The sequence below is a fragment of the Sphingopyxis sp. genome (genome assembly GCF_051861155.1).
In the GTDB taxonomy this organism is placed as follows: domain Bacteria; phylum Pseudomonadota; class Alphaproteobacteria; order Sphingomonadales; family Sphingomonadaceae; genus Sphingopyxis.
The window spans coordinates 111,409-169,079 of the sequence record NZ_JBHYDE010000002.1 but is presented as its reverse complement, the minus strand read 5'-3'; the positions used below and the strand labels follow the sequence as shown (position 1 = coordinate 169,079).

Here is a 57,671-nt window from a genome sequence, read left to right as displayed (position 1 = left end):
ACGACAGTGTCGGCGCCTATGTCAGCGCAGGGTCGCAGAACCGGCGGCTGCGCGGCGAGCTGGCCGATACGCGGCGTGAGCTGGTTGCGACCAGCACCCTGCAGGAAGAAAACCGCCAGCTGAAAGCGCTGCTCAAGCTGCAGGAAACCGACAAGACCGCGCTCGCCAACGGCTATCTGCTCACCTCGACCTCGACCAGCAGCAAGCGCATCGCGCTGCTCAGCATTGGGCGCAACCTGGGGGTCGCCGCGGGCCAGCCGGTACGCGGCGCCGACGGCCTGATCGGCCGGGTGCTGAGTTCCGGCCCGTCGGTGTCGCAGGTGCTGCTGCTCACCGACGTCGACAATATTGTGCCGGTCCGCCGCGCCCGCGACGGCCTGCCCGCGCTGGCCTATGGCCGCGGCAACGGCGATCTCGACATCCGCACCCTCAACATCGCCAACAACCCGTTCAAGCCCGGCGACATATTGGTCACGTCGGGCACCGGCGGGCTGTACCCGCCGAACATACCGGTCGCGATCGTCGTGCGGCGACAGGATGACGGCGCGCTCGCGCGCCCCCTCGCCGACCCGGCCAAGGTCGATGCGGTGTCGGTGCTGCGCCCCTATACCCCCGACAATATCGACGCGCAGCCGGCGCCCGCGCCGCTACCCGCGCCGGACCAGGCCCCATGAACAAGACCGCCGGGCCGCGTCTCGGCGAACCGGCTTCGCTGTGGCGGATGCGCATCGTCCCGGTGGCGACGGTGATGCTCGCCTCGGCATTGCCGCTGATGCTGCCGCTGGTCGCCAATTCGCCGGTGCTGCCGCCGCTGGGGCTCTTGTTTTTTCTGTGCTGGCAATTGCTGCGCACCGAAATGTGGCCGGTGTGGATCGGCCTGCCGCTGGGCCTGTGGGACGATCTGTTCAGCGGCCAGCCGATCGGCACCGCAGTCGGGCTGTGGACGCTCGCCAGCATCGCGATCCATTATTCGTCGCAGCGCATCTATTGGCGCGGCTTCCTGCATGACTGGGCGATCGCGGCGCTGTTGATCGCGATCATCCAGTCGCTCGCGGCGCTGATCGTCCATCAGGACGCCGCGACGGGCCGCGTGCTCGGGCTGGTGGTGCCGCAGATCGTCATTTCGGCGCTGCTGATCCCGCTGTTCATGCGGCTGACAGGCAAGTTTGACAATTTCCGCCTGAAACGCCGATAATCGGTTTAACCAGAAACAGATGCCGCGCAAAAGCCCGCCCATTACCGAAGCCTGGAGGGGAATCACCTTCACCCGTCGCGCGCTCGTCGTCGGCGGCGCGCAGGCGGCGGTCGGGATCGCGCTGGCGGTGCGCATGGCCTATATTTCGGTCGTCGACAACGACCGCTATGTCCTTGAATCGGAAAGCAACCGCGTCAATCTGACGCTCGTGCCGCCGCGGCGCGGATGGATCGTCGATCGCAATGGCAAGGCGCTGGCGAACAATCGCGTGTCGCTGCGCATCGACATCATTCCCGACCGTTTGCACAATCGCGATTTTGTGTTGGGCCAGCTCAGGACGCTGTTGCAGCTCGACGGCGACACGATGGACCGCATCAACCGCGACCTGAAAGCCGCGTCGGGGTTCCAGCCCGTCGCGGTGGCCGAGGACATGACCGAGGCCGAATATGCCTCGATCCTCGTCCGCCTGCCCGAAATGCCCGGCATCGCGCCGCAGCGCGGCTTTGCGCGCAATTATCCGACCGGCGCCGCGGTCGGGCATCTGATCGGCTATGTCGGCGCGCCGAACGCCGAGGAATATCAGAAGGCCAAGGATCCGCTGTACATCACCCCGGGGTACAAGATCGGCAAGGACGGGCTGGAGAAATATTTCCAGCCGATGCTGAAGGGCGAGCCCGGCGGCCGCCGCGTCGAGGTGACCGCGCGCGGCAAGATCGTGCGCGACCTGGAAACCCAGCCCGACGTGCAGGGCAAGACCGTCCACCTGACCATCGACGCCGATTTGCAGGAATATGCGGCGCGCCGGATGGGCCGCGAATCGGGCGCGGTGGTCGTCATCGATTGCCTGACCGGCGACATCCTGTCGTTCATTTCGATGCCCAGTTTCGATCCCAACAGCTTTTCGGACGGGATCAGCAACAGCGAATATAGCTGGCTGCGCGCCGACGATCACCAGCCGCTGATCAACAAGGCGACGCGCGGGCTGTATCCCCCCGGATCGACGCTGAAACCGATGGCGGCGATCGCCGCGGTCCAGCATGGCGTCGATCCCGGCGAACGCCACACCTGCATCGGCGGCTATCGGCTCGGCAACCGCTTCTTTCGCTGCCTCGGCACCCACGGCAGCGTCGACATGCCGACCGCGATCGAAAAAAGCTGCAACAGCTATTTCTACTGGCTGGCGCACCGGCTGGGCTATGACGCGATGGCGCCGACCGCCAAGCTCCTGGGTCTCGGTGAGGAATTTCAGCTGGCGGGCAGCAACCAGCGTTATGGCACCATCCCCGACAGCGCGTGGAAGATGCGCCGATACGATCAGAAATGGTCGGCGTCGGATTCGCTGAACGCGGTGATCGGGCAAGGCTATGTCAGCGTCAATCCGCTGCAACTGGCGGTGATGTCGGCGCGGATCGCGTCGGGGCGGCGGTTGTACCCGCGTCTGATCAACCGCGAATTTCGCAACGAACCGCTGCCCTTTTCGGCCGAAGCGCTCGCCGTCGCCCGCGCCGGCATGGACCGCGTCGTCAACGGCGCCGGAACCGCGGTGCGCAGCCGCCTGCCGCTCGACGGCATAACCATGGGCGGCAAGACCGGCACCGCGCAGGTACGCGGGCTCGCCTCGGGCTCGCGCGGCCAGAGCGGGGCGTGGAAATATCGCGACCATGGGCTGTTCGTCTGCTTCGCTCCGGTCGAAAACCCGCGCTATGCCGCATCGGTGGTGATCGAACATGGCATGGGCGGCTCGCGCGCTGCGGCACCGATCGCCAAGGACATCTTCACCTTCCTCTATGACCGCGAAAAGGCGATGGAGGCGCTCGAGACGTTCGAGGCCGGCTGGGGCGGCACGATCAAGGAACGGATGGACCGCGACTATATGGCGTGGAAATCGGGCGCGTCGAGCGACCCTAACCCAGAGGTGCCGCAATGATCGTCGTGCCGCCCGCCATCCAGCGCATTCCGTGGAAACTCATCGCGGTGCTCAGTGCGATCACCGGTTTCGGCCTCCTCGTCCTCTATTCGGCGGCGGGCGGCAACTGGTCGCCCTGGGCCTGGCAGCAGGGGGTGCGCTTCCTGATCTTCCTGTCTGTGGCGATGGTGATCGGGCGCTTCCCGATCCGGATCTTCGAAGATTTCTCGTACATCGCCTATATCGGCGTGCTGATCCTGCTGATCGCGGTCGAGCTGCTCGGCTTTGTCGGCGGCGGCAGCCAGCGCTGGCTCAACCTTGGCTTCATGAACCTCCAGCCCTCCGAGCTGATGAAGGTGACGATCGTCGTCGCACTGGCGCGCTTCTATGCGCAGTTGCCGCCGGGCAACAACCGCAGCTGGACGGCGCTGTGGCCGGCGCTGGTGATGATCGGCCTGCCCGCGGCGCTTGTCATGCTGCAACCCGACCTTGGTACCGCGCTGTCGATCTGTATCGGCGGCGTGGTGGTGATGTTCGTCGCCGGCCTGCCCTTCTGGTGGTTCGGCAGCACCGCGATCGCGGGCGCCGCGGCGCTGCCCGTGCTCTTTTCCTTCCTCCACGGCTATCAGCAGAAGCGCGTGCTGATCTTCCTCGATCCCGAAAGCGACCCGCTCGGCGCCGGTTATCATATCAGCCAGTCGAAGATCGCGATCGGGTCGGGCGGCGTTGGCGGCAAGGGCTTCCTCAACGGGTCGCAAAGCCATCTCGACTATCTACCCGAGGGTCACACGGACTTCATCTTCGCGACGATGGCCGAGGAATGGGGGCTGATCGGCGGGCTGGCGCTGCTGTTCGCCTTCTTCCTGCTGCTCCGCTGGTCGACGCGCGTCGCGCTCAAGGCGCGCACCCGCTTTGGTCAGCTGACCGCGGCGGGGCTGACGATGACGATCTTCTTCTACATCGCGATCAACCTGATGATGGTGATGGGGCTGGCGCCCGTCGTCGGCATCCCGCTGCCGCTGTTTTCCTATGGCGGGTCGTCGATGCTGACGATCATGACCTGCGTCGGCATCGTGCTGGCGATCGAAAACGACAGCAAAACCGGGACGCGCCGCTTTCATTGAGAAAAATCTTCGCGCCAGCCATTGCCTTCCCCCGATGGGCATGATAGCGGGCCGCTCGCTTCGCAGCAAAGGGGACAACTCGCCGCCGCGAAGCACGCCGAAATCCGGCAGTGGACGCATAGCTCAGTTGGTAGAGCAGCTGACTCTTAATCAGCGGGTCCTAGGTTCGAGCCCTAGTGCGTCCACCATTTTCTCTTGATATTGAACGACAATCTTTCCCGATCAGGGAAGCAGAAACCTTGGCTTTCGAACCGGGGCAGCGTTTTGAGTGGAGAAATCTTGTGGGCGTCGCGCCGGGCACATTGGAAGGTGAATCGATACCCCCTGCCCGCTTCAAAGCTCGCCGATGCGATCGCCGCTCTGCGCTATTGATGCGGGGACGGACGGGGAGTCGACCTTGTCGCAGGCCATCAGCTTCAACGCTCACGCCTTGCGAGCCTTCCCGGCCCGGTTAGCAACCACGACCGCAGGTTCTTGAAAAGCCTGGCAGCTATCGTCGATGTGGCGCTGAACGAGGCGGCGTGACGGCAACGTTACGCGCGCACTTAGCGCAGCGCGAACCCGCGATATCCTTCTGCAGCGGCATCGGCGCAAATTTCGCGATACCGGCCAAGCCCCCCGATATAGACCGGAAATGTTCGAGGCTTACCGGGAACATTGGCGCCGGTGTACCAGGTGTTGGCGGTCGGGTAGAGCGATAGCGACCCCAAGGTCGTCACCTTGTTCATCCACCAGTCTTCGGCGTCGGCATTCGCCTCGATCGAGCGCCGGCCGTCGGCGCGCATATGTTCGATGCAATCGCACACCCAATCGACATTCTGTTCGTTGAGCAGGATGAAGTTCGCGAGCGCCGACGGGCCGTTCGGCCCTGCAATCACGAACAGGTTCGGAAACCCTTCGATCATCAGGCCGAGATGCGACCGCCCGCCGTCGGCCCATTTATCCTTCAGGCGGCGACCGTCGCGCCCCTCGATATCGATCGACAGCATCGCGCCGGTCAGCGCGTCGTATCCGATCGCAGCGATGATAATATCGACCTCGACCTCACCCTCGGCCGTGCGGATGCCCCGTTCGGTAATCTCGAGAATCGGATGCTCGAGACAATCTTTCAACGTCACATTGTCGCGGTTGTAGGCCTCGTAATAGCCCGTATCGAGGCAAGGTCGCCGCGCGAAGATCGGGTAGCCGCGCGGGGTCAGCTTGCGCGCAGTCTCCGGATCATCGACGGTTTCGGCGATCTTGCCGCGGACAAAGTCGGCCACCACGTCGTTCGCCTCGCGGTTGGTAAGCAGGTCGGAAAACAGGCCGAGGAACGCCAGCCCGCTGTGCGCCCAGGCGTCTTCCATCAGTTTTTCGCATTCGGCGGGCGGGATGCTGAACAGCGGCCGGCTGGTAATCGGCCGAACCCCGCCGGTCAACGAATGGCGGGCGACCGCGCGCAGCCCCGGATAATGCGCCTTGATATGGGCGACATAGTCGGCGCCGAGTTTGCGGTTGCGCATCGGCAACGTAAAACTGGGGGTGCGTTGATAGACGTAAAGATGCGCCGCCTGCTCGGCGACCACCGGCACGATCTGGATGCCCGACGATCCGGTGCCGATTACTGCGACGCGCTTGCCCTTGAGATCGACATCGTGGTGCGGCCATTTCCCCGACAGATAAAGCTCCCCCTTGAAGCGGTCGGCTCCCGGAATATCGACCTGTTTCGGCACCGAAAGCGGCCCCGTCGCCATCAGACAATAGCGCGCCTCGAACCGGTCGCCACGATCGGTCTCGATCCGCCACAGCGCCGCTTCCTGGTCGTAGCGAACGGTGGTTGCGCGCGTTTCGAAACTGATGTCGCGCTTCAGATCAAGCTTGTCGGCGACAAAGCGCGCGTAGGAGAGGATTTCGGGCTGCGCCGCGAATTGCTCGCTCCACGTCCACTCCTGCTGGATCGCGTCGGAAAAGGAATAGCTGTAATCGATGCTCATCACATCGCAGCGCGCGCCGGGATAGCGGTTCCAGTACCAGGTGCCGCCGACATCGTCGCCCGCCTCGATCAGATGCACGTCGAGCCCCATGCCACGGACGCGGTGCAAGGCGTACATGCCGCCAAAGCCGGCGCCGATGATCAACGCGTCGAGGCGGCGGGGCGAGGAGTGGGTCCGAGGTTCAGCCTGTTGCATGGTCTTCTTTCCGGGAAATATCGGGTCGGGTCGGGCGCCGCTCAGCCGCCGACGGGCGTGTCGGCAAGGCGGGCGAGCGCGATGTCCATCCCGCTGCGATAATCGCTCTTGCCGCTGGCATGGCGCGGCATGGCGGCGACGCGGATGATCGTGCGCGGCTGTTTATAGGCGGCCAGATCGTGCGACAGCGCGGCGCGCAGGGCCTGATCGTCGGGCACATCGCCCGCCTCGACCAGCGCGGTGACGATCGCCCCCCATTTGGGGTCGGGCAGTCCGAACACCATCGCATCGGTGATCCCGTCGATGCGCTTCAGCGCTTCCTCGACCTCTTCGACAAACACCTTCTCGCCGCCGGTGTTGATGCACATGCTGCCGCGGCCAAGCAGGCGCAATCGTCCGTCGGGCAATCGTTCGGCCATGTCGCCCGGAATCGCATAGGCGGTGCCGTCGATCGTGCGATACACGCTGGCGGTCTTTTCGGGATCGCCATGATAGCCGGCCCCAAACGGGGGCCGCCGCGCCAGCCAGCCCTGCCCGACCTCGCGGTAGCCCAGCACCCGGCCGCTGTCCTGATCGATGATCACCGTCTGCGGGCCGGGTTCGAACAGGCCGGTCGGGGTGGCACGATCCTTGTTGGTGATCGCATAACCGAAGCCCGAAGCCTCCGACGCACCGAGGATGTCGAGCAGGGTGAGCTGCGGCAGCGTCTGTAGCAGGGCGCCCTTCACATGTTCCGACCACATCAGTCCGGCCGACGAAATCAGGCGCAGCGTGGACAAATCCCACCGGCCCGGGTTCGCGAGCAACATATCCGCCATCGGCCGCGCGAAGGCGTCGCCGACGATCAGGATGCGGGTGACGCGGTGCCGCTCGGCCTCGCTCCACAATTCTTCGGCGCTGAAGCGATCCGAGGGCAGCAGCACCGCGGTGCCGCCGACGAGCAGTTCGGCAAGCGAGCTGTTGAGCCCTGCGCCGTGCATCAGCGGGCAAGCGGGCATCACACGACCGGCGGCGCCCTTCGACACCTGCGCGATATGGTCGTCCATGTTCGCCGGCGTCGTCACCGCGACCGGTGATTCCAGCTGCGAGCGCCGCGCGTCGGCCGAGCGCCACATCACCCCCTTGGGCCGCCCTGTGGTGCCGCCCGTGTAGAGAAGGTAGCCGTCGTCGGGCGAGCGTTTGATACCAAGCGGCGCTGCGTCACCGGCGGACACGATGCCCGCATAGGCGCCGTCGCCGCCGATTTGCACTGCATAGGTCAGATGATCGACGGCGCCGGCGATCAGCGGCGCGACGACGGGCGCGAATTCGTCCTGATAGAAAAGCCCGGCCGCCTGGCAATCGCGCAGGACATATTCGATTTCCGACGTCGTATAACGATAGTTGAGATTGACGTGCGTCAACCGCGCCTTGAACGCCGCCGCGGCAACCTCGATGAATTCGGGGATGTTGCGCGCAAGGATCGCGATACGCGCGCCCGCGGGCATCCCTGCCGCCAGCATCGCGCGCGCCAGCCGGTTGGTGCGTGCATCGAAATCCGCCCAGTTGGTGACATGATCGCCGCGGATGATCGCCGGGCGGTCGCCCGGCACATGCGCGGCCGTCGCGTCGAGCAGGTCGCCGAAGTTCCAGTCCATCGCGGCCGGTCCTCAGCGCCCGAGGAAGACGGGCGCGCGCTTTTCGACGAACGCAGCGACGGCTTCCTGCGCGTCGTGTGAGGTCGACAGCTTGGCGGTGTTGCCCTGTTCGTAAATATAGCCGTCGCGCAGCGTCATATTTTCGATCGTGCGCATGCTGTCCTTGGCATAGCGCGTCGCAAGCGGGCTTTTCGACGCGATCACGGCGGCCATGTCCATGCAATAGGGCAGCAATTCGGCGGCGGGCAGGCACGCTTCGATGATGCCGCGGCGATACATTTCTTCGGCGGGGACGCGGTATCCGGTCAGCATCATCCGCCGCGTCAGCGAGTGGGGGATGATCCGCGCCGTATGCTTGCCGCCGCCCATCAGGCCGACGTCGATTTCGGGCAGGCCGAACACCGCGTTTTCGGAGGCGACGATGATGTCACAGCTGGAAACGAGCCCCAACCCGGCACCGAGCGCAGGGCCGTTGACCGCGGCGATCACCGGCTTGGCGCAATCGGCGATCGCATAGGCAACCTCGCGCACCACGCGGTTGCGGTTCCAGCGCTTGCCGGGGATCGACAGGTCGGGACGATTTTTCAGGTCGGCGCCGGCGCTGAAACATTTGCCTGCGCCGGTCAGCACCGCGACGCGCACATCGTCGCGGTCGTTGAAGCTGTCGAACACGTCGGTGAGTTCCTGAAGCATGTCGAGCGCCGCGGCGTTGACCGGCGCGTTATCGAGCGTGACGAGCGCGACAAAATTTTCGACTTCGGTGCGAATGCTGCTCATGATTTTGTCTCCCAGTTGCCCGGGGTCATGCGTCGGGAACCCGCAAACCGGACGCGAAAGTCGCGCGGCGGCCCAAAAATCTCATTCTGGATTGAAGCGGCCCGCGCGGAATCGCGATTGTGATTATGGCCCGCCCTGCTCGCGCCTTCGTTGCACTTTGCGCGGCAACACCGGAACGGGGGCCAGTCGGCTCGTCATCGACCGGCACCATGATTTCAAAACCCGCGCACCCCTTCACGGCACATCGCCATCCGGAGGACCAACGGAAAGCGCGACACACCAGGGAGTGGACAATGACAAAGCACTACAGGCTGTTTCTGGCGGGCGCCGGATTTGCTGCAATAGCGGCAGCATCGCCCGCACTCGCCCAGGACGCCGAAACGGCGCGGGATGAGGTGCAGCAGGACAGCAGCGGCCTGACCGACATCATCGTGACCGCGACCAAGCGCGGCTCGGCGCAGAATGTCCAGGACGTCCCCATCGCGATCACCGCGTTCGGTTCGGGCGAACTCGACAGCATCCACGCTCGCTCGATCGCCAGCGTCAGCTATGCGGTGCCGAACGCCTCGCTGGAAAGCGTCGGCACGACCCCTGGCTACGCCAATTTCTCGATCCGTGGCCTCGGCATCAACAGCTCGATCCCCTCGATCGACCCGACCGTCGGCGTGTTCGTCGACGGGGTCTATCTGGGGGTCAGCGCGGGGGTGCTGTTCGATACCTTTGACCTTGAGGGCGTCGAAGTACTCCGCGGCCCGCAGGGTCTGTTGTTCGGTCGCAACGTGACCGGCGGCGCGGTCCTGCTCCGCACCACGACCCCGACCAACCGGCTTCGCGTCGACGCCAAGGTCGCGGTGTCGACCGGCCTCGAAAAGCGCGCCAGCCTGTCGGTGTCCGGCCCGCTGGCGGGCGACGTGCTGAGCGGCAAGATCGCGGTCTATTACAACGACGACGACGGCTGGTTCAAAAACGACTTCGACGGCAAAAAAATCGGCGGCAGCGAAACGCTGATCGTGCGCCCGGTGCTCCGTCTCCAGCCGTCGGACAGCTTCGACCTGATCCTGCGCTACGAACATGGCCGCATCCGCGGTGATGGCCCGGCGGTGACCAACCACGGCCTGTTCCCGCGCGACAGCTTTCGCGTGAACCAGAACTTCGCCGGCTTCGTCAAATCCGACTGGGACCAGGGCACCGCCGAGCTCAATATCGACACTGCGTTCGGCGACGGCAAGATCACCAACATCGCCGCGGTGCGCGCGCTCAGCAACGATTCGGGGGCCGACGTCGACGGCTCCCCCGCGACCAGCCTCCATTCGCGCAACAACATCGACCAGTGGCAGTTCAGCAACGAACTGCGCTATGCCGGCACCTTCGGCGCGTTCGACGTCACGACCGGGCTGTTCTATTTCAACCAGGACATCAATTACGCCGAACAGCGCCTGCTGTCGGGCGGCGCCCTGACCGTTTCGGGGGGCGGGCGGCAGAAACAGCGGACCGGCGGCGTCTTTGCGACGGTCGACTGGAACCTGAGCGAGATGCTGACGCTCAGCGTCGGCGCGCGCTATTCGGCGGAGGAAAAGGAGGTGCAGGTGCGCTCGATCGGTGTCGGCGGCTGCAACCTCGACACGCTGCGCTGCAGCTACAACTTCCAGGACAAGGACGATTGGAGCGGCTTTACCCCGCGCGTCGGCGTCCAGTTCAAACCGAGCGAAGACACGCTGCTTTATGCCTCGTTCGCGCAGGGTTTCCGCAGCGGCGGCTACAACTTCCGCAACCTCAACCCCAATGTCGCGCCGGGGCCGTTCGATCAGGAAAAGCAGGACGCCTATGAAATCGGGCTGAAGCAGGAACTCGGCGGCTTTGCGCGGGTCAATCTTTCGGGCTTCTACAACAAGATCAAGGGCACCCAGCGCGAATTCCAGGCACCGTTCGCGCCGTTCGGCAACTTCCAGATCATCACCAACGCGGCCGATGTGTCGATCAGGGGAATCGAAGGTGAAGTCCTGCTCAAGCCCGCCGCGGGTCTGACGATCGCGGGCCAGTTCGGTTATACCAAGGGCAAATATGAAAAAATCCTGTTCGACCTGAACGCCGACGGCGTCATCAATGCCCGCGACTTTGCGCTCAAACTGCCGCGGCTGTCGCCGTGGAGCTATGGCGGGTCGATCACCTATGCGACCAGCGTCGGCGGCGATTTCGACGCCGAGGCGCGCGTCGGCGCCAACCATCGCGATGCCGCCTTCTATAACGACCAGAACACCGGCTTGCTCAATGCCGCGACGATGGTCGATGCCAGCCTGGCGGTAACCCATGGCCGGGTGAAGCTGTCGGTTTACGGCAACAACCTGCTCAACGAGGCGACGTTCGGGACCGAAGCACCGCTGCCCTTCTTCGCCGGATCGACCTTTTCGCCGCTCAACAAGGGGCGCGTCTATGGCGTCGAAGTCGGTTACAAATTCTGACCTCTCTCCCCCCTGGAGCCCGCCCAAGGCGGGCTCCGTTTTTTGGGTAACGCCATGACACAGTCACTCGAAGGGCGCGTCGCGCTTATCACCGGCGCGTCGCGCGGGCTTGGCCGCGAAATCGCGCTGCGGTTCGCGGCAGCGGGGGCAGCGGTGGCGCTGCTCGACCGCAAGGCGCATTGGGCCGACGACCTGGTCACCCAGATCGAAGCGGCAGGCGGCAAGGCGATGGCGCTCGGATGTGACGTGGCCGACCGCGCCGCGCTGACCGCTGCGTTCGAAAACGCCGCCGCGGCGCTCGGCGGCATCGACATCGTCGTTAACAATGCGATGTGGACCAAATATGCGGCGATCGAAGACATCGACGAGGACAGCCTCGACCGCATGCTGGGGGTCGGCATCGCCGGCATCATCTGGGGTACGCAGGCAGCGGCCGCCGCGATGCGGACAAGAGGCGGCGGATCGATCGTCAACATCGCATCGGTCTCGGCGCATCTCGGCCTGCCGGGCGCGATGGTCTATTGCGGGGTCAAGGCGGCGGTCGAAGGCATGACGCGCTCCTCGGCCATCGAACTCGCGCCTGCAGGCATTCGCGTCAACGCGGTCGCCCCCTCGACGGTCGCCACCGAAGGCGTGCGGGCGATGCTCGACGAAGCGACCTTCGCAGCGCGCGTTGCCAGCACGCCGCTTGGCCGCCTCGGCGAAACGTCGGACATCGCCGAAGCCGTGCTGTTCTTCGCCGATCCGGCGCGATCGGGCTTTGTTACCGGTCAATCGCTGCTCGTCGACGGCGGCATCTCGATCGCCCTGCGCTGATCGCTCAGCGATAGATGCCTTCCGCGATCCCCGGGACATCAAGCCCGCGGATCGCGGTTAGTCGCCCGGCGTCGGGATGATCGGCGACGATCCGGTGACCCGAATTGGCGATGCTCGTGAGATAGAGGATGTCGAGGTTCGGCCCGCCGAATGCCGGGCACGACGGGTAAGGCAACGGCACCGGGATCGAGCGCAGCAGTTTTCCGTCGGGCGCATAACAGGCGACCGCCTGCGCGAGCACCAGCGCAACCCAGATCCGCCCTTCGGCATCGACCGTCGCGCCGTCGGCGCCCGACCCCTGCGCGCGGCAATCGACCAGGTCATGCCGCGGCCCGACCGCGCCGCTTTGCGGGTCGTAGGCATAACGGCGCAGCATGCCGTCGAGGCTATCGGCGAAATAGAGCATGTCGCCATCTGGCGAAAAGCAGATCGCGTTGCCGATCCCGATCCCGGTCTCCAGGCACGTAGTCGCCCCGTCGGCGTCGAGCCGGAACAGCGCCGCGGTCCCCATCGCGTCGCCGGTTCGCATCGACGCCGCGAGGAAGCGGCCCGCGCGGTCGGCCTTGCCGTCATTGAGCCGGGTCGCCGGTGCCATCGGCGGGTTCGCAATCGCGTTGAGATCTCCGTCGCCCGCCGCGAAGCGATAAAAACCGTCGGCCAGCGCGACGATCAGCCCGCCCTCGGCCAGCCCGATGCTGCCGATCGGCTGATCAAAGGTCCATTCGGCCTGCGCGGCGCCCTCGGCGTCGCTCGAACACAGGCGACCAGCGGTCGAATCGACCCACCACAGCCGCGCGTTCCGATGATCCCAGAGCGGGCTTTCGCCCAGCCCGGCAACCCCGGCGTCCAGCAGATCGATTTCGACGGGCATAGAATCTCCTTTTCCGGCGCGACGATAGACGTCGGCGCGCGGCCCACATCGCGCGGCGTGCGGGGGTCCGGCATTATTTCAAATGGAATGACTATTCGGCAGCGACGGGAAGATCGTCCCGATCCTCGTCGTCGGTTGCCCGTTCGTCCTGCGGGAAACGGCGATGAAATTCGGCGATCGTGTCGCGCATCAGTTCGACGAATTCGGCGCGGCGCGGCGACAGCCGTTCGGTCGTGCCGCCGATACCGATGACCAGTGGGATGCCGTTGACGCTCTCGCCCAGCGACATGGCGATCGACGCGATGCCCGGCACCGGATGTTCGGGCCAGTAGCAATAGCCGGTGTGGCGGATCCAGCGAATGCGGCTCATCACATCCTCCAGCGTGATCGCCTTGTCGGGATTCAGCTCGTAATAGTTGGAATAGCGGTAGATTTTGTCGATTTCGCGGTCGCGCATCTGGCTCATCAACACCATGCCCGATGTCGCATCGAGCATCAGGCGCATCTCGCCGGGGTTGGGCGGACGCTTGTGCGGATGATCGGGCACCCGCATCGTCATATATTGGATGAACAGGTCATTCTGCGTCGCGAGCACGACCGTTTCCTCGGTCTTGCGAAACAGCTCGTCGATCAGCCAGTTATAACCGCGGCCGAAAGCGACATGACCATATAGCCAGCTGCCGAGCGACGCGACCTGCAAGGTCGGCAGATAGGTCCGCGCTTTGCGGTTATAATTGAGATAACCTTCGATCACCATGCTCTTCAGCAGGTTGGTCGTGCTCGATTGCGGATAGCCGAGCGCCGAATAGATTTCGTTGAGGCGAAGCGGCTGGCGGCGATCGCGGAACAGTTCGAGCACTTCAAAGGTGCGCGACGCCGATTTGACGGGCTTGCGTATCATCTCTCCACCTCAACGACTGCAGCGTGGGAAGCGCCATCTGTGGTTGACCAGTTTCGCCGCCCGGTGACGGTCTGTGATACGGTTCAGATACCGCACGCCGTCCGCCCAGCCGCGAAAACCGCGACTTGGAACCATCATATCACATATGTGATTTCGGGTGAAGGTTAGGGTCAGCAGCGGCCAGATGCGCCGCGATCCGGCGTGCCCAAGCGGCGCGAAGCCGCGGCGGACCATCATGCCCCATCGTCTCGTCGATCTCGAATGTCGCGCCCGGAATCGCCGCGGCGGTTTCCGCCGCGCGCGCCAGCGGGATGACTTTGTCATGGCGTCCGTGAAGGATGAGAGTCGGGACGCGCACCGCGTCCAGCGCCGCGCGCAGGTCGGGCGCGGCGAGGCTGGCGGCGAAGTGGCGCGCCGTGCCGCCGCGGTGGATGCCGTGCCGCCACGCGATCCGCGCCTCGGCGCTGATGCGCTCGGCATCGAAATCCTGCGCCATGGCATTCGCCTGCGCGACGCCGATCTGGCGTTCGACATAGGCCGCCTCGTCGGCAATATTCTCGGCCATCAGCCGATCGAGCGCGGCGTCGGGAATGACATCCGCCATCGATCGGCTCATCGCCATGATCAGCGACAGGCTGACCACGCGGTCGGGGTGCCGCACGGCAAGTTGCTGAGCGATCAGACCGCCGATCGACCGGCCGATGAAATGGGCGCGATCGATTGCTTCGGCGTCCATCACCGCCAGCACATCGCTCGCCATATCGGCGATGCCATAGGGCGGCAGCGCATCGCCGTTGCCCAGCGCCGCCGCCCTGATCGCTGGCAGGTCGGGAACGGCATCGACCAGTGCCGTCGAGCGGCCGGTATCGCGGTTGTCGACCCGGATCGGCACCAGGCCCGCGGCGACCAGCGGCGCGGCGAACAGGCCGTCGAAATCGGTCGACGGGCGCCCGGCACCGGCAAGCAGGATCACCGCCGGACCATCGCCCGCCGCCATGCGTTCATAAAAGACGCACGTCTCGCCGTTCGTTGCAAATGCCATGCCGCCTCTTCCCTTTCGCCTCTATCTGATCGGCGCGCGCCGACAGGGCGAGCGCAGGCGGCGGCCAGTGCGACAAATCAGCATGGGGATAATCGCGCCGTTGCGGCCCTGCCTCCCTGCGCACGGCGACCAAATCCCTAGAGTGGCATCGAGATGGACGGGCAATGCGCCTGCCAGGGAGAGGTTTATGACCGGCGACACGATGACCATGCCCGGCGCAGGCGCGCCCGCCCGCGTGCCCTATGGCGCGCTGTTCCTGCTGATGATCGTCTATGCCTTCAACATGCTCGACCGGCAGATCGTGACGATCCTGGTGGAACCGATGAAAGTCGACCTGAATCTCGCGGACTGGCAGATCGGGATGATCAGCGGCCTGGCGTTCGCACTCTTCTACACCCTGCTCGGCATCCCGCTGGCGCGGATCGCCGACCGCGGTAACCGCGTCGGAATGATCGCGGTCGCGCTGTTTGTGTGGAGCGGGTTTACCGCGCTGTGCGGGGTGGCGCGCAACTTTACCGAATTGCTGCTCGCGCGCATCGGTGTCGGGGTCGGCGAAGCCGGCTGCACCCCCGCCGCGCACAGCCTGATCACCGACTATGTCCCGCGCGAACAGCGCGGCCGCGCGCTGGCGCTTTATTCGCTCGGCGTACCCGTCGGCTCGCTCGCCGGCCTCGTCCTCGGCGGTATCTTGCTCGCCACGCTTGGCTGGCGCGCGGCTTTCCTGATCGCGGGTATTCCGGGCATCGTGCTGGCCGTCGCGGTGTGGTTTGCGCTCGACGAGCCGCGCAAGCGCGCGATCACCCCGCTGGCCGCCGCCCCGCACATGCCGCTGGGCCAGGTTCTCACGACGCTGCGCAAATTGCCAAGCTTCTGGCTGATCTCGTTCGGCACGGCGATGGGTGCCTTCGGCTATTATGGACAGGCTTCGTTTTTCGGTTCGCTCTACATGCGCACGCATATCGCCGGAATCGACGCGCTGGCGGCAAGCTGGGGCGTAGCGCCGACAGTGTTTCTGGGTCTCAGCCTCGGCCTGATCGTCGGACTGGTCGGCATGGTCGGCACCTTTGTCGGCGGGCAACTTGCGGATCGCGCCGCGCGTCAGGGGATCAGGGGCTATACACTGGTTCCATCGACATCGCTCGTCGTCGCCGCGCCGCTGTTCGCGGGGGCGGCCCTCGCCCCGACGGTGGAGCTTTCCTTCGCCCTCCTCGGCGGCGCGATTTTCGTTCATGCCCTCAACTACGGCTCGGTCTTCGCGTCGGTGCAGACGCTGGTCCCGGCGCGCGTCCGCGCCATGGCGGCGGCGGTGCAGCTGTTCGTCACCAACGCCATCGGCCTTGCCCTCGGGCCACTGTTCGTCGGCATCGCCAGCGACCTGCTCGCGCCGACGCTGGGCAGCGCGCAAGGTTTGCGCGTCGCAATGGCGCTCGTCGCGCTGCCGCTGGCAATCGGATCGTTGCTGTTCTGGCTCGCCGGGCGCCGGATCGAAGCCGACGAGGCGAAGCAGAATTTCTAGCGCGTCAGTTCGGCGAAGCGCGCCTTGTGGTGGTCGCGGTCGCCATGCGCCAGATCCAGCATCATCTGGCGGCGCAAATGGTGGCTGACGACCAGTTCTTCGCTGGTGCCGACGCCGCCGTGCAGTTGCACCGCCTGCTGCGCCACCGCGATACCGCACTGCGCAACGCGGACCTTCGCCGCGGCAATCAGGGATGATGCGTCGCCGCCGCTCGCAAGCTGCGATGCGGCGACCAGGGTGAGCGCGCGCGCTTCTTCGCACGCAACGCTCATGTCGACGACCTTGTGCTGGACCACCTGAAAGCTGCCGATCGGCGCACCGAACTGCTGGCGCGTGCGCACATAATCGAGCGTCGCATCGACCGCCGCCTCCATCGACCCGACCGCTTCGGCAAGATGCGCGACGATGGCACGGTCGAGCGCCGCATCGATGCGATCCGCCGCCTCACCGATCGCGCCGACCGGAATGCCCGCGACATCGACCAGTTCAAGGCTGCAATGGCGATGCCCGTCGACCGAACGGAAACGCTGCACCACCAGCCCGTCGGCGTGGCGCGGGACGAGGAACAGGCTGGCACCGGCATGTTCGCCCGACGTTACTGCGGCGCGCGCCGACACAAGATACCAGTCGGCATCGGCGCCATCCTCGACATGCTCCTTCGCACCCGTCAGTCTGAAACCATCGCCGTCGGCCGATGCGACGGTGGCAATCGGCATGGTGTCAAAACCCGCATCCTCGATCAGCGCCGCGGCGATCCGCACCTCGCCCGCCCCGATCTTTTCGAGCAGCGCGCGGCAATGGTCGCCGCCACCCGCCATCAGCGCGGGCGCCAGGACGCAATGGGTGACATAGGCGTCGGTCATCAGGTAGCGACCGACACCTTCCATGACCGCCATCACCTCGATCGGCCCACCGCCAAGCCCGCCGTCTGCTTCGGCAATCGGCAGCATCAGCCACCCCAGCTCGGCCATCCGCGCCCAACGCTGCGCGGCACCTTCGCCAACATCCGCAAGCCGCTTCAACCGATCCGCAGGATTCCACTCCTCCACACCAAAGCGCTCGACGCTGTCGCGCAGCATCTGCTGCTCGTCATTATAGGCGAACTGCATGAGTCTTCTCCCTCAAAGGCCGAGTGCACGGCGCGCGATAATGTTGCGCTGGATCTCGCTCGACCCGCCGTAAATGGTGGTGACGCGCGCATAGAGTGCGCCCTGCAGCGCGAGCGGCATATCTTCCGGCAGCGGGCCAGACTCATCGAGCGCCGCGAAATGTTGTGCTCGCGGACCCAGCGCTTCGACCCACAGCGCCGTCGCCTGCTGCGTCAGTTCTGACCAGCGCAGCTTGACCATCGACCCGCGCGCACCCGAATCGGCGCCTGCCGCGGCATCGGCCATCAGGCGCAGCACCATTGCCTGCACCGCCAGCGCCTCGATCTCGACCTGCGCAAGTTTGGCGCGGAATTCGGGTTTGTCGAGCAACACCCCGTTTGCCACGCGCCGCCGCGCCGCCGCCGCGCGCACCGCGCGCAGCGTCTGCGGCAGGAACATCGCGGTCGCCGCGGCGACCATGCGTTCGCGGTCGAGCAGCACCTTGCCGTAATTCCAGCCCATGCCTTCCTCACCGACAAGGTTGTCCACCGGGATGCGGACGTCGTCGAGGAAGACTTCGTTCGTATGATGCTTTTCATCGAGCGTGTGGATCGGGCTGATGCGGATGCCCGGCGCGTCCATATCGACCAGCATCAGCGAAATGCCCTGTTGTCGCCGCGCCTCGGTCGACGTGCGCGCAAGAATGAACATGCGGTTCGCGACATGGGCATAGCTGGTCCACATCTTGTGGCCGTTGATTACATAATCGTCACCCTCGCGCGCCGCGCGGGTGCGCAGCGCAGCCAGATCAGACCCGGCGCCGGGTTCCGAATAGCCCTGACACCACCAATCCTCGCCAGTGATGATCCGCGGCAGGTAGAAATCCTTCTGCGCCTGGCTGCCATAGGTAAAAATGATCGGCCCAATCAGTTCGAGGCCCTGATGAAACTGCGACGGCGCGTCGGCCGCCGACGCCTCCGACCAGAAGATGTGGAGTTGTCGCGGAGTCCAGCCGGTGCCGCCATATTCCTTTGGCCAAGTCGGCGCGCCCCAGCCGCGAGCGGCAAGCCGGTGCTGGTAAGCCGTGAGCGTTGCCGGGGCGAGACGAAGGCCGGCGCGAACGGTGTCCTTCCACTCTTCGGGGATGCTGTCTGCGAAAAACGCACGGACTTCCTGCTGAAAATCCCGGTCTTCCGGGCTGAGGTCCAGATTCATTGTCGCATCTCCCATCCTTGCTGACGGGCTTAGCCGCAGCAACGCCTCGCCCGCGCACGCGCGATGAAGGAACGGGCCAATTTCGCAAATGTGATTGTCGACGCGCAGCCGATGCCGGGCTTCGCAGCGCCGCGAGGCTGGGCAATCGTGGAGGCCAATTCAGTCTTTCAAGGAGAGGTTCGATGCAAGGCCTGATGCAGACGCAGCAGCTGACGACGGCAATGCTGATCCGCCACGCCGCAATCAATCATCCGCGGCGCGAAATCGTCTCGCGCGGCGCCGATGGCTCGCTGGCGCGATCGGATTGGCAGACGGTCGAGCGCCACGCCCGCCACATCGCCGCCGGGCTCGCTGACCTTGGCCTGCGTCCCGGCGACCGCGTCGCGACGCTCGCATGGAACCGGCTGCCGCATCTGGAACTCTATTACGGCGTCAGCGGCGCGGGCATGGTGCTGCACACCGTCAATCCGCGCCTGTTCCCCGACCAGATCCGCTACATCATCGACGATGGCGGGGCGCGTGTGCTGTGCGTCGATCCCGATCTCCTCGCGATTGTCGAACCGATGCTGCGCGACCTGCCAAAGATCGAACGGATCATCATCCTCAGCGACCAGGCCGACATGCCGACGACCGGCATCGCCGACCCGATCTCATACCAGAGCCTGACCTCCGGCCCGCGCGCGATCGATGTCTGGCCCGTTCTCGACGAAAATTCGGCCAGCGCGCTCTGTTACACCAGCGGGACGACGGGCAATCCAAAGGGCGTGCTCTACAGCCACCGATCGACCGTGCTCCACGCGATGAGCGCGCTGGCGAACGACAGCATGGCGCTCGGCGCAGCGGACTCGATCCTCGTCGTCACGCCGCTGTTCCACGTCAACGCCTGGGGCATCCCTTATTCGGCAGCGATGGCGGGTTCGAAACTGGTGCTGCCCGGATCGGCGCTCGATCCGGTTTCCCTGTTCGACCTGATGCGCGATGAAGCCGTCACCTTTTCGCTTGGCGTGCCGACGATCTGGTTCGCGTTCCTCGACCATCTCGAGCGCGATCGCCCGGCAGAGGACCGGCAAACATTGAAGCTCGACCGGGTCTTCACCGGCGGCGCTGCGACGCCGCGGTCGCTGATCGAACGCTTCCGGCGCCTGCTCGGCGTCGAAACGATGCAGGCCTGGGGAATGACCGAAACCAGCCCCGTCGCGACCGTCTGCCGTCCGCTCGCGCATCACGACGGGCTTTCAGACGCGGAACAGATCGATCTGCGCGCGCTGCAAGGCCGCGCGGTGTTCGGTATCGAACTGCGCATCGAGGACGAGGACGGTCGCGAACTGCCCCGCGACGGCGCGGCGGCCGGGCTCCTGAAAGTGCGCGGGCCATGGGTTCTTGGTGCCTATCATGGCCAGCCGGCGGGCAGCGCGCTCGATGCGGGCGGCTGGTTTGACACCGGCGACGTCGCCAGAATCGACCCCGACGGTTTCCTTCAGATCACCGACCGCGCCAAGGACGTGATCAAATCGGGCGGCGAATGGATTTCATCGATCGACCTCGAAAACGCTGCCGTCGCCCACCCTGGAATCGCCGAGGCAGCAGTGATCGGTATCGAGCATCCCAAATGGCAGGAACGGCCGCTGATGCTCGTGCGACTCCATTCCGGCGCGACGTGCGCGAAGGACGAGATTATGGCGCATCTTGCCGAAAAGGTCGCGCGCTGGTGGCTGCCCGACGATATTCTTTTCGTCGAAGACCTGCCGCACACCGCGACGGGCAAGCTGCTCAAGACCGAGCTCCGCAAGCGCCACGGCGACCATTTCGCCGCAGCGGCAGAGGTGATCATTTGATGGCAAACACATGATACATCGGGCCGTCGTCGGTGCGCATGCCATTGGCGACGGCAACGACGCGGTTCAGCCAGTCATAATCGGCATGTCCGGTGACAAAGCGCGGCGTCGTGCGAAGATAGAGATCCCCGTAAGGCCCTGGCTCGCGCCGCGCGAAGCGCCCTGCGGCCTCGGGTGAGGTTGGGACCATGACCCCGGTATAATGCATCGCGATCCGGGCGCCGTCATCGGTCTCGAGCGACGTGCGCACGTCGATGACCATCGTCCCGTCACCGCGCCAGGTCACCCAGTCGGCTCCATCAGGCGTCACGCGGCCGCGCAGCCGCGGCCCTTCAAACGTGCCGCCGTGCACCGGAAAAATCCCGAGCCGTCCCTCCCCGCCGATTGGCTGGGCCTGATCATATGCGACGTTCAGGCGCATCACAAAAAGCGGCTCCCACGCGAGCGTCTCGATTGCCATTGTCATTCTCCTTTCGATACGGCGGCGAGCAGGATATAGACCGCATCGTCCGGCCAGTGTTCCCCGATCGGTCGGCGATGCGCAAAGCGCTCGGCCTCGCTTTTTTCGGGTGCTGGCCGCTCCTCGACCCAGTCGAAAACGACGACGCGATCGGCAACGCGCCACTCGTCGCCACGCTTTTCGAACCGATCAACATATCGCCCCGCCATGTGGACCTCGACCCGCACGCCCGCGCTATTGGCCTGACGCTGCAACGCGGTGAAATAGCTTTCGACCGCGGCCTCCGTGCCTTGCAGCTCGATCAGGATGTTGTGGATCTGGTGGATGCCGCGCTCGATATTGGGCAGGGCCTGCATCGCCCAGTCGACGAAGCCCGATGCGCTGCCGCGGTAGGCGCCATGCGTGTCGGTGCCATCGGGCCAATAAGATGCGCGGAGCAACGCTTCGTCGGCTCGATCAATCCCCCGGCAATAGCGATAGAGGCAATCGCGAATCTTTTCCCGATCCAGAAGTCCTGCGATCTCAAGCACTCCGCCCTCCATGTTCCGTTCCCATCATTTGCCGGGAAGATGCATCGAGAGCCCCCGCACACAAGAGCTCGGCAGGCCGTACCGTAAAATATCGCATGGGTGATCAGGCGTAGCCCGCCCGACTAAAGTTGAAATTGTGTCAGTCCCCGCAGTAGAACTCGCCGATCTTGGCCGGTTGGCTTTTGGAGACTAAATCCTGAAAGCCTCCGTCCGCGTTTTTGGCGACAAGGCGATATGCGCACCAGGCTCAGAATTTGCAAAAGGAAGCGGTCCTATCGATCGGCGGAGGACGCACTGGCGATTGCTCAGGGCGCCGAGGCCGAACTGCGGCCATATCGCTGCGATCGCTGCCAATCATTCCATTTAACCAGCCGCACGAAAGGCAAGCCTGTGCTTCGGCGCGGTGCCAGTCCTAAAAGGGCTGGCTGAACCCGGGTTCCGGCGTCAAAACACTTCCGCACGCGCGCCAAGGTGTGGTGTGTCGCGCCTTACCCGCGGTGACCGCGACATATGCCCCGCTATTTCCGGTAAGATTTGGGATCGATCGCGTGCCGCGCGAGCTTGTCATAAAGTGTCTTGCGCGGGACGCGCAATATCGCCAGCGCTGCGGTGACGTCGCCGTTGGTGCTCGCCAGCGCATCGCGGATCGCATGCGCTTCGAACTGGGCGATCCGCTCGGGCAGAGTCGCCATCGCTTCGCCGGTTTCGCTCGCGCGCGCGTCGATCCCCAGCACCTCGCTATAGGCGAAATTGCGCAGCTCGCGGACGTTGCCCGGCCAGTCATGCTCGATCAGGAAGCGGCGCGCGGCGTCGCTCATCGCGAAATCCTGCGCGCTGAGCCGCCCCATGGCTTCCTCGACGAAGCACGCAAAGAGCGCGGGAATATCGGCCCGCCGTTCACGCAGCGGCGGCATGCGCAGTCGCACGACGTTGAGCCGGTAGAAGAGATCCTCGCGAAAACTGCCTGCGCTGACCGACTTCTGCAAATCGCCGCGCGCCGATGCGATGATGCGCAGGTCGACCGCGCGCGGATCGGTGGCGCCGATGGGCTGCACCTTGCGCTCCTCGACGACGCGGAGCAGCATGGACTGGATCGCTAGCGGCATATTGTCGATCCCGTCGAGGAACAGCGTGCCGCGATTGGCCTGTTCGACCCGTCCCTCGCGCGCGATCGCACCGTAACCGACCGCGCCGCGATCGTGGCCGAACAATTCGACCTCGGCGAGCTGTTCAGGCAGCGCGCCGCAATCGACCGCGACGAACGGGCGGCCCGACCGGGGCCCCTTGCGGTGGAGGAGCAACGCGGCGAGTTCCTTGCCGGTCCCGGTCTCGCCCTCGACCAGCACGTCGATGTCGGCGCGCGCAATCTGCAGGATCGTCGCGCGCAGTTGCGACATGATCGGGCTGTCGCCGATCAGCGGGCTGTCGGCGCTCGATGCGGCGGCTTCGCGCAGCATCCGGTTGTCGAGGACCAGCCGCCGCGTCTCCAGCGCCTTGCGAACCGCCGCCAGCAGATGGTCGGTCGCATAGGGTTTGGCCAAAAAGTCGAATGCGCCGCTTTTGAGCGCCCCGATCGCCATCGGTACATCGGCGTGTCCGGTGATCAGGATGACCGGTATGTCGGGATCAATCGCCCGAATGCGGGCAAAAAATTCGAGCCCGTCGAGCCGCGGCATCCGAATGTCGGTGACGACCGCGCCGACGAAGCGCGCGTCGATTTCGGCGAGCGCGCTTTCGGCGTCGGCAAAGGCGCGCACGTCGATTTCGGCGAGTTCGAGCGACTGCGTCGTCGCCGCGCGCAGCGCGTCATCGTCGTCGACAAAAATGATATGCTGGCGCGTCACGAATTCGCTCATGCGCGGCGGACCCTGAGTTCGAACGCCGCGCCGCCGATCGGTGACGACACGCTGTCGAGCGCACCGCCGAATTCGCGGGCAATGTCGCGCGCGATACCCAGCCCAAGCCCCAGGCCTTCGGCTTTGCCGGTGACGAAGGGGGTGAAGAGATTGTCGGCAACGTCGGCGGCTATTCCCGGCCCATTGTCGGCGACGATGATCGCGATGTCGCTCCCCGCCAATGTCTCGATCACGATCCACGGCGCGTTGCGACCGCCGAGCGCGTCGAGCGCATTTTGCAGCAGGTTGACAAGAATCTGTTCGAGCCGGACGCGATCGGCAACGCAGCGCAGCCCGACCACCTCGCCGCGGCGTTCGATCGTCACGCCCTGTTCGCGGATCCGGTCGCCGACCAGCAACAGCGCGCCGTCGATCACCGCCGCAATTTCGACCGGCCCCATTGCGGGGGTGCTCCGCCGGGCAAATGTGCGCAGTTCGGCAACGATCGCGCCGATCCGTTCGGTCAATGCGACGATCGTACCCAGATTGTCGCGCGCCTTGGCCGGATCGCCGCGGTCGAGGAATGTCCCGGCATTTTCGGCAAAGCCGCGGATCGCCGCCACTGGCTGGTTGATTTCATGCGCCACGCCCGCGGTAATCTGGCCGATCGTGCCCAGCCGGCTGGCCTGCGCCAGTTCCTCACGCGCCGAACGGAAACGGCGGTTGGCGTCGACCAGATCGGCGGTGCGCGCCGCGACCTCGACCTCGAGCATGCGGCGCGCTTCTTGTTGCAATCGCTGCGTCTCGCGGGCGCGGAACCGCCAAGTCAGCAGCGCCGCGAGCAGGATGAAGGCGATCAGGATCGCGGTGCGCGCGGTCGCGTTCGCGCTGGCCTCCGCCGGTGCGGTCGGCTGGAACGCGTGCAGCGTCGCGCCCGCCATCGGCACCGGCAGCACCGCCTCGCGATAGCGAAGGCCGCCCTCGGTCCATGTCGCGCCAGCGCGGGTCAGCGGCAACGGCGCGAGCGGCAGCTTGCCGAACTGCAAGGCGGCGCGGATCGCCGCGCGGGTACGCTCGTCGATCGGCGCCATGGTCCGGAATCGCCACGCCGGTCGGCTGGTGATGATAACGACGCCATGGTCGTCGGTAACGAAGGTCGCGAGCGGCTGGCGCGCCCATTCGGTTTCGAGGCGATCGAACTCGACCTTGACGACGATGACCCCCAGGTCGCGACCGCCGTCCTCGACCCGGCGCGCGATAAACAGCCCTGGTCGCCCGCTGACCGTGCCGAGCGCAAAGAGCTCTGCCCCGCCCTTTGCCATCGCGTCGCGAAAATAGGGACGGAAGCCGTAATTCTGGCCGACAAAGCTCTGCGGCTGGCGCCAGTTGCTCGCCGCGATCGTGCGGCCATCGCGGCCGATTAGATAGATGGCGGCGGCGTCGGTACGGTCGGCGAGCAATTCCAGCTTGTTGTTCATGCGCGTCACCGCGGCGGCATTGCCGTCGCCCAGCACGACATGGACGTCGGGATATTCGGTGAGCACCAGCGGCAGCAGACGGAATTTCTGCAACTCCCCGGCCAGGCGGCTCGCCGCGCTGCGCGCCTGCTGTGCCGCAGCGACGTCGGACGCCCCGCGCGCATGATCGGCCGCCCAGCCGAACGCCGCGACCGCGATCAACCCCAGCAGCAGCAGGGCGAGCAAGGATGTCCAGACCAGCCGCCGCCCGATGCCGAGCGGCCGCGAATCATCTCTATCGGTTGCGTCAGCCATATGTGCGGATTATCGCACAAATCACTCGTTGCTAAGCGGAAAATCGCACAGAATTGGGATGCGGCAATCTGGAGTTCATGGAATTATTGATTTTTACCAAATAGTTATAACGAAAACTTGGATTGATGGACCGGCAATGGTGCCGACCATAAACTTGATGAAGCAGCGGCGAAATGCCGCGCTCGGGAGGATGTGACACGTGGCCGCCATTGTTATCGACGAATCTCATCGGACGCCGGGGGAGGCCAAGCCCTTCTATCGCCACCTCTACGTCCAGGTTCTGGCCGCCATCCTGCTCGGGGCGATCATCGGCCATGTCTGGCCGTCGACCGGCGAAGCGCTGAAGCCGCTCGGCGACGGCTTCATCAAGCTGGTCAAGATGATCATCACCCCGGTGATCTTCCTGACCGTCGTCACCGGCATCGCGGGGATGAAGGAGATGGCCTCGGTCGGCCGCGTCGCGGGCAAGGCCTTTGCCTATTTCCTCTTCTTTTCGACCCTGGCGCTGATCGTCGGGCTGGTCGTCGCCAATGTGGTCCAGCCGGGGGCCGGAATGAATATAGATCCGGCCACGCTCGACGCGAGTGCGGTCGCCGATTTCGACAAAAAGGCGCATGAAGCCAGCCTGACCGGCTTCCTGCTCGATATCATCCCGACGACCTTTTTGTCGGCGTTCACCGACGGTTCGATCCTCCAGACATTGTTCGTCGCGATCCTGTTCGGCCTGTCGCTGTCGATGGTCGGCAAACCTGCCGAACCGGTCCTCGACTTTCTCGAGCGCGTTGGGCTGGTCGTCTTCCGGCTCGTCGGCGTGTTGATGCGCGCCGCGCCGATCGGCGCCTTCGGTGCGATCGCCTTCACGATCGGCAAATATGGCCTTGGCTCGCTCGTCAATCTTGGCCAGCTTGTCGCGACCTTTTACCTGACGTCGCTCATCTTTGTGCTCGGCGTCCTTGGGCTCGTCGCGCGGCTCAACGGCTTTTCGGTGCTGAAGCTCTGCCGTTATCTCAAGGCCGAATTGCTGCTGGTGCTCGGCACCTCCTCGTCCGAAGCCGCGCTGCCCAGCCTGATCGAAAAGATGCAGCGTGCGGGCTGCGAGAAATCGGTCGTCGGGCTGGTCGTGCCCACCGGCTATTCGTTCAACCTCGACGGCACCAACATCTATATGACGCTCGCCGCGCTGTTCATCGCGCAGGCGTGCAACGTCGATCTGTCGCTGGGCGACCAGGTGGCGCTGCTGCTCGTCGCGATGATCAGTTCAAAGGGCGCCGCGGGGGTAACCGGGGCGGGGTTCATCACCCTCGCCGCGACGCTGTCGATCGTGCCGTCGGTCCCGGTCGCAGGAATGGCGCTGATCCTCGGCATCGACCGCTTCATGTCCGAATGCCGCAGCCTCACCAATTTCATCGGCAACGCGGTGGCGACGGTCGTCGTCGCGCGCTGGGACAATGCACTCGACCGCGACCAGTTGCGGGCGGTGCTGGACGGCGGCGCGGCGTCCCCACTGGCCGCGCCGCCGATCGAACAAGACACGGATTAAAGGCCGCAAAGGTCATCGATAAAGGGAGAATGGCTATGAGGGGTTCCACTTCGGCAATGCTGCTGGCGAGCACGGCGATCGGCCTGTTCGCCGCGGCGCCCGCCCGCGCGCAGGATGCTGCATCCGCCGGACAGGCCAGCGAACAGACGGCCACCGACGAAAGTCAGGCCGCCGAGATCGTCGTCGTCGGCACCCGGATCGAGGGCGCGCGTGTGACCGAAGCGCTGCCCGTTGTCGTCGTCGGCCAGGACAAGATCGATGCGATCGGCGCCGTCAGCGGCGACGAACTGATCCGCAATATTCCCCAGATGGGCGACGTCAGCTTCAACCCCGGCAACAACGCGCAGACAAGCAACGCGGCGCGCGGTGACGTCGGGTCGATCAATCTGCGCTCGCTGGGCGTCGGCAACACGCTCGTCCTGCTCAACGGTCGCCGGGTCGTCACCCATCCCGCCAGCCAGGGCCTGTCCGACACCGGCACGGTCCCGGTACTCAGCTATAATTCGAACGCGATCCCGACCACCGGGCTGTCGCGGCTGGAGGTGCTGCTCGACGGCGCAGCGGCGCTCTATGGCTCCGATGCTGTCGCGGGGGTCGTCAACACGGTGCTCAAGGACAATTACGACGGCCTGCGGCTGCAGGCGCAATATGGCGGCGCCGAGGGCACCCATTTGCGCGAGTTTCAGGGCAGCGTCCTCGTCGGCAAGAATTTCGATCGCGGCAACATCACGGTATCGCTCGAATATACCCACCGCGCGGCATTGCGCGCCGAGGATCAGGATTTCACCGCCTCGGCCGACCTGCGACCGCTGTTCGCCAACGAACCGGACTTTGCCGGATCGACGACGCCCGACGCACGCGCGACGCGCGGCACCTGGCCCGGGCTGGCGGTGCCGGTCACCGGCGGACGCCCCCGCCGCGGCACCACCAACCTGACCACCGCAGCGGGGGCATTCACGGTGCGCCCGACCCGCTTCGGCGGTTGCACCCAGGCGCTCACCGCCGACCTCTGCCTGGTCAACACCGCGCTGGCGACCGCAGGCAATTTTCGCGACCTGCGCTATGACACAGCGGTCGGCACCACGGTCATGCCGCGGGTCGAGCGGTACAACGCCTTTGCCAACGGTCACTACGACCTCACCGATACACTGGCGCTGTTCGGCGAGTTCGGTTATTATTATTCTGACACGCTCCGGTTGCAGCCGCCGGTGATCAATCTCAACCAGATCTGGATTCCGGCGAGCAATTATTACAACCCGTTCGGCCCGACGACGATCAACGGCCAGCCCAATCCCAACCGCATTCCCGGGCTGGTCAATGTACCCGCGGCGGGGCTCCCGGTGCTGCTCACCAATTATCGCTTCGTCGATGCTGGGCCGCAGACGGTCAGAGTGACCGGCGAACAGCTGCGCGCGCTGATCGGCGTGCGCGGCGAGACCGCGGGCTTCAAATGGGACAGCGCATTCGTCTATTCGGAGGCGAACGCGCATGACAACAGCTTTGCGGTGCGCAGTTCGGCGCTGCAACAAAGCCTCGCGCTGTCGACCCCCGATGCCTATAATCCGTTCAACGGTGGCTGCATCGCGACCCCAAGCTTCGGCGACTGCACACCTAGTTCGCAGGCCGCGATCGACGCGATCGGTTTCCAGCTCCACCGCCGGTCCAAGACAACGTTGACGATGGGCGATTTTCGCGCCTCGCGTGCTGACCTGATCGCCCTGCCCGGCGGCGACATCGGCATGGCGTTCGGCGCCGAAGTCCGCCGCGAGACGCAGCGCGACGACCGCGACGCCGCCGTCGACGGGTCGAACCCCTTCATCGATGCGGTGACCGGCGCGGTAACGATCAGCGACGCTGCGGCGGTCAGCGACAATCCCGACACCTATGGCAAGCGCACCGTAGCGGCGGCTTATGCCGAGCTCGCGCTGCCGCTGGTTTCGGAAGAGATGAACATCCCGCTGGTGCGGCGTTTCGACGTACAGCTGGCGGGACGTTACGAACATTATAGCGATTTCGGCAGCGTCGCCCGGCCGAAGATCGCCGCGGCGTGGGACGTGGTCGACGGCCTGCGCTTCCGCGGTTCCTTTTCACAGGGTTTTCGCGCGCCCAATCTGGAACAGGTCAATGCGGTCGAATATGCCCGGCTCGCGACCAGCCAGGATTTCCTGCGCTGCGAAGTCGATTTGCGCGCCGGGCGAATCACCAGCTTCACCGCGTGCGGCAACAATGTCGGCTATTCGCGCCGCGTGTCGGGCAACCCCGAGCTGAAGCCCGAAAAGAGCACCAACTATAATCTGGGTGCGGTGTTCGAACCCGCGTTCCTCCCGTCCGATCTGGGGCGGGTGACCTTCACCGTCGATTATTGGTCGATCCGGCAAAAGGGCATCGTCGGCATCCTCGGCAACGATACCGCGATCGCGCTCGACTATTTGCTCCGCTTGCAGGGATCGTCGAACCCGAATGTCATCCGCGACGCCGCCAACGCCGACGATATTGCCGCCTTTGCCGGGACCGGTATCGCGCCGGTCGGCCGGATCACGACGGTGCGCGATCAGTTCGTCAACCTGCTGCCGCAGACGGTGCGCGGGCTCGATTTCGCCTTCTATTGGCAATCGCCAAAGACCGGCGCGGGCAAGTTCGATTTTTCGGTCAATGCGACGCGACTGCTGAAATTTGCGCGGGCGCCGGGCGATACGGTCGATGCACTGGTCGCGGCGCGCGCCGACGGCGACATCAACGCCGCCACCCCGCTGCCCGAAACGCAGAATCTGATCGAGGCCAACGGCCGTCCGAAATGGCGCGGCACGGCGTCGCTGACCTGGTCGCTCGGTCAGTTCCAGATCGGCGCCCTCGCCCGCTATACCGGGGCGGTCGACGAGCTGGGTTTTGTCGACGCGAACGGCAATCCGTGGCGGGTGAAATCGCAGGTTACCGCCAATCTTTATGCCCAGGTTCGCATTCGCGACCGCGACGGCATCGGCGGCGACATGCGCTGGCGGGTCGGGGTGCGCAACATCGCCGACAAGAAACCGCCGCTTACCTCGGAAGGCTATCTGGGATCGCTTTACAGCCCCTATGGCCGCTACTGGTACACCTCGGTCACCACGGAGTTCTGACATGAAACGCGCGCACGGCATCTGGCTTTTCATCGGCTGCGCCGCGCTCGCCGTCGCGCCGGCGGGGCTGGCAAAGGAGAGCGCGCCCGCGCCGACCGCCGCCGGCGCGGCACCCTCTGTCCCACCCGCAAAAGCGGCGGCGCGTACGATCCTGTTCATCGGCAACAGCTTTACCCAAGGCGCCCATTCGGCGGCGCGCAACTGGGGCGCGGACAAGGTGACCGACCTCAACGGCACCGGTTATGGCGGGGTACCAGCGCTGTTCAAGGCGTTCTGCGAACAGGCGGGGCTTGCCTATGACGTCAGCCTGGAAACGCAGGGCGGCAAGTCGCTCGGCTTTCATTATGACGAGCGGCGCGCACGGTTCGACCGCGCGTGGGACGTCGTCGTGCTGCAGGAACACAGCACGCTCGACCGCGACAGGCCCGGCGACCCCACCAACTATCTGCGCGACGTTGCGCGGCTGGCGGCGCTGTTCCGGGCACACAATCCGGCGGTCGAAATCCGGCTGGCGTCGACCTGGACCCGCGCCGACCAGACATACCAGCCCGCGGGCAAATGGTATGGCAAGCCCGTGACTGCGATGGCCGACGAGCTTCGCGCCGCCGCCGAGCGAGCGCGCGACGCCGATCCGGCGATCGCCGCGATCGTGCCGATCGGCCAGGCGTGGAACCGCGCGATGGCGGCGGGGGTCGCCGACCCCAACCCCTATGACGGCATCGCCTATGGCCAGGTCGACCTGTGGGCCTATGACCATTATCATGCCAGCATCGCGGGGTCTTATCTCGCCGCGCTGGTCACCTTTGGCGCCATCACCGGGGTCGATCCCGCCAGCCTGGGTCCGCACGAAAAGGGCGCCGACCAGCTTGGGCTGGGCAAGCACCAGGCGGTGGCACTGCAAAAAATTGCCAGCGACGAGCTGAACAGCCGCACGATCAATCCGCGCTGAACCCGCAAACCGCGGCGTAACGGCGCTTGTGCCTATTTTGCCCCAATGCTAAAAAGCTTTGGCATCACTCGGGGGCGAGGGGCAAGTTCATGATACAATCTGCGACGAGTGCCGATTCAATCCCCAAACCGGTCGTCGGATCGGCAGCGCCATGGTTCAAGGCGCATGTTCTGGATGTGAACCCGCAATATACTTTTCATACCGTCGCCGGACGGCCCGTTCTGCTGTTTTTTATGGGTTCGACGACCGATGGCCCGGTTGTTGCCGCACATAAAAGGTTGATGGCCGACACCGACCGCTTCGACGACAGCCGCTGCTGTTTTTTCGGCATCACGGTCGATCCCGCCGACGAAACCGCCGGGCGGGTCAAAACGGGCATCGCTGGAATCCGCTACATCCTCGACCACGACCGGGCGGTCAGCGACGCCTATGGGGCGTGGAGCGTGGGGAGCGATCATTACGAACCCTATATCATCGTCCTCGACCGGCAATTGCGGGTCGCCGGACGTTATCACATTACTGACACCGACAAGGCGCTCGCGCTGGTCGATCGACTGATCGCGGAGAGCGCGCCCGAGGACTGGGCGCCGGTGCTGTCGGTGCCGCGCGTCTTCGATCGGGCAACCTGTCAGAAACTGATCGCGCTGTACGATGCCGACGGCGGCCAGGATTCGGGCTTCATGCGCGAGGTCGACGGCAAGACGGTGGCGGTGATCGACCATGGCCACAAGCGCAGGTCGGACGTCACGATCAAGGATCAGCCGTTCTGCCGGGCGCTCAGCTCGCGGGTGAACCATTGCCTGCGCCCCGTGATCCAGCGCGCCTTCAACTTCGACGCGACCCGCATGGAGCGCTACATCGTCGCCTGTTACGATGCGTCGGTCGCGGGCCATTTTCGCGCGCACCGCGACAATACGACGATGGGCACCGCGCACCGCCGCTTTGCGGTGACGATCAACCTCAACGACGATTTCGACGGCGGCGAGCTGCGTTTCCCCGAATTCGGGACACGCACTTATCGCCCCCCGCCCGGCGGCGCGATCGTCTTTGGCTGCGGACTGCTCCACGAGGCGACGCAGGTCACCCGCGGGCGGCGCTATGCGTTCCTGCCCTTTCTCTATGACGACGCCGCTGCGGCGCAGCGCGAGGCGAACAACCAGTATCTGGGCGAAGGGGTCGGCGCCTATCGGCAACAGCCGCGGCGGCCCGGCTCAAAGTTCGATCGAAATTTTGACATTCTGCGCCTTGATCCCGGCGAGGGCCGCGATGCTGAGCTTTGCCGCATAGATCATGATGCTGAGCCGCTGCGGATTGGCCAGGCCCGCTGGGATCTCGCCATGTTGCCAGTCGGTCGACATCATATCGTCAACCTCGTCGTCGGGGACGGCAGCCTCGAGCCCGCCGACCAGCTCGAGCTGCGAGATGCCGAGCACGTTCGCGAGGACGCGCAGGTTGCTGAGGCGCGGCTGCGTCTTGCCCGACTCCCACGCCCAGATCGTCGGCCTGCTGAGCCCCGTCCGCACCGCGAGTTCGGATCGGCTGATGCCGCATTGCTCGCGAAACCGGCGCAGCCGCATCGGCAACGGCTCGACCATTTCATATTCGATGGGGTGGGCCGAGGCGCTCATCGCAATTGCACGCCGCGGCACAAGGGCAGTCCGATCGAGCCGCTGCCGGGGCCAGTGCGGCTTGATATGACGCCGAATTCTTCGATGGCATTCGCATCCATTGACGCCCCCCTCAAGCAACGCGCCACGATCGCTGAAGCCATGTCGTAAATCGCGGTTTTCCGCCATTCCCTGATGGGGACATGCGAAATGTCGGCTGTCCCGCGATTGCACAGTCGGCGGGCTTATCGCCCCACGCTTGGCGTCAGAATGCGGTCCCCAAAGAGATCGAAAAGGTCTTCGCCCGGTCACCCTCTTGCCGCACGACGGGTTTGGCGAGATTGAACCGCAGCTTGCCAGGGCCGGCGTTGAACGCCAGGCCGACGCCGACCGCGACCCGCGGCTTCGGCGAGTTGCCGATCAGCCGCTCACCGGGCAATAATTCGGCTTTCGAGGCGCCGAAGACCGAACCGGCATCGACGAAAAGGCTGGGCGATACGCCGAACCGTTCCATCGCTCCCTCCAGCCGAAACGACACTTCGAGCCGCCCGACATAATAAGCCCGGCCACCGACCGCCGTCGTCAGACCCGCGGGCGCGGTCAACGGCACGACTTTTGGCCCGATGCCGCGAAGGTCGAAACCGCGCATGCTGTTGCCGCCGATATAGAAGCGATCGAATAGCGGAATCTCGCGATCGCCGATCGGCTTCATCAGCCCGCCCTCGATCCCCAGCGAAACGTCGAAAGTGTCACTGAGGCGGCGATGAAAGGTGCCGCCGACGCGCGTCCGCACATAACGCGTCGTGCCGCCCGGCCCGGCGACGTCCTGCGTCACGCGCAGCTGGAAGCCGCGCGTCGGGTCGACCGTGCTGTCACGGCGATCGAGGCTGAGCGAGACGCTGAGCACCGAGCTCGTCGATTGGCCGAGCGCGTTGCAAAAGGGGCTGCCGTGGAGGCCGACATCGCACAGGGCATTTTTTTGGCGGATGAGGAAATCCTCGTCGGAATATCGGTAGTTGGCGGCGACGCGCAGACCGCGGCCCAGCGGCTTGCCGAGGTAGAAATTCACCCCGCGCGCGGTTTGCCGAAAGACCGAGGATTTTTCCTGTTCGTCAAACCCGACCGCCGTGGATCGCGAATAGAAAAAGGTCGGCGCCACCGACAGCTTGCTGCCCATGAAATTGGCGTCCGCGACGCCGAATTCGGCCAGTCGCTGGATTTTGGAATAGCGCACCGAGGCGGTGATGTCGCGCCCCGGCCGGCCGATATTGGTGCGCGCAATCTTGACCGTGCCGATCGGCCCTTCGAGCGACGAATAGCCCCCCGAAAAGGCGAGGCCGCCGCGCGGCAGCGGCTTGATCGACAGCAGGTCAGTTTCGTTCGCCTGCCCGTCGGCGCCGTCGATGCCCGTCGCGATGTCGGGCACCGCCTCGGTTTCGCTTTCGCCATATATTCCGTCATCGTCGGCCGGCTGTCCCAGCTTCGACGCATCGGGGCGCGCCGCCAGCGAGGCACGGCGCGAACCGGGATCGCCGAGCCAGGGAGCGGTCGAGACATCGGCGTCGAACGCTGGAAATCTCCGCATGCTCGCGGCGGCTCTGCGGCCGGTGCGTTTCATGCCGCCGATCGCGAAGCAGGGCGGCCCCATGCGGTTCTGCGATGCAACGACGCAGGCGAGATGCACCATATCGGCCGGCAGCGCCGGCGCATCGAACGCGATGACCGGCGCCGAGGGCGGAAAGCGCGCGGTGAAGGTCGGCTCCAATCGCGTCGGCACCGATTTTGCCGCGGCGCGCGACCCGCGGCTGCGCTTGGTCGCTTTGGCACCGCGACCGCCGCCATCCGCCTGCGCGACGGGTGTCGGGCGCTCGCTGGCAGCGGCTTCGCCACTCTGCATCGTATCGGCGCCGCGCACGATGAGCGTCGGCCGCCGCGCTCCACCATCCCCCAACCACGGCGCGGTCGATATATCGGCAGCGAACGCCGGGAAGGATGCGGCCGTCGCCGCATTCGGCGCGACCTGCTCGGAAGGCGCTGACGATGGCGTTTCGGCAACCGCCACTTCGGTCGCGGCGGCCATCGCCGGTGTAAATGGCGCATCCCAATCGACCACAAAGGACGCGCGCGGGCCGACGTCATCTTCGGCGACGGGATGTTCAACGGTCGCCACCAAGACTTCAACCGGTCCGGGCGCGACCGGCACCGCCGAAACGACGGCGTCGGATCCGGCGGCGCGCGGCATCGTCGTGGTGAGCGGCGGCAGGCGGCCCAGCGGCCGCCCTTCGGCCAGCACCAACACCCGCGCCATGGCGGTGGACTGGCGGAGGACAGGATAAGGCGAGGATTGGAGGATGGCCGGTTCGCGTGCGTGCAGCGGCGTCGTCTCGCCGATACCGAACATCACCGCGACGCCCAGCGCGGTGCCCTGCACCGCCTGGTGGACGCCTCGGAACGATATTCCGTATCCCGACAACCTCTTCCCCCCTTTTACACCGGCCTAACCGCCGGCTCCTGACTTTCGCAAAACCGCGTTGGGGTCATCCTTCCCGGAAAGATCGATTGAAACTGTCGATCATCGGCTGGAACAGATATTGCATCAGCGAACTCGACCCCAGATCGATATAAACCTCGGCGGGCATGCCCGACATCAGTCGAACGTCGGGGTATTTCTTCAACTGCTCGGCCGATATCTCGACGATCACCTTGTAATAGATTTGCTGCGCTTCCTTGTCGTAGATCGCATCGGGACTCACCTCTTTGACGGTACCCAGCAAATTGGGGATCACCCGCGCCTTGTAGGGTGTGAGCTTGATTTCTGCCTCCAGTCCCGAATGGACCATGTCGATGTCGATCGGCCGCAGCCGCGCCGACACGACGATTTTTTCCGAGGTCGGCACGATGTCGAGGATCGGCTGGCCCGCCCCGATGACGCCGCCGGGGGTGATCAGCCGCAGATTGGCGACGCGGCCCGCGACCGGCGCGATCACCTGCTGGCGGGCGCGGATGTCGCCGCTGACTTTCAGCTTTTCGCGTGCCTCGGCGATGCGCAACTGGACTTCGCGTTGCTGGCCGGTCGCCTCCATCACCATCTGGCCGCGCAGCGACACCATCTGGGCACGAGTCTCGCCGATCGTGTCGCGCAGCCGGTCGAGATTGTTGGTCAGCTTGCCGCGTTCGCCATCGACGAACGCCTTTTGCCGTTGCAGTGCCAGCAGGCGCGATTTGCGCTCCAACCCCTCATCGACGAGCATGTCGACACCCATTTGTTCGTCGTCGAGCAATTTCGACTGGTCGGTGAGCGCCGCGATCTGCGCGCCCGAACTGCGGATGTCGGCATTCGACTGGCCGATGCGCTCCGACAGGATCTGCGCCTGTTCCGACAGGCCGCGCCGCCGCGAGGCGAATTCGGCATTCGATGCCGCGATGATCTCCTTGACCTCGGGATCGCCCGCCGCCGCAAGCAATTCTGCCGGATAGCGTACGGTGGGCAGCCCCAGCCGTTCCGCCGACAACCGCGCGTCCTGCGCGAGCAGGCCATAAAAGCTCGCCCGCAGCGCGGCATCGGATGCGTCATTCTGGGTCGCGTCGAACAGCACCAGCGGTTGACCGGCACGCACCTCCTGCCCTTCCTTCACCAGAAACTGCCGGACGATGCCGCCCTCCAGATGCTGGACCGTCCGCCGCCCGCCGCCCGCCGCCTCCAGAAAACCGCTCGCGATTGCAGCGCTGTTGAGCGGCGCCGCCCAGCTCCAGACCGCAAAGGCAAGCACGAACAGGCCGATCGAAATCAGCGCCAGCCGGAACGACCCGCCCACCTTGGGACCGCCAAGGCCGTCGTCGGGTGCGGGAAGCGCGAGGCGCACGGGTTCGCCGTCGTCGCCCAGACGGAAGGGAATGTTCATGCTTCCATCCCCCCTTGTTTGAACATCGCCGGGTTCGTCTTGGCGGGATCGCCCGGCGGCGATCCCTCGCCGGTCGGGATCGCGCGCCGCTTGCCGGCCATTTCCTCGACCACCGTCCGCGCATCGCCGAATTTGGCGACCTGACCGTCCATCATCAGCAATATCTTGTCCGCCAGTTCGAGCAGGTTGGCGCGGTGCGAGACGATGATCGTCGTCATGTTCAAAGCCTTCAGCTTCTTGATCGTCGCCAGCAGCGCGGCATCGCCGCGCGCGTCGAGGCTGGCATTAGGTTCGTCGAGTACGATCAGTGGCGGCAGCCCGAACAGCGCGCGGGCCAGCCCGATGCGCTGGCGCTGGCCGCCTGACAGCTGGTGCCCGCCGTCGGTGAGTACGCAGTCATAACCGCCGTTGAGGTGCAAGATCATCTCGTGGCAATCGGCAAGCTTGGCCGCCGCGATCACGTCGGCGTCGCGCGCATCGGGGCGAAAGCGGCCGATATTCTCGCGGATCGAGCCGGGCAGCAGCTCGACGTCCTGCGGCAAATAGCCGACGTTCGGGCCGAAGTCGCTGCGCATCCAGTCGAAGGTGTCGGCGCCGTCGAGGCGAACATGCCCCGAAAGCGGCTTCAGCACCCCGACGAGCAGCCGCGACAAGGTGGTCTTGCCCGATGCCGACGGCCCGACGATCGCCAGTGACGTCCCCGGTTCGATCGTAAAGCTGACATTCTTCAGGATCGCGCCCTTCATGCCCGGCGCGGCATAGGTCAGATTTTCGATCGCCATGCCGCCCGACGGTTTGGGCAGCTCCATCTGCGACGGGCGTGGCGTCGGCAGGTCGCAGAACCGCGACAACCGACTTAAGCTTTCGCGCGCCAGCACGAACTGTTTCCAATAGCTCATCGCCGCCTCGATCGGCGCGAGCAGCCGCGCGATCAGGATCGATCCGGCGATCATCGCGCCGCCGGTGAGCTGCTGGTCGAGCACGAGCAGCGCGCCGACGCCCAGCACCGCGACCTGCACCAGATTGCGGACGAATTTCATCCACGCCAGGATTCGGCTCGACTGGAACTGCGTCCCGTCGACGGCTTCGGTTTCGGCAACATAGCGCGTCCGCCAGTGCGCGACGGTGTCCTTGCCCATCCCCATCGCGTCGATCACTTCGCTGTTGCGAACCAGCGATTCGGCATATTGCATGTTGCTGGTCGCGAGCGACTGGGTCTCGCTGATCGCGGTGCGGGTGATCCGCTCATTATACCAGGTCAGCCCGAACAGCATCGCTGCGCCGACGGCCGAGATCAGCCCAAACACCGGATGCAGCAGGAACACGACGAGCAGATAAAGGGGCACCCACAGCATATCGACGACGCTGAAAACCGTCGGGGTCGAAATGAAATTCTTGACCTGCGTCATTTCGCGCAGCGCCTCGAGCCGGACGTTCGGCGCGATCAGCCGCTGTTCGAGCGAGCGCAGCAACAGCGTCGGGCCCAATTGCTGCGCCATCCAGGTACCGACACGATTTGCGACCTGCTGGCGGATGCCGTCGAGGATCGAACCGAGTCCGATCACCAGCGTGATCGCCAGTGCCAGGAAGAACAATGTGTCCTTGCTCTGGCTGGTCAGGACGCGGTCGAAGACCTGCATCATGTACAGCGACATGGCGAGCGCCGCCATGTTGGTGATCGCCGAGAACAGGATCAGCCGCACCGCGATCGGCTTTTGCGGGATCAGCAGATTTTTGAGCAGATTGTCCGGATTGGTGGACGCCCGCCCAACCGCGAGGGGGTTCCAGGCCATGTTTAGCGCTCCCAGAGAGCTGGACTATCCGCGGCGTGCAGCGGCAGCACGAGCCCCGAGATCAACCCGGCAAGCTCCATCTGGCGGTGGACACCCAGCTTGGCGCGCACGCGCTTCAAATAGGTCCGCGCCGTCTCTTCCGACAGGCCGCACCCCTCTGCCGCATTGCACAGGCTGCTCGATTTCAGGAAATGGCCTAGAAAGCGCTGTTCGGACGGCAGCAGGCCCAGCGCTTCGAGTAGCGAGGTCGGCGCGTCGACCTTGCCCGGGCCCATGATGATGACCATCGCGCAGCGCGTCATGCTGTCGCCCGTCCGCGATTTGGCGGAAATGACATAAGCGAGGCGCCATTCGCCGTCGCGGCAATCGAGCCGGAAGACATCCTCGACCGGCGCATCGGGCGCTGCGGTGGCGGCGCGCCGGATGCTCTCGCGCAGCTGTTTGGCCTGCCCCGGATTGGCAGCGACGATCGTGCCATCGGCGCCGCGGATCAGCCATTTGCGTTGTTCAACCAATCCGGTCGCGGCGCTGTTCAGGAACAGCGGCTGGCCGTCTGCCGACAGCAGCGCCATCGCCATCGACACGCGGTCGAACATCCCCTCGAGCATCGCTGAGCGCTGCGACTGGTGAGCAAGCTGCGCGACGCCGGTTGCCGATTCGGCGAGCAACGGCGCGATCAGTTGCAGCGACGCGGCATCGCGATCACTGAAATGCGCGGTGCTGTCGGGCCGGAAGAACAGCGCGCGAATGGCCTTGCCCTCGCGCTTCATCTGGATCGCGATGCCGCTGTGGAGCGGAGCGTCCGCACCGGAATCGGCGTCCGCGACGGGTCCTGCACCAAATAGAGCGCCCGAAAACTGGAAATGGTGCACCGGCTGTTCGCCGATCCGCGCCCAGACATCTTCCATCATTGCCAGCAAGTGCCGGGTTGCTGCGGCATCGCCGCGGACCTTGTCGAAACCGATCAGAAAGGCATGCCGCTGGCCGCCCGCACCCGGAAGTGCGACGGTCAAAATTGCCGATGCGACGTCGAATTGCGCGAGATAGTCATGCCAAAGCCGCCGCGTGTTCGCCGCGACGTCGACCGACGGCGACTGGCCCGCCGCGACGTCGTGAGAATGATATTCGGACACCCCTTCGAACAGGTGCGCGTCGTCGCGGACTGTTTCTGCATAATGCGTCGAAAATTCCATGGTCGCTGACATTATGGCCCCCAAAAAACATCGTTCCCGAAGCGAAGCCAAAGTTCGCAACAGGGGATTCACGCGCGACCATGATATCTGGCGCGATGCTCTGAGTACGGTCCAGAACGCACGCACCCGCCGGGGCTGCCTGAAGCATTTTCTACCCGGCGTTGGCTGTCGATTGATGCGAATCTCTCGATAGCGTCGCCTGCCGTGACGGCTGCAAGCGACGTCCATTGTCTATTTCGATTCGGCGGATCGAGTCTATTATCCCCTCGGACATATCCGTTAGGGTAGTTTCCCACTCCGCCGCGGCGCATTACTCTTTGGACATTATAAAAAAGGGGGTCGGCACTCGAATCTGCGACGATTCAGGAGGGGTGACGTGCGCAAATCATGGACTTTTTGGGCGAGCGCACTCGGCGCGCCCGCCGCCGCAGCGACGTTCGCCGTCGCAGCGACTCCGCTGTGGGCGCAATCCGCGTCGCCCGCCATCGCGCCGTCGAGCACGATGGCCGCGCTGGCCCGCCAGGTCATCATATCGAACCCGGAAATCGCCGCGCAGCGTCAGCAGGTAAAGATCACCGAGGCACGGCTGCAAGCGGCCGAAGCCGGCTACCTGCCGACGATCGAGGCGAACGGCACGGTCCAACGGCGCGAGATCGACATCAAGAACGGCAGCAGCACCAACGACGCACGATATACCGCCGGTCAGGCGGGGATCGAGGCGCGGCTACGCTTTTACGACGGCGACCGGACCTATAATTCCGTCAAAATCGCCAAGGCGGAGCTGGAAGCGGCGAGCGCCGGGCTCGACGCCATTACTTCCGACATCTTGCTCGAAATGCTGACCAGCGCGGCCGACGTGCACCTGAACCGCAAGATCCTGCAATATTCGCAGGCGCAGAGCGAGGCGATCGGCGAGCAGCTGCGCGCGACGTCGCGCCGGCTTGAATTCGGCGAGGCCACGCGCACCGACGAGGAACTGGCGCGGGCACGGCTCGCGACCTCGCAAGCCGGGGTGCTCGCCGCAACCGAGGAGCTGGGCGTCGACGGGCATCGGTTCCGCAATGTCAGCGGTCAATCGGGGACGATGGTCCCGCCGCTGCCGCCGCTCGCACCGATTCCCTCCTCGCTCGCCGCCGCCCAAAAGGCCGCGCTCGAAAACGAACCGCGGCTCCGGGCGGCGCGGCTCAACGCCCAGGCGGGTAAGTCGGGGGTAAAGTTCGCCGTCGGCGCCCTGCTCCCGCAACTCGATGCCGTCAGCGGTTACGACTATTTGACCGGCGGCGCGACCAACACCTTCACGGGCAAATATCCCGACGACCGCTCGTCGCTCTATTACGGGCTGGAGCTGCGCGTGCCGATTTTCCTGCCGCGCGACCATGCCGAGGTGCGCCGCGCGCGCGCCGTCCGCGATCAGCGCCTGTCGCAAACCGACATCGCGGTGCGAACGGTGGCCGAGGATGTCGCGAGCAGCTGGACCCGCTGGCAATCGGCAAAGAGCACGATCACCGCGGCCGAGGCGGCGGTGGCGGCAACCCAGGAAGCCGCCGAGGGTATCAAGAAGGAAGCTGTCGGCGGGAACCGCACCCTGACCGACGTGCTGAATGCCCAGAATGAGCTGCTGTCCGCGCGCGTCACATTGGAACGCGCGCACCGCAACGAATTCGTTGCCCGCGCCAGCCTGCTGGCGGCGACCGGTCGGCTCGATGCCAAGGCGATTCTCGACGGGCGCTGCTGCGGCGCCGACACCTTTGACCGCCCCGGCATGTCCGCGCTCGGAAGGCCGGTCGTGGCCAGCACGGGCAAAGCGGCCGCCGACCCGTCGGCATCGTCGCGGCCGCAGATGTCGGCGCTGGGCCGCGCGCCGGACCCGGCGCCCGATCGTCCGGCCAATGACGGAGTCGGCACGGCGTCCGGGGTGGCGCGCCCTGCATCGTCGGCGCTGGGGCGCAAGCTGAACTAAAATCAGAGTTCGCGTTTTTACAGGCATGTTCCGCCCCGCGGCGGAACCGCGGAAATCCGCGCGTCGGGGCAAAATCGGTGCCGATTTGAAGCAACGATCTGCCCCAAAATGAACCACTTCACAAAATTATCCGCCATGTCCCCAAGCAGGAATATTCGGTCCCCCTGCCCCGCCATATCCCATCGTCATGGCCTCGAGCTTTCGTGGCCATTGGGGGGATGATCAAGCCGAGTCGGCGAAAACGCATCCCTGCGACCCATGAAAGAAGAGGATAGCGAAATGCCTACAGTTACTCCTTCTAACGCTCCGACGACGGCAAAATTGCCAACGTCGCGCGGTCAAGTACTCGGGACCAACGCGGTCGATTTTATCGACCTCAATGCGATCGTCTCGACCTCCACCCTGCCGTACAATGCGCGCGGCAATGGCGGGAACGACACCGTGTATGGCAACAATTTCGACAACGATCTGTACGGCGATGCGGGTGACGACAATGTCATCGGCCGCAGCGGCAATGATCGCGTCGATGGCGGCACCGGCAACGACACGTTGATCGGCGACCAAGCGTCGTTCGTCGTCGTCGGACCCGGAAACGTCGTTTATACCGGCGATGACAATGGCGGTGCTGACGGCAACGACACGCTGCTCGGCGGTGCCGGCAACGACACGGCCTGGGGTGGCGGCGGAAACGACTATATCCGCGGCGATGCCGGCAACGATACGCTCAACGGCCAATCGGGCGATGACCGCATCGAAGGCAATGCGGGCAACGACACGATCGACGGCGGCTCGGGCCAGGACAATCTGTTCGGCGGCACCGAAACCGACGTGGTGGTTGGCGGCACCGGCGACGACTATATCGACGGCGGCACCAACGCCAATGGCGTCGATCAACTGTTCGGCGGCGACGGCAATGACGTGATCTTCGGCGATGCCGGCGTCGGCCGCAATGCCGATCCCGACTATGCCTATAACCAGAGCGGCTACAACCCGGGTGCTGGCCATGCCGACTTCATCGCAGGCGGTGCCGGCGACGATCAAGTGTTCGGTCAGGGTGGCAACGACACCATCCTCGGTGAATCCGGCGACGACCTGCTCTGGGGTGACGACGGCAACGACCTCGTCCTGGGCGGCACCGGCTTTGACCAGCTCGACGGCGGCGAGGGCGACGACGCCCTCCTCGGCGAAGATGGCGATGACGAACTGGACGGTGATGCCGGCAACGACGTCATTCGTGGCGGCAATGGCCTCGACTTCGTTCAGGGCGGTGCCGACGACGACGACATCGGCGGCGGTGCCGATAACGACACGCTGAACGGTAACGACGGCAACGACCTTGTCCATGGCGACGCCGGCGACGACCTCATCTGGGGTCAGAGCGGCGACGACGACCTGTATGGCGACGACGGCGACGATGTGATCCGCGGCAACGGGGATCCCTTCTTTGATCCGTCCGATCCGTCGACCACTGATGCCGACTTCATCTCGGGCGGCAACGGCAACGACACGGTCAACGGCGACGAAGGCGACGACGTTATCAACGGCGACGCCGGCGATGACACCCTGTCGGGCGACGATGGCAATGACAACATTTCCGGTGGTACCGGCAATGACAACATCAGCGGCAACAACGGCAACGATGTTGTGACGGGTGATGCTGGCAACGACCTGATCTTTGGCAACGCCGGCAACGACAATCTGTCGGGCAATGACGGCAACGACCAAATCTTTGGCGGTACCGGCAATGACACCATCAACGGCAACGACGGCAACGACTTCCTGGCTGGTGAAGCTGGCAACGACACCATGTTCGGTGGCGATGGCGACGACTTCATGTCGGGTGACCTGGCGACGGACGGTCTGGGCCTTCCGGGTGGCGGCAACGACACCATGTCGGGCGGCAACGGCAACGACTTCATGCAAGGCGGCTTTGGCCAAGATGTCATGAACGGCGATGACGGGGATGACACCATCTTTGGTGACACCGGCAATGACACCATCAATGGTGGCCTTGGCGATGACTATATCGAAGGTGAACAGGGCAACGACTCGATCACCGGTGGCGAAGGCGACGACCATATGTCGGGCGGCACGGGCAAGGACTTGTTCAAGTTCGACTCGACCGACGCGTCGCCGGGCTTCGGCAATGATGTGATCGGTGCACCGGGCTTCCTGGGATCTGGCCGCGACTTCAACCTCGCGAACCGCGATACGCTGGTGTTCGATGTCGATGCCGGATTTGATCCCAACGTCGATATGCTCGTCATCACCGGCGACTGGGATGGACAAGGCGACGCGCTCGACGTCCTGGTCTTCACGGCGGCCGGTTCGGTCATCATCGAAGACTTCTGGGAAGGCGCTTCGGCTCCGATCGCGGCGCTCGCCGCAGCCGGTGCCTATGACTCGGTTGCTGCGCTCAATGCGTACAGCCAGGGCAACGCGACCTATGACATGATCACGTTCGTCTGAGGACAAGGCTTCGTACGGGGAGCCACTCCTCGACGGACCTCTGCATACTTGGAGGGCAGGCCGCGGCCTGCCCTCCTTTTTCGTTGTCGATGCGCCGAAATATTTCGCCGACGTCCCAACCAAATAGCGTCGCTCAAGGGGCCAAATTTCGCGATGTCCCCATCAGGGAATGGCAGTAAACCGCGATTTCCGCCAATTTTGACGGAAGGATGACAGGGCAAGAATCATCCTAACGATGCCTGCTTTAGCCAAGCGGGTCTGCAGAGACAGGGTGTAAGAAAAGTAAGAGTTCTGCCGACGACCCGGCGGGTCATTTTGGCCACCGGCACTTGGCAGGTCTTCGAGTTCGGTCAGCTCCTGCTGGCTAGCCGTGTCCGCCGCCACGCCCCCTGGCGGCGGCCGGCGTCGAAGCTCCATCGATCGTCACTTTTGCGCCGCGAACATCGTGTCCGCAACAAGAGTCCGACCATGATGCACGCGTTCCTCCTTTCCTTTTCGCTGGCCATGGCGTCGCTACAGCCGCCGCCCGCGCACGCTACCCCCGCCTTTGGCTTTCCGGTCGAATGCACGATCGGCCAATCCTGCCTAATCCAGAAGCTGGTCGATCATGATCCCGGTCCGGGCCGCCGCGATTATCGCTGCGGATTGCTGACGACGAACGGCCACGACGGGATCGACGTCCGCCTGCGCACGATGGCGGACATGCGAGCCGGATTCGCAGTGGTCGCCGCGGCGGCGGGCACGGTGCTGCGCACCCGCGACGGCGAGCCTGACGTCAGCGTCGATGCCCGCGCAGTGACGGACGGCAAGGACGCGGGCAATGCCGTCGTCATCGACCATGGCGACGGCTGGCAGACACAGTACAGCCACCTGCGCCAGGGGAGCATCGGCGTCCGTCCGGGACAGCGCGTGGCGGCTGGCGCGCGCATCGGGATGATCGGTTTGTCGGGTAACAGCGAGTTTCCGCATCTTCATTTTACCGTTCGTCACCGCGGCGAGGCGGTCGATCCTTTCGTCGGCACCGCGCCGCTGCCCGCTTGCAATAGTGATGTCCGGCTCGCGGGCCTTTGGGCACCGACCGCGGCGCAGCGGCTGGGCTACGAACCCGCTGCGGTGATCACCGGCGGCCTGGCCTCAACAGTGCCCGCCCGGGCGGTCGCCGAACGCGACCCGCCACCGGGGCTGGTCGGACGGCAAGCGCCGCTGATCCTGTGGGTCGATGCGATTGGCGCGCGCGCCGGCGACCGCCAGCTCTTTTCGATCATCGGACCAAAGGGGCAGATCGTTCACGACCAGCAGACGGTCGTTGAAGACGGCGGCCTCAGCTGGTTCGCCTATAGCGGCAAACGCGCTCCGGCGACGGGCTGGCCGAGCGGGCGTTATGTCGGCCGATACAGATTGCAACGCAGAGACGCGGTCGTCGCGCAAATCGAAACGTCCGGATCGATAAAATAGGCCGCAAATCTTAGTACCAAGCGACACCCCTATCTATGATATATAGGTCAACATTTTGGAAAATTATTATCAATTTCAAGATTATTTTTATTGATAAAACATCGCGTTCGTGACGAATTTCTATCAATTCATATTCACAATGCGACAGTTTTCCTGAACAAATTTACAATTTATAAGATCATTAAGAAAAAATTAACTCATAAGATATTGCACTTATACAAAAGTATAGGTGGCCATACCGAAAATTGCCATTGCAGAATCACCCCCCGAGGTTTGTATTTGCCCGGTCAGTGACAAGGCACGGGCATCGGTCGCCAGAGAGAACCCAGCACGATCACAAGAGCTTGCATTGCTGCTCCGCGCGACATCCGGCGCGGAAACGCAGTGCCGTTCGCCCGTTGCCGCAGCGACCCCCGTACAGGTCGCTGCAGAGTGACTGGAGAGCATCGAGGTGCAGGGGGCATAAGCGATGGAATTGAAGCGGAATGAACAGGTCGGTGAAATCGCGACCATAGCGATGGCCGTTCCGCCCGGTGCCACGCCCATCCTGCCCGTCGATGGCGTCATCCAATTGCCGCCGGGGACGCGGCTCGACGCGATCAAGCTTTCCGGCAACGATCTGCTCGTCACATTGCCGGACGGACAGGTGCTGGTCATCGTCGATGGCGCGCTGCGCATCCCGCAAATCAAGGTCGGCCCGATCAATATCCCGGCGCCGACGGTCGCCGCGCTGATCGCCGGCCAGGAACCCGAACCCGCGGCCGGGCGGCCGCAAAGTTCGGGCGGCAATTTTGCCCAGACGCCGGGCGACATCGGCGACCCCTTCGGCCTCGGCGACCTGCTGCCCCCGACCGAATTCGGCTTTGCGCGGACTCAGGACGAGGAAGTCATTCCCGACGCGATCGACGACAAACCTACAGTCCTGATTACCACACCCGATCAGACGGTCGGCGTCACCGCCGCGACCGCCGCGGTGTCGGAAGCGGCGCTGGCCGCGCGCGGCACCGAACCCGCCGGGACCGATCCCGCCTCGCCGCGCGAAACGACCAGCGGCACGATCCAGATCGCCGCGCTCGACCAGCCAGTCGTCGTTGCGGTCAACGGCACCGCGATCACCGCGGTCGGCCAGATTATCGCGACCCCGCTGGGTCAGATCACCATCACCAGCATCACCCCGGGCCTGATCGGTTACAGCTATACGCTGACCGACAACAGCACCAACCCGGCCGCCACCGACGTCGTCACGATCACCGCGACCGATAACGACGGCGACGTCGGCACCGCGACCCTGACCCTGACGATCGAGGACGACGCGCCGATCGCGCGTGCCGACACCGACGACACGGTACCCGGCAGCAACGCGCCGCAGGGCGGCAACGTCATCACCGGTGCCGGCACCGCCAGCGGCGCAGCAGGCGCCGACACGCCCGGCGCCGACGGCGCGGTCATCACCGGCGTCCGCGCCGCGTCGGCGACCGATTTCAGCCCGACGGCCACCGCTGTGCAGGGTCTCTATGGCCGCTTGGTGATCGCCCCCGACGGCACCTATGCCTATGTCCGGTCCGCGGGGACGCCGGGCGGGGTCAGCGACGTCTTTACCTATCGGCTGACCGACGGTGACGGCGACGTATCGACGGCGACGCTGACGATCCGGATCGGAGACAGCGCACCCAGCCTGCTCGTCCCCGCCGCGGGCGATGACGGCACGTTCGTCGACGAGGCCGGCCTACCTGAACGCAACAGCGAAAGCCCCGGCTCGCGTGAGGGAGACGGTTCCGACTTCACCGCTGGTGTCATTCAGTTTGCTGCCGGTGACGGACCCTCAGCGCTGACGATCAACGGCGTCGCCGTTACCGCAGAAGGCCAGGAAATCGAGCTGGCCACCGGCATCTTCTACATCATTGCGATCAATCCCGATTCGATCGAATATTTCTTTCAGCTGACCGATAACACGATCGGCGACAATGCGTCGCAACTGATCACCGTTGGCATCACCGACCTTGATGGCGATACCGTATCGGCCAGTTTCGAGATCGACATCATCGACGATGCTCCCGAAGCGGTGCCCGATTTCGACAGCATCGCGGCGGGCAGCTTTGGCCCCGCGACAGGCAATGTCATCACCGACGCCGAAAATGACGGCGGGCGCGATACCCCCGGTGCCGACGGTGCCAGCGTGTCGTCGGTCTCGGGAACCGGCAGCCCCGTCGCGGCGGGAACCCCCGTCGCGGGGCTCTATGGCGTGCTGACGCTGAACAGCAACGGCAGCTACAGTTATGTCCGCAATCCCGGCACCCCAGGCGGCGTGTTCGACGTCTTCACCTATCGGTTGACCGACGGCGACGGCGACACGGCCACCGCCACGCTGCGGATCGCGATCGGCGATGGCGGCGTCACGATCGACCTGCCCGACGGCGACGACGACGGCCAGTTGGTGTCGGAGGCGGGCCTACCGACCGGATCGGCGCCAGGCAGCGGCACCGCCACGACCGAGGGCAGCTTTACCATCGCGGCCACCGACGGCGTGGGCGCCGTCCGCATCAACGGCGAGACGGTGACAGCGGTCGGCCAGACCATTGCAGGCGCCTTTGGCACGCTGACGATCACCAGCATCAGCGCAACGTCGATCGGCTACAGCTATACGCTGACCGATGCGACCAGCGGCGACGATGTCATCGAAACCTTTGGCGTCGTGGTGACCGACCTTGATGGCGACAGCGCCAACGGCACGCTGAGCATCGTGGTCGAGGATGATGTCCCGACCGCGATCGACGATCTGGACTCGCTGCAATCGGGCAGCACGACGACCGCCGACGGCAACGTCCTGACCGGCGTCGGCGGCGCAGATGCGAACACCACCGACGGCGCGGCCGACGTCCAGGGCGCCGACGGCGCCAGCGTCACCGCCATCGCGTTCGGCGGCGAAAGCGGCGAAATCAACGGCCTGACCTTTGGCGCCTATGGCACGCTGCAGATCGCCGCGGACGGCAGCTACCTCTACACGCTCGATCCCGAAAACCCCGATGTGGCCGGGCTCGATGGCGACGACGAGCTGACCGAGACATTCGAATATGTCATCACCGACGGCGATGGCGACGAAGCGACGGCAACGCTGACCGTGGTCATCCGCGGTCGCGATGACATTGTGACGATCAACGGGCTTAATCCCGATGGAGCGGAAGCAACGGTATCGGAAGCGAACCTTGCCGATGGCTCCTCTCCCGACAGCGACGCGCTAACCCAGACAGGTAGCTTTACTTTCAGCGCTGCAGACGGCGTTGCCGCGATTACGCTGGCCGGCGAAACGATCGTCGCAGGCTTGGTAATCACCACCGACCTTGGCATCCTGACGATCACCGATTTCGTGCCGGTGTTCGATGCGGCGGGTGATATCGTCGGCGGCACGATCAGCTACAGCTACGAACTGATCGACAACAGCCTGCTGCACAGCGGCCCCACAAATGCCGCGCTGACCGAATCTTTTGCGATCGAGATTACCGACAGCGACGGAACGGTCGCCACGGCGACCCTCGACGTGCTGATCCTCGACGACAACCCGGCGGCAGAAGCCGACGAGGGCGACGTCGGCGAAGGCCAGACGCTCGAAGTCGATGCCGCGAGCGGATTGCTCGCCAACGACATCCCGGGCGCGGACGACGCTGAAATTCTGGGCGTGCGTGCAGCCGGCGAAAATCCGTCGGCGCCTGCAATTGGCGGTGTCGGCGCCGTAATCGTCGGCTTATACGGCCAGCTGACCGTCGCCGCGGACGGCAGCTATATCTACGTCGCCAACGCCAATATCGTCCCGCCCGACGGTGCCAAAGACATCTTTGTCTATACCATCGCCGACGGCGACGGCGACCGTTCGACGACCACCCTGACCATTCGCCTGAGCGACGCCGGACTGTCCGCCGAGGCCGTGCAGTTGCAGGTCAACGAAGCCGCGCTGAGCATCGGCAGCAATCCGGGCAGCGACGCCGAAACGGCGTCGGGCGACCTCAACGACAATGTCGCGGGCGGCACCGGCCCACTGGAATTCAGCTTGGTCGGCAATGGCGTCGGCACCCATGGCACCTTCACGCTCAATCCTGATGGCACCTATTTCTACACGCTGACCAGCACGGTGGACGGCGTGACCGCCAATAATGGCACCAACCTCGTCCCCGCAGTCGAAACCTTCACCTACAACGTCACCGACGCCTTCGGTAACGTAACGCAGAATGTGATCGTCATCGACGTGATCGACGACGTTCCGGTCGCGCGGTCTGCGCCGTCCATCACCGTGGCCGAAGACGCCGCCGCAATTTCGGGCAATCTGTTGACCAACGACACGCTGGGCGCCGACGGCGCCACGGTCACGTCGGTGACCATCGGAAGCGCGGTCGTTGCGGTCGCCGCGACAGGTACCACGACCCACACCAACGCCAACGGCACCTACACCTTCCAGGCCAACGGCGCCTGGACCTTTGATCCGGTGCCGCAGATCAGCGTGTTCCCGATCCACGCCGACTTTACCTATACAATCACCGACGGCGATGGCGATCAATCGTCGGCGGTGCAGCAAATCCGCCTCGCCGACGGCAGCTTGCCGACCGCGAGCGGCCCGGTTCAGTTGACCGTCGACGACCAGCATCTGGAAAGCGGTTCGACTCCGTCGCCGGTGCAGCCGGTGTCGTCGAGTGGCAATATCGTCTTTACCCCGGGGTCCGACGCCATCGCGTCGATCGGCTTTGGCGACATCTCGACGCTCGACGGCGGGCTCAGCTGGACGCTCGAATCGGACAATCAGATCATTGGCTGGGACGCCGACGAAAACCCGGTGATCGTCATCGACCTCAGCCTGTCGGGCAATGTTGCGACTGTGACTGTCACCCTGCAGCATAATTATGGCCTGCATCCCGACGTGACGATCGACGACCTGGCCGAGCTGGGGTTCATCGAGGTCGTCGCGACCGATGCTGACGGCGATCAGGTGGCGGGTACGGTCAATATTTCGGTATCCGACGACGTGCCGTCGATCACCGCATTGTCGCCGACCGACGGCCTGCTGACGGTGGACGAAACCAATCTGGCGCTGAACGCGACCGCCAATTTCGCCAGCCTGTTCAATATCGTCATCGGTGCCGATCAGGCTGGCAGCACGGTCAGCTATGCCTTTGCGGTGACCACCGCCACGGGATTGTTCGATGTTGCCACGGGGTCAAAGATCATCCTGCAGGCGATCGGTAATGTCGTCGAAGGACGGCTTCAGGATTCGCCGTCGATCGTCGCCTTTCGGCTGACCGTCGCCGCCAACGGCCAAGCGACGCTCGACCAGATCCGCGCCGTCCGCCATCCCGACGCGAACAATCCCGACGACCCGGTGACGCTGTCGCCGACCGTCATCCGGCTGACCGCAACGATCACCGACGGCGATGGCGATCAGGCGTCGGCGACGGCTTTCATCGGCAACGCACTGGTGTTCAACGATGATGGCCCGTCGATCGACGCGACCAACGTCGATACCAATGCGATCACCCTTACCACACAGGATGCCGACACGCGCGGCAGCGCGTTCGACGTGGCGACCGCCGATCTGTCGTCGGCCTTTTCGACTTCGCTGGTTCAATTCGGCGCCGATGGTCCCGCGGGTGCGGGCCTGGTGACGTGGACCTATTCCCTTGCGCTGGGCTCGGCGGCCGCGACCTCCGCCCTGACCAGCAACGGCGTGCCGGTCACGTTGGCCCTTGTCTCCGGCGAAATCGTCGGCAGCGCGGCCGGCACGCCCATTTTCTCCATCGCCGTGAACGCCGCGACCGGCGTCGTCACGCTGACCCAATTTGCCGAGATCGACCATCCGTTGCCGGGCTCGTCCAGCAACTATGCCGCTCAGCTTGTCGAGCTGGCGGCCAATCTGGTCGAACTGCGCGGCACCGCGACGATCGTCGATCGCGACGGCGACAGCATTTCGGATACCGTTGCCGTCGATCTGGGCGGCAACATCCGCTTCGCCGACGATGGCCCGTCGATTTCGGCCGGGGGCACCGCGCCGACACTGACCGTCGACGAAAGCGATTTCGCCGCGAACGCCACTGCCGACCTGTCGGGCCTGTTCACACCGACGACCGACTTCGGCGCCGACGGTCCAGGTACGGTCGCCTATGAACTGGGGGTCACCGCCGGGGCGAGCGGACTGATCGACTCGCTGACCGGCGAGACGGTCACCCTGTCGATCGAGGGCGGTACCGTGTTCGGGCGCACCTCGACGCATGAGGTGTTCCGCATTTCGGTGGCGCCGGGCGGCCTCGTCACCTTCGACCAGTCGCGCGCGGTCCTCCACTTGCCCAACAGCGGGCCCGACCAGACCCTGTTCCTGTCGGGCAGCAACCTGATCACACTGACCGCCATCGCGACAGACGGCGACGGCGACACGGCACGGACCACCGCCGACATCACCGGCCGTTTCGCAATCCGCGACGATGCGCCGCAAGCGGTGCATGACGAGGACAATGTCTCACGCGACGGGCAGATTTTTGCCGACGGCAATGTGCTGACCGGGATCGGCGGCACCGACGACAACGGGATGGACGGATCGGCCGACAATGCCGGCGCCGATGGCGGGCTCAGCGTGATCGGCGTGGCGTTCGGGGCGATCATCGGGACGCCGGGCGCCGCGCTGGCGGGCGATTATGGCACGATCACCATCGCCGCCGACGGCAGCTATCGCTACGATCTTGATCCCAATGACCCGGCGGTCATCGCGCTCACGTCCAGCATGACGCTGACCGAAACATTCCACTATACGGTGCGCGACGCCGACGGCGACACGTCGATCGCGACGATCACCATCTCGATCACCGGCGCCAATGATTTCCCGATTGCACGTGCCGACACCAATTGGGTGCTCGACGGCGTCAGCGGTTCGGACCCAAGCGCCAGCGGCAACGTCCTGCAGGACATCGCGCATCCCGGCGCGCCATTCGGCAGCTTTGCCGACGTCGCCGACAATGATCCCGATCTGGAGGCGATTACCGTCACCTCGGCGGGCACCTATGTCGGCCTTTACGGCACGCTCGTCATCAACGCCAACGGCAGCTACACCTATACGCTCGACGAGGATAAGCCGGTCGTCAACGCGCTCGACAGCGGACAGACGCTGACCGAAAGCTTTGCCTATACGATCAGCGACGGATCGCTGTCGGTCGGATCGACGCTGACGATCACCGTATTCGGTACCAACGATGCGCCGACGATCGGCACCACGATCGCGCGGGTGTCCGAAGAAGGCCTGCCGAACGGACTTCCCGACACGGCGCCCAACGCGACGCTCGACACCACCAACAGCACGACGTTCAGCGGCACGCTGGCGATCGGCGACGCCGATGCCGGCGAGACGCTGACCGCGACGCTCGGCAATCCCGGCGCGGTACTGACCGCAGGCGGCATAGCCGTCGCCTGGACTGGCGTCGGCACCGGCACCCTGATCGGCTCGGTCGGCGGCTCGGAAGTCATCCGCGTTACGCTCGCGTCGAACGGCGCCTATACCGTCACCCTGTCGCGCGCCGTCGATCACCCGACCGTCGCGCTTGAAGACCTCAAGGATTTCTTCGTTCCCGTCTCGGTCTCCGACGGCACCACCACCACGACCAACGCCTCGGCGATCCAGATCGTGATCGAAGATGATGCCCCGACCGCCAACGGCGAAACCGGATCGTCGTCGCAGCCGATGCAGGACGTGAACACGCTCTTCATCCTCGATTTCAGCGACAGCATCGACAATGGCGAACTCAACGTCATGCTCGAAGCGGTGCAGGGTGCGCTGGCGCAACTCGACAGCGCGGCGTCAGGCGCCCTGACGATCAAATTCGTGATCTTTTCGTCGGGATCCTTCGCGTCGCAGTCCTTTTCGACCGCCGCGGCGGCCAACGCCTATCTCGACTCGCTCAATCCGCTGGCCGGCGGCGAGCGGCCGTCGCCGGACGACATCGGGCTTAACACCAATTACACCGGCGCAATCCAGACCGCGCTCGCCAATTTCTCGGCCATTCCCGGCGCGAGCAACCAGGTGTTTTTCCTGAGCGACGGCAACCCGAACCAGCAGGTCCAGTTCGGTGGTATCCCCCCGATGGTCATCAATTCGCTGACCCCGGCGACAGCGACGGCCTGGAACAATTTCGTCGACAACAACAATGTCAACGTCACCGCGATCGGCATCGACAACAATCCGTTGCAACCGCTCAACATCCAGCGGCTGCGCGACGTCGATCTCAACAATGCGCCGAACAACGAACCGATCCTGGTCGATGATTTCGAGGATCTGGTCGCGACCTTGCTGTCGGTCATCGTCCCGTCGGCGGTGTCGGGCGACCTCGACGCCAACGACTTTTTCGGTGCCGACGGCGGCCGGCTGCTGTCGATCACCATCGGTTCGACCACCTACACCTGGGATGGCGCGTCGAGTATCGCGGTATCGACCGGCGGCAGCATCGCAGGGACAACGCTGAACGCGATCACGACCCCGATGGGCGGCACGCTGACGCTCAATTTCGCAACCGGCCAATATAATTACCAGCCACCGAGCCCGATCACGGTCACCGCGACCGAGGTGTTCAACTATGTCATCACCGACCGCGACGGCGATACCGCGACCGCGAACCTGTCGGTCACCATCACCGCGCTGGCGCCGCCGATCGCGGTCGATCTGGATGGCGATGGGGTCGAGTTCGTTTCGAACGCGGCGGGAGTGCAATTCGACTATAATGGCGACGGTATTGCCGAAACCACCGCGTGGGTTGCGGCCGACGACGGGCTGCTGGCGATCGACAAAAATGGCGATGGCAAGGTCAACGACGGTGCCGAGCTGGTGTTCGGCGGGGCGGGCATGTCCGACCTGCAAGGGCTGGCCGCGGCCTATGACAGCAACGGCGACGGCAAGCTCGACGCCGCTGACGCCGAATTCGCAAAATTCGGCATCTGGCAGGACGCCAACAGCAACGGCGTGACCGACGCCGGTGAGTTCCGCTCGCTAATCAGTGAAGGCATCATCAGCATCTCGCTGACCTCCGACGGGCGCGCCTACACCGCTGCCGACGGTCAGGTGCAGGTGAAGGGCGAAGCGCTCTACACCCGCGCCGACGGCAGCACCGGCAAGCTTGCCGACGCGGCCTTTGCAACCAATTTCGCCGACCAACAGCGCGTTGCCGCGACAAACGGAACCGCAGGCGTTTCGACCGCGATGCTGGTGGCTGGGCTCGCCGCGGCGACCCCGCTGGCGGCGCGCCCGCCCGCGACGCCCGAGGGCGACGCCGCGGTTGCAGGGCAGCAGGCTGGCGTATCGGGCGAGACGGCCGAACAATCGGCGACGCTTCCTACCGCCAAGGCCGACGGGCTTGTGCACGAATATTTCTCTGGCCCGGCGACGGCAAAGATCGAAGCCGATCCGACCCAGCGCCAGATGGATGAGGACGATCGCCGCGAGGCGCACAGCGACGAGCTCGACGCCGCGGCGCCCGATCCAGCCTATGCCCAGCTGCTGGCCGGAACCGAGGTCGATCTGCCCGCCGAACGAGCAGCGGCGACCGCGTCGGGCGACCAGATGCAGATGGCGCTGCCACCGCAGGCGGTGCTCGACCCCGCCGCGGCAGGGCTCGACATGATCGTCGCCGCCGCGCTGGAGGGGCCGCAGGTCGAACTCGACGCGCTACTCGGCCCCGCGGCGCCGGCTGAACCGGTGCTCGCGCGCATCATGCTCGGCGACGGCGGGGCCGTCGGTGTGCTCGGCGACGGCAGCGCGGGCCAGTCTTTCATCGCGGACCTCGCGCAGCAGCATGTCGTGGTGCAGCTCGAACAAATGGCGTCAGCGGGTCACGCCTAAACCGACCGGCGACGCTGCCGGACATTATGAAACACCGGCGCAGGTGAAGGATCACACAGAAGGATCTTTGAATTCGACCGGACAAATGCAGGGGACAAAAGATGCCGAAAATTCGTACCGCAGCATTGTTGCTCACCGCCGCCGCGCTCGTCGCGACGCACGATGCCGGCTGGACCCAGCGGATCGAGCTGAAGACCGCGGTCGAAACGGCGGTCCAGACCAACCCCGAAATCAACCAGGCGGTCGAGAACAAGACCGCGATCGAATTCGAACGCGAGCAGGCGCAGCGCCTGTTCGCGCCGCGCGTCTCGGTCGAAGGATCGATCGGGATCCGTCGCCTCGAAAACAGCACCCGCCGCGCGTTGGGCATCGCCGACAACGAGCTGTATCCGATGGAGGGCGGGCTCAGCGTCGAACAGACGCTGTTCGATGGTGGCGTCCGGCGCAATGAGGTCAGGCGCCAGGCCGCGCGAACCGATGGGGCCGCGTTCCGCGTCGAAGAACGCTCGCAGTTCATCGCGCTCCAGGTCACGCGGCAATATCTCGATTATCTGTTGCAGCAGCGGATTGTCGCGGCGTCGGAGGACAATATCGATTTCCACAGCAAGCTGGTGACCGATCTGCGCGAAGGCGTGGCGAAGGGATCGCTGAGCATCGCCGATCAGCAGCAGGCCGAGGAACGCCAGCAGGCCGCCCGCGCGCGGGTGACCGAGGCCAATCTCGATCTTGTCAACACCTCCGCGTCGTTCCGTACCCTAACCGGGCTCGACCTGGTCGACGGCGCCGCGTTGCCGCCATCACTCGCGGGCAATATTCCGGCGACGCTCGAAGACGCGCTGGCGCGGGCGCGTGAGCGCAACCCCCGGGTACGCGAAGCGCAGGCCGACCTGGATGCCGCCCACGCGCTGGTCCGCAAATCGAAAGCCGAGATGTCGCCGACGCTCGCGCTCGAAGGCAACGCCCGGATCGGTGACGACATCGACGGCTTCCGCGGCGAGACCAACGACCTGCGCGCCGGGCTGGTGCTGCGCTGGGACATTTTCAACGGCGGCATCAAACGGTCGAAGGTGCAGGAAATGTACCGCCGCGAAAAGGAAGCGCGCTACCGGATGGACCAGATGGTCCGCGAAGCCGAAGAGGATGTCCGCGTCGCATGGAACACCTGGGACGCGCAGGGAAAGCTGGTCAAGGAACTGGAAGAACAGAGCCGGGTTTCAGACGAATTGCTGCGCTCGTACCGTGCGCAGTTCAACGTCGGTCGCCGCTCGCTGCTCGACGTCCTCGACGCGCAGAACACGCGCTATAACGTCCAGGTCCGCACCGAGACCGCGAAATTCGCGCAATTCTATTCCGAGTTCAAGCTGCTCGCGGCGCTAAACGATCTGCTCGCAGCGATGGACGTGCAGCCGCCCACCGCGACCGCCGCGACCGCGCGCGAACGTTTCAAGGTCAAATCGACCCCCGAAATGAATCCTGAAGCGATGCGGGATCCCACATGAACTACCCGGCCGACGCCCGCGGCGCGCGGCGGTCGCGCCAGCCGCCGCCCGCCGCGGGTTTTGAAGCGTGGCGCAGCAGCCCGGCGCAGGGCGACGAGCTGCTGGACGCCGTCGCCGCGATCGCCGCGCTGTTCGAGCGCCCCTTCTCCGACCTGCGGGTCAAAAAGGGACTGGCGCTCGACGACGACGGGCTGGTGCCGCTCGATCAGCTCGACCATGCGCTCGAGGCGGTGGGGCTGCGCTGCCATCTCGTGCGGCGCCCGCTGGCCGGATGGAACGCGCAGGACGTCCCTGCGATCCTGCTGCTGGGCGACGAGCGCCCGCTGGTCCTGACCGCGATGGACGACGACGGCTGCTGGGTCCGCCTGCCGGGCGCGAGCAGCGACCTGCACATCGATCGCCGCCTGCTCGACGCCGCCTATTCGGGCCAGGGCGTCATCGTCCGCCACGACCCCGCCAGCGAAACCGCGCGCGAGCGCCCGTGGGATCAGGCAACCAGGCAGCATTGGTTCTGGAGCGAAGTGTGGAAGGAGCGCAGCCAATATGGCTATGTGATGTTCGCCTCGCTGCTGATCAATCTCCTCGCCTTCGCGATGCCGTTGTTCACGATGAATGTGTACGACCGCATCATCCCCAACAAAGCGGCGGCCAGCCTGTGGATGCTGGCGCTAGGCGCGCTGTTTGCCATCGCGGTGGAATATGGCCTGCGCCTGGCGCGCACCGGGCTGATCGACGAGGTCGGGCGCGGAATCGACGCACGGTTGTCGCAGCGGCTGCTCGACAAGATACTCAACCTGCCGATGGCGACCCAGCGGGGCAGCACCGGCGCACTTGCCCGCCGTGTCACCGATTACGAGCAGGTCCGCGACTTCTTTGCCTCGACCACCGTCGTACTGCTGACCGACATCCTGTTCCTGGCAGTATTCGTCGCGTTGATCGCGGTGCTCGGCGGCTGGCTGGCGGTCATTCCGATTGTCGCGATGGTCGTCATGCTGGCGATGGGCTGGGTGTTGCAGCGCCGGATGAGCGCCGCCGTCGCCGACGCGCAGGTCGATGCCAGCATGCTCCAGACGACGCTGGTCGAAACGATCGGCAGCCTCGAAACGGTCAAGGCGTGCCGCGCCGAAGGCCGCATGCTCGGCAAATGGCGGCGGTTGTCGGCGTCGAACGCCTATACGCAGGAGGAGA

34 protein-coding genes, 1 tRNA gene and 1 pseudogene (2 of these 36 only partly in view) are annotated in these 57,671 nt (G+C 65.0%); 19 read left to right on the top strand and 17 right to left on the bottom strand.

What is annotated here, in order from left to right; all coding sequences use genetic code 11:
• From mreC to ACTIFP_RS04050, 5 genes are all read left to right on the top strand, one after another.
• Positions 1-674 carry the 3' portion of a rod shape-determining protein MreC gene (gene mreC, locus ACTIFP_RS04070; protein WP_439567434.1) on the top strand. It extends 226 nt beyond the left edge of the window, so only the last 674 of its 900 coding nucleotides appear in the window; the start codon falls outside the window, past its left edge; it ends in the stop codon at positions 672-674.
• Complete coding sequence (locus tag ACTIFP_RS04065) at positions 671-1,195, top strand: rod shape-determining protein MreD (RefSeq protein ID WP_439567433.1); 525 nt, start codon at positions 671-673, stop codon at positions 1,193-1,195. Before mreC ends, ACTIFP_RS04065 begins: the two co-directional genes overlap by 4 nt.
• Positions 1,196-1,214: 19 nt before the next feature.
• On the top strand, positions 1,215-3,122 hold the full coding sequence (mrdA, locus tag ACTIFP_RS04060) for a penicillin-binding protein 2 (RefSeq protein WP_439567432.1): 1,908 nt from the start codon (positions 1,215-1,217) through the stop codon (positions 3,120-3,122).
• Positions 3,119-4,225 (top strand): rod shape-determining protein RodA, encoded by a 1,107-nt coding sequence (gene rodA / locus ACTIFP_RS04055; protein WP_439567431.1) that lies wholly within the window; start codon positions 3,119-3,121, stop codon positions 4,223-4,225. Before mrdA ends, rodA begins: the two co-directional genes overlap by 4 nt.
• Positions 4,226-4,337: 112 nt before the next feature.
• Positions 4,338-4,413 (top strand) — tRNA-Lys (locus tag ACTIFP_RS04050).
• Positions 4,414-4,770: 357 nt separating this feature from the next.
• Here the strand turns inward: ACTIFP_RS04050 and ACTIFP_RS04045 are convergent.
• From ACTIFP_RS04045 to ACTIFP_RS04035, 3 genes are read right to left on the bottom strand one after another with little or no spacing between them, the layout of a single operon-like run.
• Positions 4,771-6,393 (bottom strand): flavin-containing monooxygenase, encoded by a 1,623-nt coding sequence (locus ACTIFP_RS04045; RefSeq protein WP_439567430.1) that lies wholly within the window; start codon positions 6,391-6,393, stop codon positions 4,771-4,773.
• Between the two features lie 41 nt (positions 6,394-6,434).
• Positions 6,435-8,030: an AMP-binding protein gene (locus tag ACTIFP_RS04040; protein ID WP_439567429.1), complete on the bottom strand. Its 1,596-nt coding sequence runs from the start codon at positions 8,028-8,030 to the stop codon at positions 6,435-6,437.
• 12 nt (positions 8,031-8,042) lie between these two features.
• Complete coding sequence (locus ACTIFP_RS04035) at positions 8,043-8,807, bottom strand: enoyl-CoA hydratase/isomerase family protein (protein ID WP_439567428.1); 765 nt, start codon at positions 8,805-8,807, stop codon at positions 8,043-8,045.
• A 293-nt stretch (positions 8,808-9,100) separates the two neighbouring features.
• On the opposite strand from ACTIFP_RS04035, the gene ACTIFP_RS04030 reads away from it, so the two are divergent.
• Together ACTIFP_RS04030 and ACTIFP_RS04025 are read left to right on the top strand one after the other, a co-directional pair.
• Positions 9,101-11,266, top strand: a complete 2,166-nt coding sequence (locus ACTIFP_RS04030) for a TonB-dependent receptor (protein WP_439567427.1) — start codon at positions 9,101-9,103, stop codon at positions 11,264-11,266.
• A 54-nt stretch (positions 11,267-11,320) separates the two neighbouring features.
• Complete coding sequence (locus ACTIFP_RS04025; protein WP_439567426.1) at positions 11,321-12,082, top strand: SDR family NAD(P)-dependent oxidoreductase; 762 nt, start codon at positions 11,321-11,323, stop codon at positions 12,080-12,082.
• A 4-nt stretch (positions 12,083-12,086) separates the two neighbouring features.
• Here the strand turns inward: ACTIFP_RS04025 and ACTIFP_RS04020 are convergent, their stop codons facing one another.
• The 3 genes from ACTIFP_RS04020 to ACTIFP_RS04010 all read right to left on the bottom strand — a co-directional run bounded on the left by ACTIFP_RS04020 (position 12,087) and on the right by ACTIFP_RS04010 (position 14,896).
• Entirely contained in the window at positions 12,087-12,953 is an 867-nt protein-coding gene (locus ACTIFP_RS04020) for an SMP-30/gluconolactonase/LRE family protein (RefSeq protein WP_439567425.1), read from the bottom strand.
• Between the two features lie 91 nt (positions 12,954-13,044).
• A complete protein-coding gene (locus ACTIFP_RS04015) occupies positions 13,045-13,854 on the bottom strand; it encodes an IclR family transcriptional regulator (RefSeq protein WP_439567424.1) in 810 nt (269 codons plus the stop codon).
• A 139-nt stretch (positions 13,855-13,993) separates the two neighbouring features.
• On the bottom strand, positions 13,994-14,896 hold the full coding sequence (locus ACTIFP_RS04010) for an alpha/beta fold hydrolase (protein WP_439567423.1): 903 nt from the start codon (positions 14,894-14,896) through the stop codon (positions 13,994-13,996).
• 187 nt (positions 14,897-15,083) lie between these two features.
• On the opposite strand from ACTIFP_RS04010, the gene ACTIFP_RS04005 reads away from it, so the two are divergent.
• Positions 15,084-16,412, top strand: coding sequence for a spinster family MFS transporter (locus tag ACTIFP_RS04005; RefSeq protein WP_439567422.1), 1,329 nt, complete (start codon positions 15,084-15,086; stop codon positions 16,410-16,412).
• Here ACTIFP_RS04005 and ACTIFP_RS04000 read toward each other — a convergent pair.
• Together ACTIFP_RS04000 and ACTIFP_RS03995 are read right to left on the bottom strand one after the other, a co-directional pair.
• On the bottom strand, positions 16,409-17,521 hold the full coding sequence (locus tag ACTIFP_RS04000; RefSeq protein ID WP_439567421.1) for an acyl-CoA dehydrogenase family protein: 1,113 nt from the start codon (positions 17,519-17,521) through the stop codon (positions 16,409-16,411). The two genes, ACTIFP_RS04005 and ACTIFP_RS04000, sit on opposite strands and share 4 nt — an antisense overlap.
• Positions 17,522-17,533: 12 nt before the next feature.
• Positions 17,534-18,715, bottom strand: a complete 1,182-nt coding sequence (locus ACTIFP_RS03995) for an acyl-CoA dehydrogenase family protein (RefSeq protein WP_439567420.1) — start codon at positions 18,713-18,715, stop codon at positions 17,534-17,536.
• A gap of 182 nt (positions 18,716-18,897) precedes the next feature.
• Between ACTIFP_RS03995 and ACTIFP_RS03990 the strand changes: the two genes are divergently transcribed.
• Positions 18,898-20,550, top strand: coding sequence for a long-chain fatty acid--CoA ligase (locus tag ACTIFP_RS03990; RefSeq protein ID WP_439567419.1), 1,653 nt, complete (start codon positions 18,898-18,900; stop codon positions 20,548-20,550).
• Here the strand turns inward: ACTIFP_RS03990 and ACTIFP_RS03985 are convergent.
• From ACTIFP_RS03985 to ACTIFP_RS03970, 4 genes are all read right to left on the bottom strand, one after another.
• Positions 20,543-21,010 carry a DUF3237 domain-containing protein gene (locus ACTIFP_RS03985; protein ID WP_439567418.1) on the bottom strand — a complete coding sequence of 156 codons (468 nt, stop codon included), beginning with the start codon at positions 21,008-21,010 and terminating at the stop codon, positions 20,543-20,545. The two genes, ACTIFP_RS03990 and ACTIFP_RS03985, sit on opposite strands and share 8 nt — an antisense overlap.
• Before the next feature lie 2 nt (positions 21,011-21,012).
• Positions 21,013-21,552 carry a nuclear transport factor 2 family protein gene (locus ACTIFP_RS03980; RefSeq protein ID WP_439567417.1) on the bottom strand — a complete coding sequence of 180 codons (540 nt, stop codon included), beginning with the start codon at positions 21,550-21,552 and terminating at the stop codon, positions 21,013-21,015.
• A gap of 506 nt (positions 21,553-22,058) precedes the next feature.
• Positions 22,059-23,396, bottom strand: a complete 1,338-nt coding sequence (locus ACTIFP_RS03975; protein WP_439567416.1) for a sigma-54-dependent transcriptional regulator — start codon at positions 23,394-23,396, stop codon at positions 22,059-22,061.
• Positions 23,393-25,147, bottom strand: a complete 1,755-nt coding sequence (locus ACTIFP_RS03970) for a sensor histidine kinase (RefSeq protein WP_439567415.1) — start codon at positions 25,145-25,147, stop codon at positions 23,393-23,395. The genes ACTIFP_RS03975 and ACTIFP_RS03970 overlap by 4 nt, the downstream gene beginning before the upstream one ends.
• Before the next feature lie 208 nt (positions 25,148-25,355).
• Here ACTIFP_RS03970 and ACTIFP_RS03965 point away from each other — a divergent pair, with 208 nt between their 5' ends.
• The 4 genes and pseudogenes from ACTIFP_RS03965 to ACTIFP_RS03950 all read left to right on the top strand — a co-directional run.
• Complete coding sequence (locus ACTIFP_RS03965; protein ID WP_439567802.1) at positions 25,356-26,687, top strand: dicarboxylate/amino acid:cation symporter; 1,332 nt, start codon at positions 25,356-25,358, stop codon at positions 26,685-26,687.
• Between the two features lie 35 nt (positions 26,688-26,722).
• The gene (locus ACTIFP_RS03960) at positions 26,723-29,803 is read left to right on the top strand and encodes a TonB-dependent receptor plug domain-containing protein (protein ID WP_439567414.1); all 3,081 of its coding nucleotides are present in this window, start codon (positions 26,723-26,725) and stop codon (positions 29,801-29,803) included.
• Between the two features lies 1 nt (position 29,804).
• Positions 29,805-30,752 (top strand): DUF4886 domain-containing protein, encoded by a 948-nt coding sequence (locus ACTIFP_RS03955; protein WP_439567413.1) that lies wholly within the window; start codon positions 29,805-29,807, stop codon positions 30,750-30,752.
• An 89-nt stretch (positions 30,753-30,841) separates the two neighbouring features.
• Positions 30,842-31,240: pseudogene (locus ACTIFP_RS03950) on the top strand (peroxiredoxin family protein); the annotation flags it as partial.
• 723 nt (positions 31,241-31,963) lie between these two features.
• On the opposite strand, the gene ACTIFP_RS03945 reads toward ACTIFP_RS03950, so the two are convergent.
• The 5 genes from ACTIFP_RS03945 to ACTIFP_RS03925 form a co-directional block, all read right to left on the bottom strand.
• Positions 31,964-32,329, bottom strand: coding sequence for a helix-turn-helix domain-containing protein (locus tag ACTIFP_RS03945; RefSeq protein WP_439567801.1), 366 nt, complete (start codon positions 32,327-32,329; stop codon positions 31,964-31,966).
• Between the two features lie 295 nt (positions 32,330-32,624).
• Complete coding sequence (locus ACTIFP_RS03940; protein WP_439567412.1) at positions 32,625-34,790, bottom strand: BamA/TamA family outer membrane protein; 2,166 nt, start codon at positions 34,788-34,790, stop codon at positions 32,625-32,627.
• A 106-nt stretch (positions 34,791-34,896) separates the two neighbouring features.
• Positions 34,897-36,261: an HlyD family type I secretion periplasmic adaptor subunit gene (locus ACTIFP_RS03935; RefSeq protein ID WP_439567411.1), complete on the bottom strand. Its 1,365-nt coding sequence runs from the start codon at positions 36,259-36,261 to the stop codon at positions 34,897-34,899.
• Positions 36,258-38,054 (bottom strand): type I secretion system permease/ATPase, encoded by a 1,797-nt coding sequence (locus tag ACTIFP_RS03930; protein WP_439567410.1) that lies wholly within the window; start codon positions 38,052-38,054, stop codon positions 36,258-36,260. Before ACTIFP_RS03930 ends, ACTIFP_RS03935 begins: the two co-directional genes overlap by 4 nt.
• A 2-nt stretch (positions 38,055-38,056) precedes the next feature.
• Entirely contained in the window at positions 38,057-39,259 is a 1,203-nt protein-coding gene (locus ACTIFP_RS03925; RefSeq protein WP_439567409.1) for a helix-turn-helix transcriptional regulator, read from the bottom strand.
• Positions 39,260-39,623: 364 nt separating this feature from the next.
• On the opposite strand from ACTIFP_RS03925, the gene ACTIFP_RS03920 reads away from it, so the two are divergent.
• The 6 genes from ACTIFP_RS03920 to ACTIFP_RS03895 form a co-directional block, all read left to right on the top strand.
• Positions 39,624-41,207 carry a TolC family protein gene (locus ACTIFP_RS03920; protein WP_439567408.1) on the top strand — a complete coding sequence of 528 codons (1,584 nt, stop codon included), beginning with the start codon at positions 39,624-39,626 and terminating at the stop codon, positions 41,205-41,207.
• A 258-nt stretch (positions 41,208-41,465) separates the two neighbouring features.
• On the top strand, positions 41,466-43,676 hold the full coding sequence (locus ACTIFP_RS03915) for a calcium-binding protein (protein ID WP_439567407.1): 2,211 nt from the start codon (positions 41,466-41,468) through the stop codon (positions 43,674-43,676).
• A 504-nt stretch (positions 43,677-44,180) separates the two neighbouring features.
• Positions 44,181-45,131 carry a M23 family metallopeptidase gene (locus tag ACTIFP_RS03910; protein ID WP_439567406.1) on the top strand — a complete coding sequence of 317 codons (951 nt, stop codon included), beginning with the start codon at positions 44,181-44,183 and terminating at the stop codon, positions 45,129-45,131.
• A gap of 469 nt (positions 45,132-45,600) precedes the next feature.
• A complete protein-coding gene (locus ACTIFP_RS03905) occupies positions 45,601-54,984 on the top strand; it encodes a DUF5801 repeats-in-toxin domain-containing protein (RefSeq protein WP_439567405.1) in 9,384 nt (3,127 codons plus the stop codon).
• 101 nt (positions 54,985-55,085) lie between these two features.
• Positions 55,086-56,483 (top strand): TolC family outer membrane protein, encoded by a 1,398-nt coding sequence (locus tag ACTIFP_RS03900; protein WP_439567404.1) that lies wholly within the window; start codon positions 55,086-55,088, stop codon positions 56,481-56,483.
• Positions 56,480-57,671: the 5' portion of a type I secretion system permease/ATPase gene (locus ACTIFP_RS03895; RefSeq protein WP_439567403.1), read on the top strand. It continues 995 nt past the right edge of the window; the window shows 1,192 of its 2,187 coding nt (coding positions 1-1,192); the start codon lies at positions 56,480-56,482; its stop codon lies beyond the right edge, outside the window. The genes ACTIFP_RS03900 and ACTIFP_RS03895 overlap by 4 nt, the downstream gene beginning before the upstream one ends.

What these genes read in the sequence shown, in the direction of transcription:
- ACTIFP_RS04065 (WP_439567433.1), top strand. Translation starts at nt 671, where the DNA reads ATGAACAAGACCGCCGGGCCGCGTCTCGGCGAACCGGCTTCGCTGTGG.
- mrdA (WP_439567432.1), top strand. Translation starts at nt 1,215, where the DNA reads ATGCCGCGCAAAAGCCCGCCCATTACCGAAGCCTGGAGGGGAATCACC.
- rodA (WP_439567431.1), top strand. Translation starts at nt 3,119, where the DNA reads ATGATCGTCGTGCCGCCCGCCATCCAGCGCATTCCGTGGAAACTCATC.
- ACTIFP_RS04045 (WP_439567430.1), bottom strand. Translation starts at nt 6,393, where the DNA reads ATGCAACAGGCTGAACCTCGGACCCACTCCTCGCCCCGCCGCCTCGAC.
- ACTIFP_RS04040 (WP_439567429.1), bottom strand. Translation starts at nt 8,030, where the DNA reads ATGGACTGGAACTTCGGCGACCTGCTCGACGCGACGGCCGCGCATGTG.
- ACTIFP_RS04035 (WP_439567428.1), bottom strand. Translation starts at nt 8,807, where the DNA reads ATGAGCAGCATTCGCACCGAAGTCGAAAATTTTGTCGCGCTCGTCACG.
- ACTIFP_RS04030 (WP_439567427.1), top strand. Translation starts at nt 9,101, where the DNA reads ATGACAAAGCACTACAGGCTGTTTCTGGCGGGCGCCGGATTTGCTGCA.
- ACTIFP_RS04025 (WP_439567426.1), top strand. Translation starts at nt 11,321, where the DNA reads ATGACACAGTCACTCGAAGGGCGCGTCGCGCTTATCACCGGCGCGTCG.
- ACTIFP_RS04020 (WP_439567425.1), bottom strand. Translation starts at nt 12,953, where the DNA reads ATGCCCGTCGAAATCGATCTGCTGGACGCCGGGGTTGCCGGGCTGGGC.
- ACTIFP_RS04015 (WP_439567424.1), bottom strand. Translation starts at nt 13,854, where the DNA reads ATGATACGCAAGCCCGTCAAATCGGCGTCGCGCACCTTTGAAGTGCTC.
- ACTIFP_RS04010 (WP_439567423.1), bottom strand. Translation starts at nt 14,896, where the DNA reads ATGGCATTTGCAACGAACGGCGAGACGTGCGTCTTTTATGAACGCATG.
- ACTIFP_RS04005 (WP_439567422.1), top strand. Translation starts at nt 15,084, where the DNA reads ATGACCGGCGACACGATGACCATGCCCGGCGCAGGCGCGCCCGCCCGC.
- ACTIFP_RS04000 (WP_439567421.1), bottom strand. Translation starts at nt 17,521, where the DNA reads ATGCAGTTCGCCTATAATGACGAGCAGCAGATGCTGCGCGACAGCGTC.
- ACTIFP_RS03995 (WP_439567420.1), bottom strand. Translation starts at nt 18,715, where the DNA reads ATGAATCTGGACCTCAGCCCGGAAGACCGGGATTTTCAGCAGGAAGTC.
- ACTIFP_RS03990 (WP_439567419.1), top strand. Translation starts at nt 18,898, where the DNA reads ATGCAAGGCCTGATGCAGACGCAGCAGCTGACGACGGCAATGCTGATC.
- ACTIFP_RS03985 (WP_439567418.1), bottom strand. Translation starts at nt 21,010, where the DNA reads ATGGCAATCGAGACGCTCGCGTGGGAGCCGCTTTTTGTGATGCGCCTG.
- ACTIFP_RS03980 (WP_439567417.1), bottom strand. Translation starts at nt 21,552, where the DNA reads ATGGAGGGCGGAGTGCTTGAGATCGCAGGACTTCTGGATCGGGAAAAG.
- ACTIFP_RS03975 (WP_439567416.1), bottom strand. Translation starts at nt 23,396, where the DNA reads ATGAGCGAATTCGTGACGCGCCAGCATATCATTTTTGTCGACGACGAT.
- ACTIFP_RS03970 (WP_439567415.1), bottom strand. Translation starts at nt 25,147, where the DNA reads ATGGCTGACGCAACCGATAGAGATGATTCGCGGCCGCTCGGCATCGGG.
- ACTIFP_RS03960 (WP_439567414.1), top strand. Translation starts at nt 26,723, where the DNA reads ATGAGGGGTTCCACTTCGGCAATGCTGCTGGCGAGCACGGCGATCGGC.
- ACTIFP_RS03955 (WP_439567413.1), top strand. Translation starts at nt 29,805, where the DNA reads ATGAAACGCGCGCACGGCATCTGGCTTTTCATCGGCTGCGCCGCGCTC.
- ACTIFP_RS03945 (WP_439567801.1), bottom strand. Translation starts at nt 32,329, where the DNA reads ATGCGGCTGCGCCGGTTTCGCGAGCAATGCGGCATCAGCCGATCCGAA.
- ACTIFP_RS03935 (WP_439567411.1), bottom strand. Translation starts at nt 36,261, where the DNA reads ATGAACATTCCCTTCCGTCTGGGCGACGACGGCGAACCCGTGCGCCTC.
- ACTIFP_RS03930 (WP_439567410.1), bottom strand. Translation starts at nt 38,054, where the DNA reads ATGGCCTGGAACCCCCTCGCGGTTGGGCGGGCGTCCACCAATCCGGAC.
- ACTIFP_RS03925 (WP_439567409.1), bottom strand. Translation starts at nt 39,259, where the DNA reads ATGTCAGCGACCATGGAATTTTCGACGCATTATGCAGAAACAGTCCGC.
- ACTIFP_RS03915 (WP_439567407.1), top strand. Translation starts at nt 41,466, where the DNA reads ATGAAAGAAGAGGATAGCGAAATGCCTACAGTTACTCCTTCTAACGCT.
- ACTIFP_RS03910 (WP_439567406.1), top strand. Translation starts at nt 44,181, where the DNA reads ATGGCGTCGCTACAGCCGCCGCCCGCGCACGCTACCCCCGCCTTTGGC.
- ACTIFP_RS03905 (WP_439567405.1), top strand. Translation starts at nt 45,601, where the DNA reads ATGGAATTGAAGCGGAATGAACAGGTCGGTGAAATCGCGACCATAGCG.
- ACTIFP_RS03900 (WP_439567404.1), top strand. Translation starts at nt 55,086, where the DNA reads ATGCCGAAAATTCGTACCGCAGCATTGTTGCTCACCGCCGCCGCGCTC.